Origin of the sequence: Microcoleus sp. T3_A4, assembly GCF_036700465.1 — a bacterium.
Classification (GTDB): Bacteria; Cyanobacteriota; Cyanobacteriia; order Cyanobacteriales; family Microcoleaceae; genus Microcoleus.
Map to the genome: position 1 here is coordinate 57,672 of NZ_JAUBOY010000028.1, position 44,676 is coordinate 102,347.

Sequence of the window (44,676 nt, forward strand, 5' to 3'; positions counted from 1 at the left end):
TAGATCGAAAGCGTAGGTATCATGAAATAAAAAGGGTGCCAGGCTACCGCTAATCGCTAATTGATTTTGGTGAATCGCAGTAAGTGCGATCGGGTGTTGTTCTTTGGTTAGCCATTGATTGATTAAATTTAAGGTTTTTGTCTGATGTTTGAAAGTGGATACTTCATCAAATTCGTAGCAAACTAATTGAGATTTTAAATGTTTGAGTTCAGTAAAAGCCAGTTTTTCACTTAGTTTAATCAGATTTTCCCAAATAAAATCTGCTTTAGGTGAAACTCGATCGGGAGGTTCAGCTAAAGTTTGATTGAGATGGAAATAACAAACACTGATACTAAAATTTTTCATGGAGAAGACGGCGTATCTTGATTTGCTTCAGGAGGTTTGTCAGGAGCTATCGTCATATTTTCTAGGGTGTTTTTCAAAATTTGACTTTGCTGTCCCGGCTTAGTGGGTGATTGCCCCTTATTGGGTAATTTAAATTCCTCTAATCTCATCACGTTAGCGTTGTACTCAAACTTAATTTCTGGCTTATCTTGCAGCCAATTTTCAATAATTTCGACATTGTTGTCATCATTGTCTGTTAATTCAGCTTTGAGAGCAGCTAGGGTATATCTCCAGTAAAAAAATAAATCTGATTGAATTAATTGGTGGAAAATTTCTATTTGGCTGCTGCTATTAGTCATGTTGCTCTCCTTTGCCAGCCGCACAGAAGCCGGCCCAATGAAAGGGATTTTGATAGATTTTAGCACAGGCTCCTTGAGTTGCTTTGTCCTTTTCCAAGTAGCATTGTAAGGTTCCTCGCCACTCAGTGTCTAGGAGGTGACATTGGTTTGTCCAGTCGAGGAAGCCTTGGATGTCGGTGTCTCGCATCCAGATTTGGGCTTGGCTTAATGCTAGGGCGAATTTACCGGGGTGGCGGTAGAGGTTTTCGTAGGTTTTGATCAGTAAAATCGCTGTGGAAAGGGGGTGTACTGACCACAGGCTGACGTATAAACTGGGACTACCAGCTAGTAGGAAACCGCTGGTGAGGCTGATGTATTCGTCGGTGTTGTCGAGTTGGACTCGTCCGGTTTCGCAGGCGGAAAGGGTGACTAAGCTGCATTCACTGAGGTTGAAATAGCGGATGATTTCTTCTAGGGTGAGAGTACCATCATATAGTTGTAAACCCGATTTTAGCGGTTCGTTGGGGTCGAAGGAACCGTGACAGGAAAAGAACAGATGATGGCTGTCGGCGACTTTTTCGGCTATTTCTAATTTTGACTCTGATTTTTCGCCTTTTTTGGCATCTTGTTTAGCAAAAATTTCTGGCGTGGGGAAAATGTTTTTGATGCTTTGTACTTCCATTTTCGCAGCCTTCAAGTTATTTTTGGGGTCTTGAATGGCGAAGAATCGCTCGAATTTACCCCGTTTGTATTTTTGGACTTGGTGCAATAGCTGACAACTGGGGGCGTAGGAAACTCCATTATCGAAGCAGTCAACGAGACAGGGATTCAGGGGGCAATCTTGGTTGTTGGGGTGAAAGCGCTGCCAAATTTCCGGACTAACCGGGATCGCGTGGAGAGGGAACAGGTGCAAGTAGCGGTGGGGAATCAGGATTAGGTTGGTAATGCTGTTTGGGAGGTGGTCACGGATAATAGTTTCTAATTGAAGGATACTGCCGAGGTTGATAATGCGTTGTTTTAATTTATCTCGCCATTCTGAGCCTTGGGTATAATAACTTTTGTGATAGGCATCCGCCCAGCTTTCTAACATCTGCAAATTTCTATCGGGATAAAGTATACATTTTGGGCGATCTTCTTTTGGTAAAACTATAAATACACCCAGACAATCTTTATCGAATATAAACCACTCTAAAATTGCTGTATAATTATCAACCAAACCTTTAACTTTTTCAAAGGTAATATGTTGATATTTTTCTTGATTGCGCTCATTGATACGCTCTGCTAAAACACGGGCTTTGCTACGTTCAAGAAATTCTAATGCTTCACCAAAATTTTGTTCTTGCAAGGAAATTTTAATTTTGTGAACGAGGAAAGGATTATTATTTTTGTCAAAATCTCTTTTAGATTGATCGTCAGGGCAAAGATCACGCAGCAAGTCTTTCACATTAAGGCTAATTTTAATAGCCCGATCGGCATCTTTTAAGCATTTAATTCTATCAACATCAGGTAAGTAAGACTCTTGGAGATGAAAAACACTTAATTTATAGCTATTATCTGCCAGAGCTTCTAGTTGCTTATAGTCTATAGATATGGATGTGTTTATGTAAATAGGATCTGTCATATTTGCTTTTCAATTTCTTTGAACTATACACTATTGAGCTGGCTTTACTGTGGATAATCAAAGTGTTTTGAGTTCGATGAGAGCATCAGCTTTGCTGTAGCGTCCCTGTTCTCTATACAAATTAGCTAAATTATTCAGATGGGTGGCTAATTGAGGATGGTCAGGTGGTAAGCTTTTCTGGGCAATTTCCAGGGCTTTTACATAAAGTAGCTCGGCTTCATCGTAACGTCTCTGCTGGATGTACAAATTAGCTAAGTTATTGAGGTTGGTAGCTAATTGGGGATGTTCAGTACCTAAACTCTTTTGAACAATTGCCAGTCCTTCATGGTAGAGTGGCTCTGCTTCATGGTAACGTCCCTGCTTCATGTACAAATTAGCTAAGTTATTGAGGTTGCTAGCTAACTGGGGATGTTCAGAGGGTAAGCTTTTTTGAACAATTTTTAGTGCTTCGAGGTAAAGTTGCTCGGCTTTGTCATAACTTCCTAGTGCCTCGTATGAACTTGCTAAGTTGTTGAGACTAGCTGCTAGATTAGTCCGATCGGGAGAATCATCTAATTTTCCTATATCTAATGCGGCTGTATAAAAATCAATTGCGCTCTCTAAATTATCCGAACGTTCACCTAGTATGTTGTCAGAGTAGATGTTTCCCAAATTATTCAGAGAAGTTGCTTCCCCTTGTCTATCACCCATCTCTCTTGCAATTACTAGAGACTGCTGATAAAATTCAATCGCCCTTTGGTATTGGCATAATACGTAATAAATGTTGCCTAAATTGCCTAGAGCAGTAGCTTCCTCTGGTCTATTGGCTATCTCTCGTGCAATTGCTAGAGATTGCTGATGAAATTCAATTGCCCTTTCGTATTGACCTAATCTGTAGTAAATATTGCCTAAATTGCCTAGAGCAGTAGCTTCCTCTGGTCTATTGTCTATCTCTCTTGCAATTTCTAGAGATTGCTTATAAAATTCGATTGCATCTTCGTATTTTCCAGATTTATAGTAAACGCTCCCTAAGCTGTTTAGAGCATTAGCTTTTCCTTGTATATCTCCAATCATTTGTTGGATGTTTAAATATCTTTCATAACTATTAATCGCTTCTTTATATCTACCCAAATTTTCCAAAGCAATACCCTGGTTGTGCCAAAGTTCATGGTTGTCAGGTGAAATCTGTAAAGCGCAGTTTAACGCTGCGATCGCCCGTTCGATATTCTCTGCTTTCTCTCCCCTGATTCTGTAACTGTAGGCAATTGCCAGATTATTTTGCGTCTGAGCCCATTTTTCGGGAAAGGCATCGCGGGTGTAGACGGTTAATGCAGCAGTGTATGATGCGATCGCCCGTTCGATATTCTCTGCTTTCTCTCCCCTGATTCTGTTACGGTAGGCAATTGCCAGATTATTTTGCGTCTGAGCCCATTTTTCGGGAAAGGCATCGCGGGTGTAGACGGATAATGCAGCAGTGTATGATGCGATCGCAACTTCGATATTCTGTGCTTTCTCTCCCCTGATTCTGTCACTGTAGGCTGTTGCCAGATTATTTTGCGTCATAGCCCAATATTCGGGAAGAGCTTCGCGGGTGCGGACGGATAATGCAGCAGTGCAAGATGCGATCGCCAGTTCGATATTCTCTGCTTTCTCTCCCCTGATTCTGTCACAGTAGGCATTTGCCAGATTATTTTGCGTCGTTGCCCAATATTCGGGAAAAGCTTCGCGGGTGTAGACGGATAATGCAGCAGTGTAAGATGCGATCGCCAGTTCGATATTCTGAGCTTTCTCTCCCCTGATTCTCTCACCGTAGGCTGTTGCCAGATTATTTTGCGTCTGAGCCCATTTTTCGCTTCCCGGTTCCGAATTATTTAAAAGTATTTGATAACCAGTAATGGCAATTTCAAGATTATTCGCTCTCTTCCCCAGCGGAAAGTCATTAATATGAATGCTCAAGTTTCCAATGAGGCCGAGAATAACTTCAATTGCTTCGGGATGTTCGGCAATTAAATTCGGGACCACTTGCTGTAAAATCTCTGCAAAACGGTCATTGAGGAGATGTTGCCGCCCGGCCAGCATGGGGTAAATTACTTTAATATCGCTGTTGCTATCTTGTTCGGCTTGCAATAAGTCTAGGATAAAGTTTGCATACTCTTGGGGATTTTCACCTTCAGAGTTCTCGCTATCTCCGTCATCATTCATCCCCAAGAATTGCCCTAGCTGACTGGCCAAATTCCGTAAAAAATTAGCGTCATTTTCCTGTCCTTCCTCTGCCAGATTTTCTGCTACTACCTCGCAAACTTGCAGAAACCCCGAATCTACCAATTCTAAGTTAGCCTGTAAAATCTGCGGTTCCTCACCGTTGGGACAAGTCAGCAGTGTCTGAATCAGTTGCAGATAAACTTGGGCGCGGGTTTCTTCCATTGTGGGGAGTTGTCAGTAACACCGATGTTTATTTTACCATGATTGGTGGTTTGGCGGTTGACGCTCCCCCGTATCAATTTCTACCCCATCCCGAACAAGTAATCGAAATTACCCTCTCCCACAGAGTTTTTAAGCGTATTGATAATTTTCCTTGTATTATCGTGAGGCCCTTCAATATAACAATGTTTTCCATTGCGACCGAATTTCAAGCCAATTTCGCTGGTTGATTCTCCTAAATGAGCCTTCGACTGCTCGAAATCGCGATGCGGTTCAAAGCCTAATGTTTTGGCATAAGCGATCGCACCCCAAACCAGGGCTTGTGCTTGCTCTAAACTAATCTCCTCGTACTCTTGCATAAACTGCGAGTAAGAAAGCTGAACGAAATTTTTATATTGGCTATCGTTGCAGTTACGTGGCGGGATGACATCCTTAACTCCCAAACACCAGTAGTCGATCAAATAAGAGGCTGTAACAAAACGATTGTATCCCTTGGAACGGGTAACAACCACTAAACCCAAACCGCTCGTTTCAGAGGTTTCATTCCCCAACAATACCTTCGCAAAATTTACATCCACGAGACATTGAGCAACGGGCAATAACTCTCCTTTTTCGGCGCTAGCGAGGGCTGTTTGTTCTGCATGAGATTGAAGAAAGGTACTGACTTCGGATGCTTTCAATCCTAACTTTCGGGCAATTTGTTTGGGCGTTAATTGGCGATCGCGCAGGTTGAGAATTTCTTGTTCTTGTTCGGGCTGCATGGTTTTTCTATTACCGTCAGGGCTGGTTTCGAGCTGAGTCGATCATTGTACCGCGTTTTTGCGACCAACTTCGTAACATTGCCAAGATTGAGGAAAAAACCCGGTTTCTTTGATGGTGCAAGTGGCGAAAAACCTCGGTTAGCCCGATAGTCCGCCAGGGGTTGAAACCCCTGTCTCATAGCAAAAGTCCCCTGAAGAGGACTAAAGAGTTTTTCATTTTTATCTCGGATTTTCAGTCGGTTTCAACCGACTTTCGCTATTAGCCAGGGGTTTTAACCCCTGGCGGATGTGGCGACACCACTTTATTTTATACTTCTCGTAAAATCCGACTATTCAAACGCTCATATTCATCCTCTAGTAGCCACATTTTAGCAGATTCGTAATTGTCAGTGGTAAAAATAACTTTATAATTTTGGGCCGGGTTGTGAATGCAAAATTTCCCGGAAATTTCCTTGACTAACATCAGGATATAAGGCGGAGATATCAGAGTATCGGCCCAGATTTCCGCAAACTCCCACTCAGTCTCTTGCTCTGATTCTTGACTAATTTTAGTAGCTTGTGCGGGGTCTTGTGCGAGGTATGACATGGTATTTACCGGTAGTTTTTTTAATCTTTATTTCACCGTAATTTAGTGGTATCTGAGTACCGTCTGCTTTCAGTATATAACCAATTGGTTCTGAAAAGTACAATCCATAGCGTTCATAATTGTCCTCTACATCGTCCTCTCCTGTGCGTTCCCCTCTTAGCTTAATTTCTGCGGCCACTCTTTCCATTGTTTCTCTATCATTAAAGAGATGGACGATTCCTTCGCTTTCAAATTCACTTTGGGCTTTTTGGGTTCCGGGGAGATGTTTATCAATGAGAGTGGTTCGAGTTTCTAGAGTAATTTCACGGTCAATTCCACTCATAGCTCTGTTCTATCTTAATTATATACCATTCATCCATGAATTTAGTTTAGTCTTGGAACCACGGGTGGCCAGAAACCGGGTTTTTGCGACAGACTTGGTGACAGTGCAAAGATTTGGAAAAAAACCCGGTTTCTTTGATGGTGGGTGGGTGTACAAACCTAATTTTGCGCTAATTCTGGCGGCCGGCCCATTAAACCAGTCATCAAGCGCAAGGCTAAAAACCTCACTGGGGGAATTGTCCGCAAACACCACAATCCAAAGCGGCGAAATGCTACAATTGGCAGCCAAGTATTAGAAAATAATCTGTCTAGAAAATCGGTAAATCCTAGCACGATTAAATTCTCTTTTTTGCGCCAGTTGTGATACCGTTTCAATACTCGCAAGTCGCCGATGTCTTCGCCTTTTTGGTGCGCTTGCTGCAAGATTTGGGCGATCGCCCCAGCGTCTCGAATGCCCATATTTAATCCTTGGCCGCCGACGGGATGGCAGCAGTGGGCCGCGTCGCCAATTAGTGCTAATCTGGGCAAAACGTAGCGATCGCTCTGCATTAACTGCACCGGAAACAAAAAGCGATCGCTCTCCAATTCTAAACGCCCCAAAAGCCCGCCCGTGCGCTGTTCCAACAATGTCAAAAACTCTTTTTCATCCATTTGTTGCAAAGCTTTTGCTTCCGCGTGCGGTGCTGTCCAAACTACTTGACAGCGGTTGCCAGGTAATGGTAAAACTCCCATCGGGCCGCTCGGCCAAAAGCGCTCAAAAGCGATATCATTGTGCGGTTTTTCTGCTTTAATAGTGATAGCAACGCAGGATTGCCAGTATTTCCAGCCGCGAGTGCTGATGTTGGCTTCGGTGCGGATGCGCGATCGCGAACCGTCGGCGGCGACTAATAATTTGGTGCGAATTGTCCGAGTTTCGCCGTTTTGTTTGACTTCTATTTCGGCGCAATCGGTTAAATATTTTACCTCCACTACTTCCGCCGGACAAACCCAACTAAAATTCGGGTTTTTTGCCAAAGATTCTTGCAAAGCTGACAGCATGACTCGGTGCTCGCCAACGTAACCTAAAGCTGCTTTTGGTACGGGCAATTTGCCAGTATTTCCCAAATCCGGGCGGTGGAATTCGACGACACCGGGATAGTCGCCGTCGCAGAGGCTAATTTGCTCGAAGGTGGTGATTTGCGGCAAGATTTGCTGCCACACGCCGATACCTTCTAAGATCATTCCTGATAGCAGGGTGATTGCATAGGCTTGTTTTTTGGCGGCGGCTGCTGCGGGGAGTTGGGTTTCAATTATTGCTATTTTTAAGCCAGAATCTTTTAACGCGCTGGCTAAGGTGGCCCCGACTATGCCGCCTCCGACGATGGCTATGTCAAAGTCGAGTGTCGGTGTTTCCGTGGAGGCTGTGGTTGGAGAAAGTTGGTTTACAGGCATTTTCAAGGGATTTTGTCAAAGTTAATTGGATTGTTACTTTGTTATTGTAAAGAATTATTTCGATTTAGGGCGATCGAGAAAGCGAGAGTACCGGCATTCGTGAAAATCAAGGTTTTCAGACTAGGAGTTCCAAATCCAACTCCTGGATGCACTCGCTACCTCAGAAACCCGGTTTCTTCCTATATTTCTCCTCACTAAAGGCAAAACTCGTAGAAACCGGGTTTCTAGCCCCCCCGATGGGTGAGCCCTGAAACTCATGACTAATGACTCATGACTAATGACTCATGACTAATGACCATTTCCTTGGTGTTTTCGGTAGCCAGCGCTGATACTTGTTGGCAAATGGGAATCTCGATGACAAACTCTGCACCTTCCCCAGGCGTGGAAATACACTGCAATTTGCCTCGGTGTTTTTCAACTATAATCTGATAGCTGATTGACAGTCCCAAGCCTGTGCCTTTGCCGACGGGTTTAGTAGTAAAAAATGGGTCGAACAACTTGCTAATAACTTCTTGATTGATTCCCATGCCGTTGTCGGCAATCCGAATTGTTACTGTCTCGGAATTCGCACTGGTGCTAATCCGAATTCTGTTGTGGTGAGAATATATTTCTTTTGAAGAATGAGTGCTGTTGTACTCTTCGAGGGCGTCGATCGCATTTCCTAAAAGATTCATAAATACTTGATTTAGCTGACCTACATAGCACTCGACTTTGGGAAAATCTCCGTATTCTTTGATAATCTCAATAGCGGGACGAAGTACATTAGCTTTGATCCGGTGCTGCAAAATTAGCAAAGTGCTTTCGATTCCTTCGTGAATGTCTACTCGCTTCATCTGCGATTCGTCGAGTCTGGAAAAGTTGCGTAAGGATACAACTAAGTCGCGGATGCGATCGGCTCCAACTTTCATTGATTCCAAAATCTTCGTAAAGTCTTCCATTAAGTAATCAACTTCAATATCTTCGGCTGCTTCTACAATTTCTGGGACGGGATTTGGGTATTTTTCTTGGTAAAGCTGGAGCAAACCGAGCAAGTCTGTGGCGTATTGGCTGGCGTGGGTGATGTTGCCGTAAATGAAGTTAATCGGATTGTTAATTTCGTGGGCGACGCCGGCGACTAGCTGCCCGAGAGAAGAGATTTTTTCGGTTTGGATGAGTTGAGTTTGAGCTTGGTGCAACTCTTGGAGAGCTTTTTCGAGTTCGGCTGCTTGCGATCGATACTGTCCCTCCGACTGCTGGAGTGCTTCCAAAACTTGGACTCGATCGCTAATATCGGTGTGAGTTCCCACCCACTCGCGAATGCTGCCGTCGGCTGCCAAAAGGGGGACGCCCCGGACCCAGAAGTGTCTGTAGCTGCCGTCTGCTGCCCGCAACCGATGCTCGACTTCGTAGAGACTTTTTGTTTCTATGGCCCCCATCCAAGCTTGAATGGTGCGATCGCGGTCTTCTGGGTGCACTGCTTCTATCCAGTTGTCCTTCTCTTTCCAACTCATGCCCGTATAAGCTATCCAATCAGGCTGAGGCTTGTCGAAGATTCCACTAGGGTTGGTCGTCCAAACCATCTGTGCGGTAGCCATTGCCAGCGATCGATATCTTTCCTCGCTCAGACGCACAGATTCTTCGGCTTCTCGGCTGGCTGTCACGTCGCGCAAAATAGTTGTGAATATGATTTCGCCTGCCACTTCGAGTTGGGAAATAGAAGCTTCGGCGGGAAATTCCGTACCGTCTCGGCGGCGGGCGAAAATTTCTTTGCGGTTGCCCATTGTTCGGGCTTGTTGAACGTTGTCGCCGAAATTGCTGACGAGGTGACTCTGAGGGGTGGCAAAAGCTTCGGGCAACAGCAGGCTCAGGGATTGCCCGATCGCCTCAGCAGCCGTCCACCCGAAAATCTTTTCTGCACCTTGGTTGAACAAGATAATTTTTTGCTCAGCATCCACGGAAATAATCGCGTCGTCGGCAATTTCTACAATGCCGGCGAAACGAGCTTGAGACAGTTGCAGGGCTTTTTCAGCGTGTTTGCGATCACTGATGTCGCGGGCGATCGTCGAAATGTATGTGAGTTGGTCGTCCGGTGAGGAGTGGGAGATGATGACTTGGCTGACGGGAATTTCGAGTCCCGATGCTGACACGAAGGCTGTTTCTCCGCTCCAAAAGCCTTCGGAAACAGCGGTGGCGATCGCTTGTTTCAAAGTGCTGTAGTCTGACGCTGCCGTGAATTCTAGAACTTGTCGCTTGGATATATCTTCGTTTTCGCCTATACCCACCATTTTTCTGCCGGCTTTGTTAATGTAAATGGCGCGTCCTTCGATGTTGTAAGTACCTACAAAATCGGGGGTTGCTTCCAGAATTGCTGCCAGACTTCTGTTGGCGATTTCGGCTTTTTTGCTTTCAGTAATATCCCGCGCGATGGTAACTATACCGCTAATCTTGCCTAACCCGTCCCGGTAAGCACTTTTTGTAGAAAGAAATGTCCGCAAATTTCCTTTAACTGGCAGCTCTTCTTCGATGGCTTCCGTTGTTCCCGCTGCCATAATTGGGCGATCAGTTTTCCTAATATTGCCCGCGATTTCCGGCGGAAATAACTCGCTGTCATCTCTGCCGATAATGTCGTCTACAGACTTGCCAATTATACTGGCTCCCGCAGCATTAAGCATTAAGTAACGACCCTGAATATCTTTGACAAATAGGGCTGCGGGCGTACTGTTGATGACTGCCATCAACAGGTTGTAGTTTTTTTGAAGCGCCTGCTTTGTTGTTTGAGAGTCGAAAATTTGCTGCTGCAATTGCTCGTTGGTGATTTGCAGTTGGATAGTCCGTTTCTCAACTTGATTTTCTAAGTCTAATTTAGCTTTCCTCAGTCCCAGTTCCGCTCGATAGCGCTTCCGGTCTGCGCTGCAGAGAGTTTTGGCATTCTGCCAAATCAGAACTGTAAAAATAATCACGTTCAATACGCTTAATAGCGATATCCCTACCTCCGGCGTGTAGGCTTGTAACCGATCTCCCAATAGGATGAAATAACCGACTAAAGGCGGGATAATGATTGCCCGTGGCAACAAGCGCCTCGCCATGATGCCGCCCGCGCGATCGCTCGTCATTACTGCTATCAATCCTCGCTCTGGACTGGCAAATAAAATGCCAAAGCTCAGCAACATAAATGCTGCGGAGGTGTGCAAAGCCATCCCTGTATTATTGCCAATTTGGTAAAATAAAGCTTTGTCGTAGAAATAGCCTATCAAACCCGTAAATGCAATTAACAATGCTGAACAGCTTAAGATTTGAATTCGCAGGTATTTAGGCCGACGTTCTGACAGCAGCAGCAGCGCTGTTCCCAGGAATAAAAAAGCAGCAGCAGTATTCGGCGCCATGCGTCCGGGTGTTCCGGTAATTGTCAATGTGTAACTTTCTTTAAATAGCAGTTGGTCGATGCCTAAGTCTAAATTAAAGCTATATTGAACTAGGGTTAATAGGCTAATTAATATAATTAAAAATGAGGATACTAAAATTAAATTTTTGTAATTTTTTTGAGGCTTTCTTGCTGTTAATTTGGCGCGCCGGATCTGTTGGATGAATAGAGAAAACCCGCCCAAAATAAAGCAGACCGCAGTATTGGCTTTCATCGTCACGAGTCCGGGCAGAATGCTTTTTAAGAGTTGCAGATCGAATATCCAACCCAAAATGACTGTACAGCCGATCGCCATTACTGCAATACTCGCTTTTTTGGAAAAAGACTCGACAGCAGCCATTCGGGTTGAGGGCCTTTGCAGTTGTTGTGCTCGTTCAAAAACTTCCAATTTCTCGATCCCTCTAATTATTTGGTTTCTACGTATCTAAGGTAACAATAAACACTCTAGCGATAGTGTTGCCTACTATACAAAGCTGCTTAAGATTTTCTCAAAGCTGCTAATCATAAAACATGAATTATTTTATCTAACTTTAGATAGATCGTCAAATGAAGGTTTAAGGCTCTTATGTAGAAGGCATTCGGCAGAATTGACTAATTTTTTTATGTGTAAATTTTAATAAAAAATTCCTTGTTCCTTGTTCGTTGTCCCTTCGATTTCGGAAATTGGCGGCCGATTCATCGGCAAGACGGAGTGTTTTTACTCAGTACATCGAGGGCTAATGGTAGCGGATGAATCACTGTGCAACAAGATCACTCGCATTGTAAACTGGCTGCTGTGGCTGTGGGAAATGTGGCATAACAGATAAGACTCGGCGCTTGAAACCGCTACTACAAAAACAAAGTCCCAGCAGAGAGGGACTAAAGAGGGGATATTCAAGTCGGATTTGGTAACTGTCAACTGACAACTGACAACAGTCAACTAACTCCCAAATTTTGAAGTGCTTCCAAAGCTTCGGTTGCTGAGGGGTAACGCTGGGGGAAAGCGTACAGCACCATCTGGTCTAAAACGCGAGCCAACTCCGGGGTGACAGTTGCATTTTTCTGCCAGATGAGATTCCCTAAATTATCAACTCTGAGTTGTTTCGGGCGCATTCCTGTCAAGGCTTGAATCCCCATAAGCCCGACAGCATAGATGTCGCTGCACAATTTCGGGGAACCGATGGCTTGTTCCGGGGGAATATAATCTTGCTGAGTACCGCCACGCGATTTCGTTTGACCGATGCTGTTTTGTGAAGTGTTGATTTCTTTAACGGCCCCAAAGTCAATTAATACAATCTTGCCATCTGATGTCCGCCTGATTAAGTTTTGAGGGTGAACGTCGCGGTGAATTACATCTTGTTTGTGAACAAAGACAAGCACTTCCAAGATATCTTTCAACAAAGCAATAACTTGATGTTCTTCCCAGGGTTGACCTTCAATTAGTTCTTGATACAAGGGTTGCCCTTCGATGAATTGATAGACTAAATAAAAATATCCATCTTCTTCAAAGCGAGCTAACAATTCCGGTATCCGATCGTGTTGGCCCAATCGATATAAAACCCGCGTTTCTCGATCGAATAACTGGCTGGTTCTCTCAGACTGGCTTTTCAGGCGCTTGACGAGGCACAAAGGTCGATCGGGCAAATTTTCATCTTCAGCCAGATAGGTATCGCTGTACTCCGTGTTCACCAAATGTTCTCTAATTCGGTAACGCATCCGCAGCAGCTTTTGCAACATGGGATCGACAGAATTAGCTGGTTGTGTGCCTTTTTGTACAGCTCTCATGATGCAGTCCCAAAGATTTGCTCCGACGACTCTTTCTTCTTGTCCAATAATTTCTGCTTGCTTCAGTACCTTGGTGAGGTCTTTCCACAAGTTGTAGCCGACATACCGCCCCAGGTAGCCCACTGTGTACCCACGGGCGATCGGATCGTTTTGCTGAATTTCTTGGTACGTCAAACCCCCTACAACGCCTCGAATTATCGACTGTTGCAACCGACTCAGGTGTTTTTCCGTTTGTTCGTATACCAGATTGTCCAAAAAAATTATTGCTTCTTCTACCGTCATAGTTTCATGGCTTAAGTTAGTTGTGCAGCAGCAACACATTTGGTTTTTATATTTCTGTTATAGACGGTTGGGTTAAAATTTACTAGGTTTTTTGATTCGTGAAATATATCTTGATAAATATGACTTTTATGAATCAAGATTGTGAATTATATGAAATTCATTTACTTGACAAATGGTTGATGTGTTAAGTTGAATAGACTGATTTTTCTCAGAGAAAAGCTTAGAGATATAGCAATCCTCGCATCATTTGTGAATTTCTTACGGACTCCCAGCGGGTTCGGGGAGGGTTGGGGTGGAGTAAAAAATTTACGACTCCTGCAAGGATTGCTATATAAGGGTTATTTAAGCCGACATGATAAGCTGTGGTGCATTGAGATGGGAATTATCGGGCGGGCGCTCCTGCCCACCCGACAATAGTTTAAAGAAACAAGATAGTAAAAATTAGATTCGCGCCTGCTTATTAACAGTTAACTGTTAGCCGTTAACTGTTAACTGTTAATTCTTAATCTTGTTCACATAGCCCCACAAACTGTAATCGCGACTCAGCCAACCCCGGAAAAAAGCCATCTGAGTCGGATCTTCTTGCACCCTTTTGTAGCGGTAAATAATTCGTTCATTAATCATTTGCAGCGCGGTATTTCTGTTATTTGCCCCTTTCAGCGCTTCCTTGGTGCGCGGGTCAAAAACTCCCGTTTGCGGCAATCCTAATGCTTGCTGAAGAAAGGTAATTGAGTTATTAATACCGAAATTAACGGCGGTGTCAAACATGACGATCGCCAAAGCCGGCTGCATCGTTCCCGATAGGCTCGAATCCCAGTAATATTTATAAATTTCTAGGAGCTCTGCTTCCGACATCTGCGTCACGTCAAGGGGCGGAAGCCCACGACTGTAGCGGTAGGCGTTGTATTCCGTTTGCAAGACGCCCCGATAAGTTCTGCCGCCCTTATCGGCAGGGTGATTGCTGAATCCGCCCTCAAAATATAGGGTGAAATAAAGAGCAGTTTGAAATAATTTCTGCCGAAAGCTGGCTGTCTGCTGCTGCTGTGCGAAAGTCTTTTGGGCAAAGGGTAAGGGGATTGCTAAGGTTAACAAGAGTATCCCCAGCAGAAGGTTTGGTTTCCACTTGATGTTATGTTGGCGCTGTGTCGCTTGCTTGTCGCTCATAAATTCTCTGTGACGATCGCCCGTAATTCCGCTAAAACTGCTACTCTGCAAAATAATATAGATTCAACCTTTAACTTGATAGCACAGATAGGCCGCAAAATGAATTCCGATTTTCGCAACCAATCCGAAACACCCCAATTTGAAGATGCTGCATCCCTGACAGTTGTTGCAGAAACCTATTACTCTCAAGGCAATTTAGCAGCAGCCGTCGCAGCTTGTCGCCGAGCTCTGGAATTGCAACCGGATTGGGCGGCGGCTTACGTGACAATGGGCAATGTGCAGCAAGCAAGTGGTCAAATTGAGGAAGCGATGCGGTTTTATTCTGAGGCGATCGCTCTGAATCCCGATTTTGCTGAGGCTTATGCTAATTTGGGCAGTATGCTCTACAAACAAGGGCATTTGGTGGAGGCGGTTGTCAATTACGAAAAGGCGATCGAACTTAAACCGAATTTGGCTGCTGCTTACTGGAATTTGGCAGGGGCACTGAAGCAGCAGGGGCAGCAGGATGCAGCGGTAGCATACGAGCAAAAAGCTCTCGAACTCAATCCCCACCTTGCTCAGGTAGATTTTCACTTAAATTTAGGAGATAAATTAGCGGGGCAAGGGAAGTTAGATGAGGCGGTGGCTGCATGGCAGCAGGCGATCGCATTCAAACCCGATTTAGCCGAAGCATACTGTCAAATTGGCCGAGTTTTGCGCCACCAGGGTCAATTTAAAGACGCAATACCCAACCTTCAAAAAGCTCTACAAATTAAACCCGATTTTATTGGGGCTCACCAACATTTGTGCGACATCCTCAGAGATACTAGCGATTTAGCTGCCGCGCGGCAAGCCGTGCACCACTACAGCCAAATGTGTGCAGAAACCGATCCAATTATGACCGCGATTTACTTCATCAGCACCTATCAAGTGTCGGGATTAAATCAAATTGCGGGCGATCGATTTTTAGAGCTAGAGTCGTACTTAGAGCAAAACTTAGAAACCGCTAGCCCGGTGGAAATTAAATCGCTTTATGCAAACTTGTTATTCAGCACGCCCTATTTGCGAGATGACTTGGCGGCAAACTCAAAACTTTACAGATTAATTGCCAAAAAGTATATCGACCAATGTATTAAACCTAATTTTTCTCAACCCGCAAATTACAGCTTCAAACCAACGGTTCCATCCAGCAAGTTAAAAATCGGCTTTTTGTCCAATCACTTTAGCCGCCATCCTGTAGGTTGGTGCAGCGCGGACATCATTCACGAATTGTCCGACATCACACCCAATGTGTATTTGTACGCTTCGGAAAAAATTATTCCTGACGCTCTCACTAAGCAATTTGAAACTTGGGGAAAACTCACTTTTCCGACCACCTACCCGAACGGACTTGCCAATTCCGCAGAAATTATCGACCAAATTCAGCAAGATGAATTGGATGTTTTAGTTGATTTAGATTCTCTCAGCGTACCAGTTCACGCTGACATTCTCTACCAAAAACCCGCACCAGTTTGTGTTTCTTGGCTGGGATTTGACGCCCCTTACATATCGCCGGAAAATTACTTTCTTACAGACTGGCACTCGCACCCTGCAGCCAGGGAAAAATATTATGACGAGCAGCTAATTAGGATGCCTGATTCCTTTGTCGCGGTGTCCGGTTTTCAGAGATATGGAGTCGATCCCGTTGCATTGAGAAGATCGCATCGGATCGGTTTGGATCAGATAGTTTACCTGTGCGTCGCTCCCGGAAGAAAATTCAATAGCGAGTTGGTAAAAGCACAAATTGCGATTCTCAAAGAAGTGCCGAACAGTATCTTAATTCACAAAGCTTTAGGCGATGCTGCCGTGTTTGAGGCTGCATATCACCAAGCTTGCGAAGCTGAGAAAGTGAGCAAGCACCGAATTAAGTTTTTGCCGAGGTTTGCTACTGAGGAAGAACACAGAATTATCTATTTGCTGGCAGATGTTTTGTTAGATTCTTATCCTTACAACGGAGGAACTCAAACTTTAGAGGCTTTGTGGTCTAATTTGCCGGTGGTGACTCGCACAGGAGAGCAATTTTTGTCGAGAATGGGTTATTCGTTTTTGCGGACTTTGGGAATTGAAACAGGCGTGGCTTTGTCTTGGTCGGAATATGTGGAAGTGGGTGTAAAATTGGGCAAAGATCGTGAATTGAGAAATGCAATTAAAGCACAGTTGGTGAAATCTAAAGATCCAGCCAATTTGTCGCCGCTGTGGAATCCGAAAAAGTTTGCTGGTGATATGTATGCGGTGTTTGAAAAACTTTGTAAAATAGGATAAATGCTGGCTAGTGACTGCTGACTAATGACAAGCGAATTTCTTGATGGTACCCGCCACGTGATTTATCCGTGGAATCAATCCAAAATCTCAAATCTAAAATCCTCACGCCCCCGAATTTATCCGTGGGGTCAATCCAAAATCTCAAATCTAAAATCTAAAATCGAATGACTGCTGACTAATGACTAATAACTGATGACTAATGACTTCTACACAGCCAACTATTAAGTTTTTGAAACAGCCGACTTCGGAAGCTTGGGTTCAACAGGCGATCGCCCATTTGGATACAATCTTATTAGACCATTCTCACTGCGAGCGGAAAGCGGCGGGAGTAGCGTTAAATTTAATGTTTCGCTACCCAGCCAGGGAAAAATTGGTGAGGATGCTAACGGCGATCGCCCGCGAAGAATTAGAGCATTTCGAGCAAGTCAACCAGCGGTTAGAAAAGCGCAGCATCGCTTTGGGCCCTTTGGCCGCACCTCCCTACGGTGCAGGTTTGTCCGCCCAAATTCGCAAGCAGGAACCCGAAAGACTTTTGGATTCTTTGTTGGTTTCTGGTTTGATAGAAGCGCGCAGTCACGAACGGTTGGGGCTGCTGGGCGATCGCTGTCCCGACGCGGAATTAGCTAAGTTTTACCGCAGTTTGATGGCTTCGGAAGCGCGCCATTACGGGGTATATTGGATTTTGGCAACAACTTATTTCGATCGGGATATTGTGATGCAGAGGTTGGAGGAATTATCATTAGTAGAGAGCGAGTTGCTGGCAAGTCTTCATCCCGAACCGAGAATTCACAGTTAAAAGCTAGGTGCATTTAAAAACTGTAAAAAAAAATTAGTAAGTTTACAGTTGCTAAAGTCAACAAATAAATATTAAGTTGCAACCACCCATGAAAACCCAACATCTGGATTTTTTAATTCGTTCCTGGGAAACGCGCGATCGCGCTGAGGCGTTCTATTTAATTAGGGATGTTTTAGCAGAGTACGGTTTAAAATGCGAACCTCACGGGGCAGATCGAGATGTCTATGATGTAGAACTACATTATCATAATCAAGGCGGCGAATTTTGGGTAGTTGAACGGCAGGATAAAATAGTGGGTACAGCGGCTTACTATCCGATTGAGCGCGGAAATAATGCTGTGGAAATTCGCAAAATGTATATTTTGCCCGCAGCAAGGGGACAGGGTTTGGGGAAATTTTTACTGCAAGAATTGGAAAGTAAAATTATCGCTCGCGGCTTTGAGGAAATTTGGATAGAAACTGCTAGCATTCTCAAGGAAGCTGTTAAACTGTACGAAAATAGCGGATATCTACCGACAACGGGTGTGGAGACGCCAAGGTGCGATCGGGTTTACGTAAAATATCTAGGTATAAAAAATATATAATAAGGTTGGGTTTCTGTAAACAATGATTAATTTACTCAGTTTCAATCCACAACAGCAAAGAGTTGTTTGGCGAGGCATTTCTGCCTTAATCTTCTGCCTTAGTTTTGTACTGATTAGTTATTTTGTGATAGCGCTGCCCCTACCGCCCTTCAATACCGCAGAGTCGCGCCTAATCTTCGCCCTTCGCTGCCAAATCTTTCCGTTACTGATGTTATTTGCCGGCATAGTTGCAGTTGGTAATGGTAGATTTAGCAGCCCAGCCATCAACCCTTTAGCAAATGCCGAATCAGAAGCAATGCGGATTAATTTACGTTATCTGAGCAACACTCTAGAGCAATTTGTGCTGTTTTTTGTAGGCAGTTTAATCCTTTCTACCTTTTTAGATACTTACAGCATCAAGCTGATTCCAATTTTGGCAACTTTGTTTGTTTTGGGAAGAATAGCGTTTTGGATAGGCTATCTCAAAGAGCCGATAGAACGAGCTTTTGGCCTGGGAGTTACTCTGTATCCTACTATTGCCGTACTAATTTATGATGCCTACCGCGTACTATTTTTAAATAACTGAGACTGGCGATTTTTTGACAGATAAATTATGCTTTCATTAGTCCTGTGAAACCATAAAATTAGGAGAAAAACAAATGACTATCCTCACCAACAACTCTCCATCTCAAAATGATGATATCAACAAAGTTTTAGACGGCCCTAAAGATAATAGATTTGTTCAGACAGTGCGGGGGATTTTAAATCCTCTGTATTATTTAGAACGAAACTATAAAAGCTACGGTGACATTTTTACCAGCAAATTCAGCAATTTTCCGCCCCAGGTAATTATTAGCAATCCTCAAGCTATTCAAGAAATTTTTACAGCGGATTCCAAACTTTTTGAATCCGGTACGGGAAACCAGATAGCGCTACCTTTAGTAGGCTCGAATTCGTTATTGTTGTTAGATGGCGATCGACATTTGCAGCAGCGCAAACTTTTAATGCCACCTTTTCACGGTGAACGCATGAAAGCTTACGGACAAATCATCTGCAATACCACCGAAAAAGTAATTAATAATTGGACTCCGGGTAACTCGGTTATCGCGCAATCAACTATGCAGGAGATTTCCTTGGAAGTGATTTTGCACGCGGTGTTTGGGCTGAGCGAAGGAGAACGCTACCAGCAAATCCAGCAACTTCTTGTTAAGATGTTAAATTTTTTTAGCAATCCTTTGAGTGCGACATTTTTGTTTGTGAAGTCGTTGCAACAAGATTTAGGTGCTTGGAGTCCTTGGGGAGGATTTGTGCGACAAAGACAGCGTTTAGATGAACTGCTTTATCAAGAAATTCGCGAACGCAAAACTCAGTCTGAACCATTAGGCGAAGACATCCTGAGCTTGTTAATTTCAGCTCGTGACGAAGCGGGACAGCCGATGAGCGACGTTGAATTGCGGGATGAATTAATGACAATGTTATTCGTGGGACACGAAACTACAGCCACAGCTTTAGCCTGGGCTTTGTATTGGATTCACTACCTCCCAGAAGTTCGTGAAAAACTGCTGCAAGAACTCAATTCTATTGATTTGAAAAATTCCGATCCGGCGGAAATAACTAAACTCCCGTATTTGAATGCTGTCTGTTGCGAAACGCTGCGGATTTATCCGATCGTATTTTTTGCATTTCCGCGCATTCTGCAAGCTCCGATGCAGTTAATGGGTTATAATCTTCCCAAAGGAATGATAGTTTCTTCCTGTATTTATTTGGTTCATCACCGTCCTGATATTTACCCGGAACCAAATTGTTTTAAACCAGAACGTTTTCTCGAACGTCAATTTTCGCCTTACGAATATTTGCCGTTTGGAGGAGGAAACCGCCGCTGTATTGGGGCGGCATTTGCCATGTTTGAAATGAAGTTAGTATTGGCGAAAGTGCTGTCACGATACTCTTTAGAACTTGCAGAAAATAGTCCCGTGGTGCCAGTACGTCGCGGTTTGACAATGGCACCCGCTGGTGGTGTGCATCTGACGGTAAAGGATCGGATTTGAATCATATCAAATCCGATCGCTCGATCGGATTTGATATGATACCGATACAACGGGTTTTAATTTAATTTTTGCTGCAGAGGAATCTCGATCGCAAATTCGGAACCTTCTCCCAATACAGAATTGCAAGAAAGCTTGCCGCCGTGTTTTTCTACTATAATAGAGTGCGAAATCGCCAATCCTAATCCAGTACCTTTGCCAATGGGTTTAGTAGTGAAAAACGGGTCAAACAAGCGCTTTTGCACATCTTCGCTCATGCCGGGGCCACTGTCAGCTATCCATATGGCAACGCTGTTATTTTCGGTTACTTGGGTGCGAATCGTAATTGCGAGATTTTTGGCGGTGCGATTGGATTCCTTCATCTCCATTTCCAATGCGTCTAGCGCATTGCTCAATAAATTCATAAATACTTGATTTAACTGACCGGGATAACATTCAACTAAAGGCAAATTACCGTATTCTTTAATCACATTAATTGTCTGGTGATCGGCTTTATGTTTCAGGCGGTTTTGCAAAATTAGCAGCGTGCTTTCAATACCTTCGTGAATGTCAACTTGTTTTTTTTCGGCTTCGTCAAGTCTTGAAAAAGTTCGCAGGCTCAAAACTATGTCGCGGATGCGATCGGCTCCGACTTTCATAGATGCTAAAATTTTTGGTAAATCTTCAATAAGATAATCAATTTCAAAGTCATCCCTTGCATCTACAATTCTTGCGCTAGGCTGCGGGTATTCCTTCTGGTAAAGTTGCAGCATTTTTAGCAAGTTTTGAGTGTATTCGCTGGTGTAGCTGAGATTGCCGTAGATAAAATTAACTGGGTTGTTAATTTCGTGGGCGACACCTGCTACTAACTGTCCCAAACTTGACATTTTTTCACTTTGAATTAATTGAGTTTGGGTACGTTTTAGTTCGCGCAAAGTTTCTTCTAGCTGTTGAGTTTGAGCTTGAGCTAGTCGGGCCGCTTTGCGGGTTTGGGTGTACAGTTCAGCGTGGTCGATCGCGATCGCAATTTGAGCGACCACCGCTTGCATCAGTTCGACTTCAGAGTCGCTCCAATTTCGCATGGACACAGCCTCATAGCAGGTAATTGCCCCCATATCGCCTGAAGCAGTTTGAACTGGCAGCGACAGCACTGAGTTAATTTTTAAGGCCTGGAAATTTTCGCGCACTTCTAAATCTTCAAAAGTGCTGACATCATCAATTCGCAGGATGTGTCGCTGCAAAATCTGTGGCAGGGCGACACTAGATTGATCCTCTACAGAATAAGTACCGAGCAAACTCGGCAAAGCTTCATTCTTCGCTTCGCAAACTATTTCCCAAACCGGAGGATTGCGGTTTGGGCGATACCAAGTGAACAGGCACCAATCTATGTGCATCAAATTGCGAATTTTTTGAACTGCGGTTTCTAAAATTGTGTCTAAATCTAAAGATGTGCGAATCTGGTTGGCAATTTGATTGAGCAGTTGTTGTCGTCTTGCTTGCTGTCTGAGGGCTTGTTCCGATCGCACTAATGTTTCTTCTGCAAGTTTGCGATCTGTTAAATCTTGGATCACTCCTTGGATAATTTTTTCATTTCCCACCTCGATGACTGTCAGCACGACTTCTGCGGGAAAATCAGTACCGTCTAAGCGCTGATGAACCCAATCAAAACGGTGCTTTCCCCGCTCAAAAGCGATCGCTATCATGTCGTCAGCCATGCTCAAAGAATCTTTGCCGTTGGGTTGGAAAGGAGGCGAGAGTGTGCCAGGGTTTTGGCAGTACAACTGTTGCGGGGTAGTACAGCCGAATAGTTTTAGGGTGGCTGTGTTAGCATCGGTGATGGCATTGTCACATAGCATAAAAACAGGCAAACTGGTTAATTCGTAGAGCGATCGAAATTTGGCTTCCGACTGCTGCAATGCGGCTTCTGTTTGCTTGCGATCGGTAATATCAGCAACCATTGCCAAAGCGCCCACATAGCGTCCCTGTTTGTCGGCCAAGGAATTAGTAGAAACCATCGCCCACAAGTCCCTGCCGTCTCGGCGACGGAACTTAAAATCGAGCTGTTCGCGAATTCCTTCACGGCGGCGGTCGAGACTGATTTGTGCGATCGCCATGCCTTCTGCATCCATGAAAGCAAATAGCGACTCCCCGATCATTTCCTCTGGGCTGCAGCAGAGCAGATCGGCCATTTTTTGGTTGACAAAAGTAGTTTTACCCTCCGCATCTATGATCCAAATTCCTTCGTCCGCTGTCTCGACAATGCACCTGTATTTTTCCTCGCTTTCTCTGAGCGCTTCTTCTGCTAATTGGCGAGCCGTAATGTTTTGAGTCATTAGCAATCCGCCGATAATTTCTTGCCGTTCGTTTCTGACTGGCAAAGCATAACCGAGGTAAACGCGATCGCTGTAAAAAAATTCTGTAACAACTGTTTCTCCTGCCAGTGCTGCCCGATAAGTTGGCTCGATATCAGTACAAACATCTGGCTCGAATACTTCCCAGATAGTCTTGCCTTCCATCAATTCTTTGGCAAGCCCCACTGCTGCTAATTCTGTACCTTCTACCAGCGTGTAGCGCAGTTCTGGATCGAACAACATCACCGCACCGTTAGGAAAGTTGCTTGCCATAGTGCGGTAAAGCTGTTCGCTTTTTTGCAGCGCAGCTTCTGCTTGTTTGCGATCGCTAATGTCAACTACAACTGCACCGATGCCGATCGCCTCACCATCTTTGTCTAGCAAGGGAAAATAAGAGCCTGTCAGGTGTCGGACAAACCCCGGCTTTCTTGGATTGTCACCACTGATCTCGATATTAATTAGGGGTTGTTTCGTCCTCAAAATTTCTGCGTACAAAGGCTCTATTATTGGAGCCATATTCGGCAATATTTCGCGTACAGTCTTGCCAATGTGTTCTGCTGGACTCAGGCAATTTATTTCTGCTAGAAATTGATTAATTTGCACATACCGCAGTTGGGAGTCCAAAATGCAAAGTCCCGCCGGCGCCTCCTTCAAAAAGGCATCAAATAGTGCTTGTCTCTGTGCTAATTCTTGTTCTAAAGCTTTGCAAACGCTCAGATCTGTTAAAGATCCCATCATCCCCACAACTTCTCCCCTTTTGTCTTTCAATAGCGACAGCATCAGGTTCGAGGAAAATTTTTCTCCTGATTTACGGCGTGTTATAACTTCAATTTCATGCTCGCCTTTTTCTTGTAGCGGCTTGATGACTTGCTCTAACAAAAATTCTTGCTGTTCGGGCGGGTAAATTAGAGAAATGTGCTGTCCGATAGCCTCAGTTGCTTGATAGCCGTATAACTTTTGGCAGGCTTGATTCCAAATGGTGATCGAGCCGTCCATATCGGTAGAAACTACCGCCTCATGAATTTGGTCAATGATTTGACTTTGGAGACGTAATTTTTCTTGAGTTTGCTCCAGTTCGGAGATTTTTTCTGCGAGTAGTTTCTGAGTTTTTTCTAGTTCGGCAGTCTGCTTTGTCAGCAATTTTTCTAGATGTGAATTGCTGTGTGGCGATGCTGATTCCAGCGGATCGCTATTTTGATCCCGATTATTAAAGATTTCTTCAACACTTAGCCAAATCGCGGACAGTCCCTCTGTTTCAATTGCCCGCTCGGAAACTCGCACGGGTACGAGATGCTGGTTTTTATGTTTGTATGCTGCTTCGCACAGGTGCGTGTGGCTATTTTTTGCTTGACATTCTAGATATTTTTCTGGGCGCGCGCACTGTGTTTGCTGAATTTCCCAGTAGTTGAGGTGGAGAGTTTCTGCAACTGTGCGGCCGATAATACTTGCAAAAGCTGGATTTACGTCGAGAAAAGTCCCGTCCGTCCGGCACAATGCCAGCCCTATCGGGCACAGTTCTAACAATTGGCAACGGGAGCGATTGCGCTTGGCTTTTCCTAACTGGCTTTGCATCTGACCTAGCTGGACTTGGTTTATTTAATTATATCTTTATTATCTTGTTTATTGCTGTGAGTTTTATCCTTAATTAAAAAAGAGGGAAAAAGGAAGTTCGCCAACGATCCCTCTACGGGATTTAACAAATGTAACGGATGGATGCTGAGGTTGGAGGGAAGAAGGAAGAGGTTGGAGGTTGGAGGTTCGAGGGCAGTTTGGCAACGATCACGCGATCGGGATTTAACGGATGGATGTTGAGGAAAAAGACAGGATGGGAAAACAAAAATGAGTAATAATCAACGGGAAGGAGGAAAGAGGGAATGAGAAGAAACCAGAAAAATCACAAAAGAAGAAGTATAAAACTGGTACAAAAACCATTAATTTATACATGGTATCTTCCCTCCAACCTTCTTCCTTCTTCCCTCCAACCTTCTCCCTTCTTCCTTCTTCCGACGGACATCGGACGGACATCCGTTACATCCGTTACATCCGTTACATCCGTCGAGCGAATCCGTTGCCGAACTTCCGTCAATTAATCGCGGGCAATACCTTCGGATCGGGCGGCCAACTGCACTGCACCGGCGACAGCAATGGCAACTCTTTCATCAAAAACCGACGGTATAATGTGCTCTTTGTCAAGCTGAGAAGGACTGACTAAAGAGGCGATCGCATAAGCTGCTTCCAAGTACATAGTGGGCGTAATCGTGGCAGCTTTGCAGTCCAAAGCGCCTCGAAATATCCCCGGAAATGCCAAAACATTGTTAATTTGATTCGGGTAATCGCTGCGTCCGGTTGCTATGATCGCCGCATCTTCCATAATTAATTCTGGCTGAATTTCGGGAATGGGATTTGCCATTGCAAAAACAATGGGATTTTCGGCCATCGAACGCACCATCGATCGGGTGACTACGCCGGGGGCGCTGACTCCTAAAAATACATCGGCACCGGCGATCGCATCTTCCAAAGTACCGCTCGAAGCCACGGCAAATTCTAGTTTTTCTGGGTTCATATCCGTGCGGTCTTGGGAGAGGACGCCTTTGGAGTCGCACATGATGATATTTTGGGCACCTGCTTTACGCAGCAAGCGGGCGATCGCGACTCCGGCCGCACCGGCTCCGTTAATCACGATACACACTTCTGCGATGGTTTTTTTGACGATTTTCAAGGCATTAATTAATGCTGCCAAACTGACAATTGCAGTGCCGTGCTGGTCATCATGAAAAATCGGAATATCTAAAGTTTCCCGCAATCTTGCTTCGATTTCAAAGCAGCGGGGAGAAGAAATATCTTCGAGGTTAACGCCACCAAAAACCGGGGCGATATTCTGCACTGTGCGAATAATTTCGTCGGTATCTTGGGTGTTCAAACAGATAGGAAAGGCGTCAATCCCAGCAAATTCTTTAAATAGCATGGCTTTGCCTTCCATGACTGGCAGTGCGGCGGCAGGGCCGAGGTTTCCCAGTCCCAAAACTGCGCTACCGTCGGTAACAATGGCAACAGTATTTTGTTTGATTGTGAGGTTATAAACTTGTTGCGGGTCATTGGCGATCGCAGTGCAGATGCGGCCGACTCCAGGGGTGTATGCCATTGCCAAATCTGACTGGCGTTTGAGGGAAATTTTGCTAACTACGCTGATTTTTCCGCCGCGGTGCAAGTTGAAAGTGCGATCGTACACATCGATCACTTTGATATCCGGCAGCGCTTTCACTGCTTGCAATATTTCTTCGTTGTGTTCGAGGCTGTAAGCATCGACGGTGATATCGCGAATTGTAGTGGCGCGGGTTTGCTCGATCAAGTCGATTTGGCCGAAGTTGCCGCCGACAGATGCGATCGCGCTGGTGACGCTTGCCAGCATTCCCGGCCGGTTCGGCAGAGCAACCCGAATTGTTAAACTAAAGCTGGGGTTCGGTGTCAGTTTTACCATGATGCCTTGATTTCAGATTTGAGAATTTCAATCTTAGATTTTATCCCCAATGTTAGGCATAAAATTTAATAATTCAAATTTTCAACTGAAATTTTTAACAAATTCTATGAGCTTGTGGTACGATCGCTCTGCACTGCCAGGGGTGTCGCTGGAAAACTAATCTTTTTTTGAGTAAATCTGTGCTTTGTTTCTAGCTGGTGACTCTCCCACAAACAGCCTATTTTCTGTCAATTTTCCAGCGAACCGCGAATATGAAGCGCGGGGGTAAAAACCGGGTTTCTGAGGTCAAAGTGCGGAACTCTTATCTATTTTTGAGAATATTTCTGCTTATCCTGAACATCAGCAGATATTTCCCAAAAATCTATTTTCTAGCGATACCGCCTAATTCCTGCTGCTGTCTTTTGAAGTGAGACACCCAGGAGAGTTGATGCGGCTTTTTGGTGGCCTTTATTGGGAATGTAAAAAGTAGATGCACGGCTGTTTTAGCCGGCAGGTAAAAATCTGAGCGACTGACAAGCGGGTCTTTGATATATATTTTGTCTGGTTTAACACTTGCCAAAGATTGCGAGTGCAACCTTGCAAACGCTCTAAATTACCTGCACGCTGTACCCGATAATTCCAGGGACTGTAACTAACAGACAATCTACCCCGCGCCACCACGGGCACAGCTTGGGCCGAACCGTGTTGAGTTGCTGGTTGCTAAGTGTCAATTTTACCGATCGGCCGCAGCATCGGCCCATATAATTGTAAAGAATTTGCAAGCCAGACAATCTGGGGGAACTTTTTCTAAGTCTTGCATATCTACTGGTTGCTCTGCTTCGCTGCCGGGGGGAACTATGCACAGGGCAACTTGTCCGACTCCAGCCATGAGTTCGGCAACTCGCTCCAAAATACTGTCCATTTTTTCCATTAGTTGCTCTGCTGCATCGAGACTCGGCGCGATGATGAAAAAGGTTTTGACTCCATCGGGACAAGGGGCAAAGCCAAGCGTACACTCTCGTAATAGTGCTTGGGTGGAGAGACTGAAACCGTCGTAGAAGCGAGCGATTACTGCTTGATAAAAGGCTTGGGTCAGAGAGCGATCGCCAAAAATAGGTTGAGATAACATAACTACTTCCTTTCGTAGGATTTTTGGGAGCATTGAAAAAATTTTAACATACCTTAATGTAAGCGATTTAACAAAATTATCTAGCGATCGAGATCATTGGCTAGATGTGATAATTTTTAATTTGTGTAGCGATCGCAACTGTGATAAAATGTACTGTGTGTTAGCGCTGCAAGTGATTTTGATCCGCTCAGCAGCTCAAAGCTAAGTACAAAATTTCTTAGTAGGTGGGGAGAGGGCCAGAGGGCCAGAGGGAGAGGGTCGGATGGGGAAATTACCTAAGTAGTAAGAGTATTATTGGCAAAAAGTGCTTAATCTAGAGTTTAAAATAAACATCCAATCAAAATATTAAACATGAACTCGATCGCCCAACAGTTAAAAGCAAAATTTGAAAAAGCATTCACCGCGGCATTCGGCGAAAGTTATGCAGGTGCAGATCCAATGCTAGCCGCCGCCAGCAATCCCAACTTTGGGGACTTTCAGTGCAACGCGGCGATGAGTTTGGGGAAAAAGTTAGGAAAGCCCCCACGGGCGATCGCCTCGACAATCATCGAAAACCTAGATATTACCGACATCTGCGAAACCCCAGAAATCGCCGGGCCCGGTTTTATCAATTTGAAGCTCAAACCCGCTTATTTGGAAGCGCAAATTAGTGCGATCGCCGGCGACTCGCGTTTGGGGATTGAACCCGCGAAAACGCCTCAGACAATTGCGATCGACTTTTCGAGTCCGAATATAGCCAAAGAAATGCACGTCGGACACTTGCGATCGACAATCATCGGAGATGCGATCGCCCGCATCCTCGAATTTCAAGGCCACGACGTACTCAGAATCAACCACATCGGCGACTGGGGCACCCAATTCGGGATGCTGATCGCATACTTGCGCGAAGTTCACCCCGAAGCCCTCACAACCGCTGACGCCCTAGATTTAGGCGATTTAGTCGCATTTTACCGCCAAGCAAAACAGCGCTTTGACGCAGACGAAACCTTCAAAGAAACCGCCCGCCAAGAAGTAGTAAAACTGCAAGCAGGCGCCGAAGACACCCGCCGCGCTTGGAAATTGCTGTGCAATCAATCCCGCCGCGAATTTCAAGTAATATACGACTTGCTCGATATCAAATTAACCGAACGCGGCGAATCGTTTTACAATCCATTATTGCCCGCAGTAGTCGAAGATTTAACCAATCTAGGTTTGCTAGTAGAAAGTGACGGCGCGAAATGCGTTTTTGTAGACGGTTTCACCAATAAAGAAGGAGAACCTCTCCCGCTAATTGTCCAAAAAACCGACGGCGGCTACAACTACGCCACCACCGATTTAGCAGCAGTGCGCTACCGCATCCAAAAAGACAATGCAAAGCGCATAATTTATGTCACGGATTCAGGACAAGCCAACCATTTTGCCCAAGTATTTGCAGTAGCGAGAAAAGCCGGTTGGATTCCCGAAGATGTCGAAATTGTCCATATTCCCTTCGGTTTGGTATTGGGAGAAGACGGCAAAAAACTCAAAACTCGTTCTGGGGAAACGGTGCGGTTGCAGGATTTGTTAGATGAGGCGATCGTCCGCGCCACCAAAGATTTGGAAGACAGATTAGTCACAGAAGAAAGACAGGAAACTAAAGAGTTTATAGCTAACGTAGGTCGCGTAGTTGGTTTGAGTGCAGTTAAGTATGCAGATTTGAGTCAAAACCGCGCCAGCAACTATGTATTTAGTTACGACAAAATGCTCGCATTGCACGGAAATACCGCTCCTTATATGCTGTATGCTTACGCGCGCGTGCAGGGAATTCGCCGCAAAGGTGAGATTGATTTCGAGAATTTAGATGCTGGTGCGAAAGTGATTTTGCAGTCAGATGCCGAGTTGGTATTGGCAAAGCATTTATTGCAGTTGAATGAAGTTGTGAATGCTGTTGGCGGCGATTTGTTGCCGAATCGAATTTGTCAGTATTTGTTTGAATTGAGTCAAAAGTTCAATCAATTTTTTGAGCAATGTCCGGTTTTGAAAGCTGAGGAACCGTTGCGGACTTCGCGGTTGATTTTGTGCGATTTGACGGCGAGGACTTTGAAGTTGGGTTTGGAGTTGTTGGGGATTCAGGTTTTAGAAAGAATGTGATATAAAGTTTGTAGCTGTAGGGTGCGTGAGAGCAATAAATATTTGAATCTAGATGATGAGACTGTTTGCAATCACCCACCGCCCCAAGTCTTGAACAATACCGATGCAACCGGAAATAAGATAATTTTAACCGCTGATAAACGCTGATAAACGCTAATGAAAGAGGAGGGGATAGGGCGAGAATTTATGCCCAAGTTTCCTCTACTTTTAACATTTCTGATGTCATTGCTTTTACTTTTTTTGAGATTGGGATTTAGTTAATTGTAGCGTATCTCTAAAATCGAGCATTTACGGCTTTTTGTTAAGAATCAAGCTATCCAGAATACCTTTAAACATTGTTACCACAATTTGGCGATCGTTATCTCTGACAAAAATATCGTAATTGGGACTTGAGTTAATTTCAATTAACCAATATGCTCCTTTTTTATCTAGTGCTATGTCAAACCCAGCATAATTAATCGCCATTTCTGCAAAAACAGGTTTAACAAAATCTTCAATCTCAGACATGAGATTGGGGTTAATTATATGTTGAGCTTTTGCACCTTCCCAGTGCAGCGGACTTAAATTCCCCGCAAATTTAGCCTGAGATTTGTCTTTCTCGTACAGCAAAACTAGCTTTTCTTTGCAGAATACAGCCCGATATTCGTGAGAAATTTCGATGTATTCTTGAGCTAGCGCCACATAGTCATAATCTTTGCTGTTGACATTAAATATAATTTCTAGGGCTGCTTTAATTTGCTCTCTACTTTCACACAAAAAAACATTGTTGCCACCAGCACCGCGATTTCTTTTGAGAATTACCGGGAAAGCGAATTTTTTGTTTACTTCTAAAACTATTGATTCAATATCTGGGAAACTCAAATACTTTTTATACTTCTCCTCGCAGTGAGGGGAGACAAAACCGAGAGTTCTGGGAGTATTTATTTGGCCGTTTAATAGTTGATAAGTATATTCTTTGTCTTTAAAAATCTCTGCTACTGACGCGCTGTTAAATGGCGTCATGTAATTGACAAAATAATATTCTTCGTCGCCGTGTTTGATTCTAATCAAGTTTTGGGAAGGATGGAGGATTTCGTAAGGTATATTTAATTCCTCACAAGCTGCCAGCAGGATTTCAATATTGGTGAGCATAAAATGTAACTTAATTAGAAATTAATTTAAAACATTTGAGATTTGAGAATCTCTTCCAAATCTCAAACCTCAAATTAGATCGCACTTCTATCCAAACAATCGCTGCTGTCCGTTTGCCGCATCTTTCCCGGCATAAATCTCGCGCGTTCCCTTGGGAATATAAATCCAATCGAATTCTTGTAAGCGGTTTGTCAAATTGGAAATGCTCACTCCCAATTCATCTCTCATTTTGTATAAATGCGACCACTTTGTTAAATCGCGTCCCTGTCTTTTTTCCTCCAAAATACACCGAGGCATCAACAAACAGCTTGCAAAATATTGCGCTTGCCATTCGATCGACAAAACCTTATTATCAGCACTCGCACCCCGACAAACAAACGGTTCCTCGACATCCTGGGCTGCTTTTCCTTCATTGCCCAAGTTTAATTCCAACTGTTCCACAGTGCCGTCTGCTTCGTCTTGATTGACGTGTAGCACCCAGTGGCCGATTTCGTGGGCGATCGTCGATTCGATGAAACCCGGCGGTTTTTCGAGAATCTGTTCGTTGATTTCGATTAACCGCTGCTGCGGCAAAATCCTCGCCGCGATCGCACCTTCTTCATCCGGGTCAATGCACTCCCATACTACGCCCAAATCCAGAAAATCAGCAACCGTTGTCGCATCAAAAGGCCATCTCGGAGCAAAATTTTGCGTTTTCTGCATCTGCATCAAGATGTCATTTGCCAAACGCTCGATCGATTCTTTGGGATAGAAGCAATACGGCTTAAAAATACTCACTATGAGGGGCCTCTCTTACGCTTCAAAAGATTGTTTGAGCCAATCTGGATTTTCTTGCATCCGGCGAAAAAGAGCCTGCATTTCCTTCGGATTCTGCTTCAGCAGCGCTTCGTACTGCTGCGGCAGCCTCCCCGCCAAGAAAATCAATTCCTCTTCGTTTATGTCGAGATTTCGCGCTAATGCTCGGATTACCTCCTCTTTTGGCGCATAATCCGCTCGATCGTTCTCCAACTTCGACAAATAAGTAAAGTCCACACTTAGCATAGCTGCTAGCTCACGTTGTGAGTAAGCTTTGTCCTTGCGAGCTTGACGGATCAGTCTTCCAAATGTTTGTTCCACGGTTTTTCGCCTCCTGACAAGCATTCTAGCCTGTTTTGATGAAAAGTTCAACAAAATACTTGACGGGAAAATCAACCCGCGCTACCATGAGGTTAGTTGACGGTTTAATCAACCCGCAGAGCCTGACTGGTAGGGTTAAAGGTGCAAATTAGCCTAGCTCACACGCTACATATAGCGTCGTCAACTGTAGAGGAGTGAGAAGCGCTGGGCGTCAAAACGCTTGTACGCAGCAAATAAGGAGGAGCAGATCGCAAATGCTGAGAACCTGGACAGACACGCATTACAAGCTCGAAGACGATGACTGGCTATACATCGCCACCCACGAAGAACAAAGCTCAGCCTCACTGGTTTGTCCCGGCTACGCGCGGGATGGCGAAGGCTTCAGCATCCACTTCACCCCAGCGCACCTAGAAACATTAGAGCATTTGCTCGCCGCGCTGCGGATTATCAAAGCTCAACAAGAGGCGATGCTTGAGTATACCTATCCCGAACCAAAAGCAACAACACATCTCATTAGGTAATGGAAGGAAGAAGGAAGAAGGAAGAAGGAAGAAGGAAGAAAAATAATTCGATTGTTGTGAGTTCCCAATTTCTAATTACCGATTCCTAATTGTCAGAACATAAATCAATAACTAAGGAAAAACGAACAATGACTACTAAAACACAAGAAAGACCTACATTTTCAGTATTTGGTGCCAAACCGAGCAATGCTTTGTTAGTACCAGAAATCCCGATCGCAGTGCGTAACAATTGCCAAAGTGGCCAATGGGCGATCGGCGATACAGACTACGGTTCTAAGTGTTCCATGACAATCCTCAAATTCTCCAAATTCTTCGGTTCCCTCGGTCAAACTTCGCACACACTTTGGGGTCAACTGTGGTTTGTCGCAGAAAGTGGCGAATTGCCGCAAGGAGTTGTCATGGTGACATACATCAAAAACCGCAGCTTGAACGATTTTAACCGTTTGGTAGCATCAGTTCAATCTCGCGGCGTAGAACCTGCAACCGGAATTTTTGTTCCCGAATTTGTCAAGCATTCCGGTCAGAAACCAGACGACAGCGGAGTAGTAAAACCGATCAACTACTACAGCTTGAAATGGTCTTGGAACGAGCGGAAAGATTGGGCGGTTATCGACCAAGCAGCAGCAGTTTTGTCCGATTCTAGCAATCAATCGCGGATGATTGACTTAGAAGGAACAAAAGCTATGGTGTGTTTAGATAACCTGCCGGCGCAGCAAGTTGCCTGCTTGATGGCTGCTCACGCTGGCGGTGAAAGCGATGCTATTGCTTTGAATTCCAACGGCGGTATGTCGCTACCGCCAGCGGAAGACCAATTAACTGCTGACTTGTTCTAATTTTGTTGTAAGGCGCGATTAAATCGCGCCTTTACCATAACTGTTACAACAGAGTGAAATGAAGAAATTAACCAAGCTGAAAACCAAACCAAATCTGCAAGAAAGTCGTTTGAAAGAGAATCTTGAGCTGCTCGATCAAATTCGGACAGATGCAGTTAACGACATCGACAGTCTCACCGAAGATTTCCAGCACATGACTTTAGTAGCCGAATCAGTTCAGCGAAATTACCGAGCTTTGTTAGCCGAAAATCAATTGTTAAAAGGCGCACTTTTGAGTATAATTGATGAGTGCGGCTGCTCGGAAGGAAATCGGTGCGATCGCTGCTGGAAACTTCTCAAAACTCTAGCCAGTGGCAATCCCGAAGAAAAACCCGATGCAGCCAGAAAATACCGTTCCATTCTCAGCCAACTCCGCAACTTAGAATAACTGAGAAAGTCTCACTCAAAAGTGTCGAAAAGTTATAATCAGGAGAAGCAAACATTATGACAATAGCAACTGCCAAGGATAGCAAAGCCCAAATTTTGCAAAACTTTCAGCAGATTTTAGCCGACAAAAAAAAGATCGAATCCAAAGTCGAAACCAAAGAACAGTCAGCCGAAAAAGCCAAAAACAAACAACTCCTCGAAGTCGCTTCCACCTACACAATTGACAGCATCGTCAAAGGCTTGGCTGACTTGCAATTAGATTTTGGCAGTACCATCAGCGGACTTTCCGAAAAACTGAAGGCGGAATCTTCCAAATTAGACGAATTAAAACGCGCGATCGAAATTGAAGCCGAACAATTGCAAGAGTTGCAGCAAATCAGAATTGTAGCAGACGCCCTCCACATTTTAACTCAAGAGCACCGAGAAAAATTGACCCTGCTCGAACAAAACGCTGCTAACCAACGCGAAATTATCGAAAAAGACACGACCCAAAAACGCAAGATTTGGGAAAAAGAACAAGAAGAATTTGAGGCAGCAGTTCAAGAACAAACTGCACTCCTCACTAAAAAGCGCCAGGAAGAAACAGCCGATTATCAATACGAATTACAGCGCAGCCGCAAAATCGAAACCGACGAATACGAAGAAACGAAGCGTAAACTAGAACGGCATTTGCAAGAATCTACCCGCGAAAAAGAAAAAAATTGGGTGGAACGGGAAAAAGTCCTCAGCGACAATCAAGCGGAGTTTGAAGAGAATCAAAGAAAAGCCGCCGGATTTGAAGAAGAACTCAAACAGGCTTATGTCAAAGCCAAAGAAGAAGCAATTCAAGAAGTTTCCCGCGAAGCTAAAGTCAAGGCAGATTTAGTGGAGAAAGAGTGGGAAGGCACTAAGCAAGGATATGAATTGAAAGTGCAATCTCTACAGCAGACAATTGGGCGGCAAACCGAACAAATCGCCGAAATTTCCGCGCAACTGCAAGCCACGATGAAGCAAGCGCAAGATTTGGCAATGAAAGCTTTTGCCAGCAAAGCTTAAAACCCAGTAAGGGGTGCAATGCGCACCTTACGAAAAAATGACAGAAATTTTCCACGCTATTAAGAAATGAAAAGTCATGAACAAAAAAGTTAGCGACAAAAGCACCAAGGCTGAAATCTTAGAAGCGTACAAGGAAGCAGCGCAAGAAAAAGCGCAGCTAGAATCGCAAATCCAACTGTTAAACGCTTCCCAAAAGCAAACACCAGCCCCAGAAAAACCTATTGTGGAAGCACAAAAACCAATGGCTTTAACTCAAAATCCACAAAAAATGCAGTCTACAATCGACAATTTGATTTTGCTGCAATTTGGCTTTGGTGGCGCTGTCAGCGAGTTGTCGGAAAAATTAACTTCGGAAGCTGCTAAAGTCGAAGAATTGCGGCGCACTGTGGGTGAGGAAATTCAACAACTGCAAGAGTTGCACAGTTTAGAAGATGTTGCAGAAGATACGCTGGACAATTTAATTCAACAGTACGAAGAAAGCGCGAAAACTTTTGCTGGCGAACTCAGCGCACAGCGCGAAACTGTTGAACAGGAATTGTTGGAACGCCGGCAAGCTTGGGAAAAAGAGCAGGAACTTCACAAGTTGGCTATTCAAGAACGCAATGAGCATCAGCAAAAAGCTCGCCAGCGGGATGAAGAATTGTATGATTATGATTTGAATCTTCAGAGAAATCTGGACATCGAAGAATACGAACAGCGCCAGAAAACACTGTATCAAGAAATCGAAGAGTTTCAGCAAGAAGAGGAGAAACAGTGGGCGGAACGCGAAAAATCTATTGCGGAACGGGAAAAGCTGTATGCTGAGGTGAAAGCGAAGGTAGAAGCTTTCCCGAAAGAACTGGAAGCTAATATCAAGAACGGTAAAGATAACGGTCGCAATATTGGCAATTATCAAGCTAAAGTTAAGGCTGATATGTGGGCTAAAGATGTTGAAGGGCAAAAGCAAAATTATGAACTGCAAATTCAAGGGATGTTGCAGACAATTCAAAATCAAGATGAGCGCATTGCTAGCTTGTCGAAACAACTGGATTCTGCTTTGAAACAGGTTCAAGATTTGGCGGTGAAGGCAATTGAGGGCTCATCGAATTTGAGTTCTTTCCAAGCAGTGAGGGAAATTGCGATCGAACAAGCGAAGACTCAGCAGAAAAATAAGTAGATATAACTCGGCGGTTGAAACCGGGGCTACACAAACCAAGTAGATAAGAGTCGGCGCTTGAAACCGCTCAAAAGTCAAACTCTCGTCAGCGGAGGCGGAGTGGGAGAAGTAAGGTGCGGCCCGGCGCACCTTACGCTATTTTGAGAAAAAACTAGCTTTCCTTAGTGGAGTTTTCCAACTGTCTACTCCCACCCAGTCTTCCTTGAGCCTTAAACCCTATCTACAGCGTTCTAATTTTTAGTAAAAAGCCCGATCGCACTGTTCACTTATCGAAACTGTCCCTTCCTCTCCTGACCGCTTCACTCACCCTATCTATTCTTTAAGTTAATGAACCAAAAGATATATTTGACTTAGAGGCACTATGCAGAAACAAATCATACGCCAAAAAGATACTAATGCTTGGATACTTCACTGCTGGGTTTCTTTTATTCTTGCCATTTCCGCAACTACTGTAGGTATCATTTATTTACAAGTAGACCCCTGGCAGAAAGCTTTTATGGGTATGGGTTTAACTTTTTCAATCGGCTCGTCTTTTACTTTAGCAAAAACCATTCGGGATAACAACGAGGCATCAACATTAACTGCCAGAATTGACGAAGCTAGAGTTGAGAAAATTCTCGCTGAGCACCATCCTCTCAAATAAATTAATTATAGAATGTATATAAAAACAGCCCGCGCGGGCTGTTTTCGTTGTTTGAGCCACAGGTTTCAAGCTGCGGATGGGAATTGGGGATTTCAATGGCTACCTTTGAACTGACGATCGCGCAACTTATTCTTTTGGCGCTGGCGAATACCGGCCTTAACTGTCGCCATATCCACCGGAAAACCAACGACAGGCATCACCTGATCCTTGCGTTCTTCTTCCAGATTCTTGAGTTCGGTGTAATCAACCCAGTGAATGCAATTCACCGGACAAGTGTCGATCGCCTCAGCAATCAACTCTTCAGAATCCCCGTCTTGTCGAACTACGCGCGATCGACCGTAATCCGGTTCAATATAAAAAGTATTGCGAGCAACGTGAGCACAGTGCTTGCAGCCAATGCAGGTAATTTCATCAACATAGACACCTTTTTGGCGCAACACACCGCCCAACTCCGGTTCCAAACCAGAGCGATCGGGCGCATCCCGCAAAAATCCTCCCAACTCCGGCTCTAAACCAGAGCGATCAATTGCTGTATCTATTCCGAGTCCAGAAAGCTCAGACATTTAGACCCCCACAATAGTAAATAAGTCCGCACAGGCGGACTTTGATGAAACAAGATTGCAAAAATCTCGAAAAATGATTAAGCGCACCAACGCTGCACCACCAAACGGATAGAACCGTCTTGATTTTGCTTTTGCTCAGAAATTTGGAAACCCTGCTTAGCGCTTTCATTCACCACAGTATGGTAAGCGTAGCGCTGAGTCACCTTATTCAGAAAACGGTCTACAGACCAAGCTTGCTGCCAAAACTGCAAGTCAGCCACCAATTCATACTCAGTCCCGTTCCAGCTAAAACCTACGTCGTAGCCGTTTTTTTGCTCAATTACGACCTCAGCGGTGCTGGTTAGGCCGCGATAGCCACGCACCTCAGTCGGGCCCGACTTCCAGTCGATACCCAAGTCAGTTAAAGCAGCTTCCAAAGAATTCAAATTGCGGATCTGGGTCTTAATTTGGCTAAAATGTGACATGGTGGTTCCAAAAAAATTTAAGTGAACTCAACAAAAAAATTACCAATCGCTAAAAGCCACTTGGGCGGTCGCTTCGGCTGACTGATGCAGCGCTTGCGTGAAATATTCAGATGTTGACTCTTGGTGAAGCACCACGCCGAGCTGAGCTTCAATTGCAGCCGTTACCTCAGCACAGGAAGCACCGACAATGCCGGTGACTGTTTCCTGTACGCGGCCATCTGGATAGATCACAAACTCTAGTGTTTCCATAATCCGGGCTGACTGAATAGCAATAGTGAGACCAGACACCGACACCAGCAAGCCAGGGACGATGCCTCCTGAAGTAGCTTCTTGAGAGTTGGCTGACTGACAAAGCGCTATATCAATTTTGACGAATTGATAGGTTTTGAGTCACAACTTAACAGAACTTATTAATAGGTAGAAGCAATACATCAGTTGTATGTAAAGTTTCGCGTAGATCGTGACAGCAGTCAAGTCAGTCTATTTGATGAGATTTGAGATTGGAGAGTCAGGAAGAAGGAAGAGGGGATGAACGGCAGAGGGCGCAGAGGGCGCAGAGGGAAGAAGGCAGAAGGTAAAAGGCAGAAGGCAAAACGAAAAAGTATAAATTCCCCCACTCCCTCTCTAATTCCCTCTGGGATCTAAAACGTCTCGTAGGCCATCGCCCAAAAGGTTGAAACCAAGAACAGTCAACGTAATCAGCAAACCTGGAAACACGATCGTCCAAGGAGAAGAAAGAGCGTATCCGCCCTTAAAAGCATCAGAAAGCATCGTCCCCAACTCAGGAACCGGCGGCTGTGCGCCCAAACCCAAAAAACCCAAACCGGCAGCTTCTAGTGTCGCCGTACCAGTCGAAAGAGTTGCTTGTACAACTAGAGGCGCGAGACTTCCCGGCAAAATGTGGCGAAAAATAATCCGTAAGTCGCTGGCGCCCAAGGCCTTGACAGCCAAAACAAATTCTTGTTCCCGCAGAGACAGCACCATACTGCGAGTTAAACGGATGTAAATCGGAATTTGCACGAGGCTGACGGCGATAATTACGCTTTGCAGGCTCGGCCCGGTGACGGTAACAACGCCGATCGCCAGTAAAATCGAAGGAAAAGCTAGCAAAATATCCGCCAAAGTGCCGATCGCCATTTCCAGCAACCCCCGAAAATACCCCGCCACCAGCCCCAAAAGCGCTCCCACAATTAAACCCACACCCACAGAAACCAGGCTGACGAGTAAAGATATTCCCAATCCGTGCCACACCCGCACCAACAAATCTCGCCCCAAACCGTCGGTGCCCAACCAATGTTTCGCGCTAGGAGCCACCAAGCGCGACAAATAATCTCGATCGACCGCAGCATCGTAAGGAGAAAGTAGGGGGGCCAACACTGCCGATATCATCAGCGCTACAGTCAAAATTAAGCCGATTTTCCCCGAAGTCGATCGCCAAAATCGTTGAAAAGCTGCTTGTGGAAATACTAAGTTTTTATTCAATCTTCGATTTTCCATCGAATGTTGTCACCAAAAAAACTGAGGACTTGGGCAACTATTAGGATAAATTAACGATTGCGCTCGCAGAAATACGTTAACAGGACTTGCTCCAGGGAAACCAAAAACTCGGTGCGTGCATTACCCTCCATACCCAAAGTCGCATTTTTTGCCCCAAATGCCCAATGCCTGAGCTCTTCCTTAAAGACCCTTTAAGATATAGAGAACAAGATAAATTTAAAAGCCAAATGACATCAACCCTGCTCAAAACCTCAGCCCGATCGCCCCTCAACGCCCCAACAATCCGCCATTTCCCCAACGGCCTCACCGTTATAGCCGAACACTTGCCGGTCGATGCTGTTAACCTCAGCGTGTGGCTCAATTTAGGCTCAGCCGTCGAACCAGACGACATTAACGGCATGGCTCACTTTTTAGAACACATGATTTTTAAGGGAACTCCCAGCATTCCCAGTGGCGAATTTGAGCGCGCGATCGAGCAACGCGGCGCTGTCACCAATGCTGCCACCAGCCAAGATTACACTAACTATTACATCACCACAGCTCCTAAAGATTTTGCCGAACTAGCCCCCCTGCAAGTCGATGTGTTGCTCAACGCCAGCATTCCCGACGACGCCTTCGATCGCGAACGGCTGGTAGTCTTAGAAGAAATTAGACGATCGGAAGACAATCCCCGCCGCCGCACCTATCAGCGATCGATGGAATTAGCCTTTGAAGTCCTGCCCTACAAGCGACCGGTACTCGGCCCGACTGCGGTAATCGAACAGTTGACAGCCCAACAAATGCGGGATTTCCACAGCAGCAGATATCACCCAGGGGCGATGACAGCCGTAGCTGTCGGCAATTTGCCAGTCGATCAACTAATAGAAATTGTCGCAGACAGTTTTGCAGCAAAAAGTACAGCACAAAACAACAAAATAAATGTGCCCGCTGTCGGCAACTTTCACCCCGAAGCCCAAATCCTGAACTACGGCCAAGAGTCGCCGTTTACAGAAACAGTCCGCCGCGAATTTGTAGACTCTGCCCTTCAGCAAGCCCGACTGATCGTGATGTGGCGAGTGCCTGGTTTCATGGAAATGTCAGAAACTTATGCCCTCGACGTTTTGGCGACAATATTGGGTCATGGCCGCACAACTCGCTTGGTTCATGATTTGCGCGAAGAAAAAGGGCTAGTCTCGTCAATTTCGGTCAGCAACATGACTCAGCGACTCGGCGGCATATTCTCAATTTCCGCTCAACTACCGACAGAAAACTTGGCAGCAGTGGAAGCTGCGATCGTCCAACACATCCGCACTCTCCAAACCGAACTGGTGACAGATGCCGAAATTTCCCGCATCCGCACGCAAGTAGCAAATCGGTTTATCTTTGGTAACGAAACTCCGAGCGATCGAGCAAGTTTGTACGGTTACTATCAGTCGATGGTAGGAGATATCGCTCCCGCCCTTAACTATGCCGCTTGCATCCAAGCTCAGACTGCCGAGGATCTCCGAGAAGCCGCCGTAAAATATCTGTCTCCCGATGCGATGGGTGTTGTGGTAATTCGCCCGGACGAAGCATAAATCTGACTTCGCCTCAACAGGGAAATTCTGCCATCCCTCTGCTTTTGAGGCATCCAACAGCATTCGGGATTCGGCAGAAACAATGTCAACTCGCACGAGGGATTTTTAGTCAATAGTGCGTGAAATTCGATCGGCCCGCGCCTTGAAGGTTTTGTATCAAATAATTAATATGAAGCCTTTAAGGTACGTGCGATCGACAAAATTACCGTAATTTTAGGAGACGATAAACTGGGAATTTTTGACGAGCAAGCAATTTAGTCGAGGGAAACCGGGTTTATCGGCGATCTAAAATTTAAAATTTAAAATCTAAAATCTAAAATCTAAAATCTAAAATCGAGTGAGCGGCAAAATTACCGTAATTTTATGAGACGATAAACGGGGAATTATTGACGACTCAGCAATGTAGTCTCGGAAAACCGGATTGATCGGCATCGTAATTCTAAAATCTAAAATCTAAAATCTAAAATCGATTGACAGGGGCACGCAAGCATGAAATTACAAAACTTTCTCAACTCAAACATTAGGTACGATGCCAAAGCAATTGCTGCAGACGACGAACTCAGTGCCCAAATTCAAAGCCGCCTCATTGACCTGGGTTTACTGAAGCCTCCCGTAGACGGAATTTTTGGCCCTCTCTCTACCGCCACCCTCCACCGATTTCAAACTCTGATGAAGTGCGGCGAAGCGGGTTTTTTGGGAGCAGTCACAGCCAAAAAGCTGATTGAAACCAAACCAGAGGAGATTCCCACACATCCCCTGATCCTGAAAACGCTCAGAGACACTATTTTTAAATCAAAACCGCTGGCGTCTTCTCAACTTCAGGACTCGGAAAAACAAGTAATACCAGCCGGAAAAGAGTTTGAAATCTTGGCTTTTGCCCCGGCTCGCGGTCACATCAGAGTTGCTCTCCGCAACGAGTCTTTCAAAGATTCAGGAATTTGGTATGTTTTCGGAGCACACGCTCAAGTTACTCAAGACAGCGTTCTGTTTTATCCCAAACCGAATCCTCCAACGGTCAGGCTTGGCATTCCTTATCTATCGCAACTGGATAACTTGAATAATCCTACAGGTTCTTGCAATGTAACTTCATTAGCGATGTGTATGGACTTTTTGAGGGTGCCACGGCGCAAACAAACCGGGCAATATGAAGACGAACTTTACGAATATGCGATCGCCAAAGGTTACAGTCGCTGGGACCCCTACGATTTAGCAAAGATTGTTAGAGATTACGGCGCTCAAGATTTCTTTACCGAGAATGCAACTATTGATGACGTTCAAGATTGGCTCGCCACCGGAAATCCTGCTGTCATCCACGGATACTTTACGTCTTTCGGTCACATTATAGTTGCATCAGGCTACGACAGCGAGGGATTCTTCGTCCACGATCCCTATGGTGAGTGGTTAGGAAGTGGCTACGATACAAGTGTCAGCGGTGCCTACTTGCACTATCCCTATCGCTTAATCCGCAGCGTGTGTATGCCTGACGGGAATTTTTGGGTTCATTTTATCTCTAAGTAATTGGGAATGGGGAATGGGGAATTGGGAATTGAAAATTAGCCTTGTTACTACTGACTAATGATACTAAATCCGGGTTCATTAACTTCTTTATCACTAAGCGGTTGAAACCGCTACCAACGCGAGCACACAAACGAATTCCGGGCAACGCGAGACTAAGAGATCAAGAGAGTATTTAACCCTGATTTGATATCACAAGACTCAACAGTCAACAGTCAACTAACTATTAATTTTCATGCTCAAATCCAGCCAAGTCGATCGCGTAATCGGAGCACTGGTAGAAATATAGTCAACTCCGGTTTCGGCTACACTTCTAATTGTTTCTAAAGTAACATTGCCGGAAGCTTCAATTTTTACCCGATCGCTCTTTTGGCGAATTATGGCGACAGCCTGCCGCATCAAATCAAAGGACATATTATCTAACATGATAATATCCGCTTTGTGCTGCAAAGCTGTTTCTACTTCGGCGAGAGTTTCGGTTTCGACTTCGATCGTCAGCGGATAGGGGATAGAATTGCGAATTAGGGCGATCGCCTCTGCAATTCCTCCAGCCGCCGCAATGTGATTGTCTTTAATCATCACCGCGTCATCTAATCCCATCCGGTGATTGCAAGCACCGCCGACTTGAGTTGCGTATTTTTCCAACAATCTCAACCCCGGCGTTGTCTTGCGCGTATCCACTAATTGCACTGGCAAATCGGCAATTCTGTCAACATATTTCTGAGTTAAAGTAGCGATGCCGCTCAAACGCATTGCCAAGTTTAATGCTACTCTTTCTCCGGTTAGCAGCGCATCGAAATTGCCGAAAATCTCGGCGATTACTTCTCCTTTTTCGCACAGTTTCCCTTCTGGTACTTGGGGGATGAAACTGAGGCTGCTGTCTAAAAGTTTAAATGTGCGATCGGCAATTGGCAATCCCGCAATGACTCCAGCTTCTTTGACAATCCATTTAGCAGTACCCTGGATGCTGTTTGCAGGAAATAAGGCCGATGTTGTGCGATCGCCCCTACCGATATCTTCTAGTAGCCAGTTGTGCAATAGGGAGTCTAAAACTATCCAAGGCGGTAATATTGCTGTCATGTTTTTGTCAGTTGTTATATCAAGATCATATCTACTAGGAAGAATAGTCGATCGGGGGATTTTAGGCAAGTTGCAAAATAATGAGGGTGTCAGTGCGATCGGGATTTGGGTAGAGTGAGGGCGATCGGGCTAGATCATGGGGTATTCTGTTGCTGACATTGGGTGTTGGTGCTTTAATGGAATAGATAGGGCGATCGCGAGAAGAAATCATGATACAGCCAGTCATTTTAGAAAAATTAGCAGAACTCCCTGAGTCTCTTCAGACAGAAGTGCTTCATTATATTGAGTTTTTGATTGAAAAGCAGGCTAAAAACTCAACTCAAGAAAAGCCGACAAAGCGAGGCGGACTTGGAATTTGGAAAGGTAAAATCTGGATGTCTGATGATTTTGATGAACCTCTCGAAGATTTAAAGGAATATATGTGAACATGAATATTCTACTGGATACCCATACTCTTCTCTGGTACTTGGAAGACAGTAAACAATTAAGTTCTAAAGCAGCAGAAGTTATTGAAAATCCAAGTAACACTCTCTGCTTTAGTATCGGCAGCTTATGGGAAATTTCCATTAAGCTTGGTTTAGGAAAACTTAGCTTGCAAAACTCATTTTCTGAGTTAGAGGAAGTGTTGCAACAACTAAAAATAGAGGTTTTGCCAATCACATTCTCTGATACAGAATGCTATCTTAACTTGCCGCTGCATCATCGAGATCCTTTCGATCGCATTCTGGTGGCACAGGCGATTAATCATTCCCTTGTTTTGGTTAGTCGCGATGGGACTTTTGATGCCTATGAAATTGAGGGAGTATGGTCATAATGAATGGAAAAATATTCTACTTTTGTAAAGGCGAACCCTACCCATCTAAAGCAAACTATTAGTGGTGCTTTAGCCATTGTTTCGGTGGGTAATGTGGCGACATCTGCCCGTTCTTTAGTAGCTGCAGCGGGTCTCCTGTTGACAAAGTTGGGTATAGGTGCTTTGATGGGATGGATGGGTTTACTTTGGTCGCAAAAAGGGTTTGCGCTGAGATAACCAGTTCATTAGACCTCTCCAGAAAAGCCTGTAAAGGTCAGGCAGGATGCCTACCCCACAATAATTATTGGATATCTCTATTTGACTTAGGAGCAGGGGGAGGTTTTGCGGTGGGCGACTAGCGCTAAGGGGAAGTTTGTGTTCGGAATTTAATGAAGTGGAATTCAGATAGTCTTCCGGATAAAAATGAGAAATTTGAGTATGCACAATTACAACTTAAATACAGTAGAAAGAGAGCCATATGACTCCAAACTCTAGCATTAAACTTACAATTAATTTCAACGACCCCGACCTAGAACCCGAAGAACGAGACGAACAGGTGCAACGGCTCATTACTGAATTGAAGCAAATGGACGAGGTAGATTCTGTTGCTCGCGTCCCTGACCCGAATCCTCCCGAAGGGAATAAAGCATTAGGTGGTTTTCTGGTTGGGTTGCTGGCTGCTGAGGTGAACGTAGCAAATGCGAAAAAGTTGATGGGGTTCTTGGGTGATCGCCTGAGTGGCAAGCTTATTGAGTTAGAAGTTGAAGCCAATGGCAAAAAACTGAAAGTCTCTGCTCACAGTCTAGAAGAACTGAAAGCCGCTATCCAAGAAGCCCAAGATTTTGTAGCGTAGTAGGTAGGAATATATGGCAAAGATTGCGTTGCTGGTTGGGGTCAGTGAGTATGCAGAAGGGTTGAACCCTTTACCTGGTGCTGTCAAGGATGTTGAGGCAATGCAGCGTGTCTTGCGGCATCCAGAGATGGGTGGGTTTGATGAGGTGAAAATGCTGCCGAATCCAGAACCGCTGGCAATGCAGGAGGCGATCGAAACTTTGTTTTCTGGTCGTGACAAAGCTGACCTGGCACTGCTGTTTTTCTCGGGTCATGGCGTTAAGGATGATAGTGGTCGGCTTTACTTTGCTAGTCGCTTAACCCGCAAAAATCTTAAAGCAATACTCCGGACAGTTTTTAAAGAGGAATGCGATCGCAATAAAATAGAGAAGTGAAAAAAGTGAGTGCAATCTCAA

Annotated in this window: 43 protein-coding genes (1 of these 43 cut by a window edge); 19 read left to right on the forward strand and 24 right to left on the reverse strand. The window is 44.8% G+C overall.

Annotation, left to right across the window (positions count from 1 at the left end; genetic code table 11):
* The 11 genes from QUA07_RS17015 to QUA07_RS17065 all read right to left on the reverse strand — a co-directional run.
* Positions 1–345, reverse strand: partial view of a hypothetical protein gene (locus QUA07_RS17015; RefSeq protein WP_333327066.1) — the start only. The gene continues 1,149 nt to the left of window position 1, outside the view; 345 of the gene's 1,494 nt are visible here — the first part of the coding sequence; the start codon lies at positions 343–345; the stop codon falls past the left edge of the window.
* On the reverse strand, positions 342–683 hold the full coding sequence (locus QUA07_RS17020; RefSeq protein WP_333327070.1) for a hypothetical protein: 342 nt from the start codon (positions 681–683) through the stop codon (positions 342–344). The genes QUA07_RS17015 and QUA07_RS17020 overlap by 4 nt, the downstream gene beginning before the upstream one ends.
* On the reverse strand, positions 676–2,283 hold the full coding sequence (locus QUA07_RS17025) for a CHAT domain-containing protein (RefSeq protein WP_333327072.1): 1,608 nt from the start codon (positions 2,281–2,283) through the stop codon (positions 676–678). The genes QUA07_RS17020 and QUA07_RS17025 overlap by 8 nt, the downstream gene beginning before the upstream one ends.
* Before the next feature lie 57 nt (positions 2,284–2,340).
* Positions 2,341–4,686: a tetratricopeptide repeat protein gene (locus tag QUA07_RS17030; protein WP_333327074.1), complete on the reverse strand. Its 2,346-nt coding sequence runs from the start codon at positions 4,684–4,686 to the stop codon at positions 2,341–2,343.
* A gap of 80 nt (positions 4,687–4,766) precedes the next feature.
* A complete protein-coding gene (locus QUA07_RS17035; protein WP_333327076.1) occupies positions 4,767–5,444 on the reverse strand; it encodes a DNA-binding response regulator in 678 nt (225 codons plus the stop codon).
* 307 nt (positions 5,445–5,751) lie between these two features.
* Positions 5,752–6,030, reverse strand: coding sequence for a hypothetical protein (locus QUA07_RS17040; protein ID WP_333327078.1), 279 nt, complete (start codon positions 6,028–6,030; stop codon positions 5,752–5,754).
* Positions 5,993–6,352 carry a DUF6972 family protein gene (locus QUA07_RS17045; RefSeq protein WP_333327080.1) on the reverse strand — a complete coding sequence of 120 codons (360 nt, stop codon included), beginning with the start codon at positions 6,350–6,352 and terminating at the stop codon, positions 5,993–5,995. The genes QUA07_RS17040 and QUA07_RS17045 overlap by 38 nt, the downstream gene beginning before the upstream one ends.
* Positions 6,353–6,510: 158 nt before the next feature.
* A complete protein-coding gene (locus QUA07_RS17050; RefSeq protein ID WP_333327082.1) occupies positions 6,511–7,782 on the reverse strand; it encodes an FAD-dependent hydroxylase in 1,272 nt (423 codons plus the stop codon).
* A 260-nt stretch (positions 7,783–8,042) separates the two neighbouring features.
* Entirely contained in the window at positions 8,043–11,570 is a 3,528-nt protein-coding gene (locus QUA07_RS17055) for a PAS domain S-box protein (RefSeq protein ID WP_333327084.1), read from the reverse strand.
* A 527-nt stretch (positions 11,571–12,097) separates the two neighbouring features.
* Positions 12,098–13,228, reverse strand: a complete 1,131-nt coding sequence (locus tag QUA07_RS17060) for a serine/threonine-protein kinase (protein ID WP_333327086.1) — start codon at positions 13,226–13,228, stop codon at positions 12,098–12,100.
* Positions 13,229–13,723: 495 nt separating this feature from the next.
* Positions 13,724–14,392, reverse strand: a complete 669-nt coding sequence (locus QUA07_RS17065; RefSeq protein WP_333084781.1) for a glycosyl hydrolase 108 family protein — start codon at positions 14,390–14,392, stop codon at positions 13,724–13,726.
* Positions 14,393–14,491: 99 nt separating this feature from the next.
* Between QUA07_RS17065 and QUA07_RS17070 the strand changes: the two genes are divergently transcribed.
* The 5 genes from QUA07_RS17070 to QUA07_RS17090 all read left to right on the forward strand — a co-directional run bounded on the left by QUA07_RS17070 (position 14,492) and on the right by QUA07_RS17090 (position 20,078).
* Positions 14,492–16,672 (forward strand): tetratricopeptide repeat protein, encoded by a 2,181-nt coding sequence (locus QUA07_RS17070; protein ID WP_333327088.1) that lies wholly within the window; start codon positions 14,492–14,494, stop codon positions 16,670–16,672.
* Positions 16,673–16,871: 199 nt separating this feature from the next.
* Positions 16,872–17,468, forward strand: coding sequence for a tRNA isopentenyl-2-thiomethyl-A-37 hydroxylase MiaE (locus QUA07_RS17075; protein WP_333327090.1), 597 nt, complete (start codon positions 16,872–16,874; stop codon positions 17,466–17,468).
* A gap of 88 nt (positions 17,469–17,556) precedes the next feature.
* A complete protein-coding gene (locus tag QUA07_RS17080) occupies positions 17,557–18,051 on the forward strand; it encodes a GNAT family N-acetyltransferase (RefSeq protein WP_333327092.1) in 495 nt (164 codons plus the stop codon).
* A 22-nt stretch (positions 18,052–18,073) separates the two neighbouring features.
* The gene (locus QUA07_RS17085; RefSeq protein ID WP_333327094.1) at positions 18,074–18,616 is read left to right on the forward strand and encodes an MAPEG family protein; all 543 of its coding nucleotides are present in this window, start codon (positions 18,074–18,076) and stop codon (positions 18,614–18,616) included.
* A gap of 73 nt (positions 18,617–18,689) precedes the next feature.
* Positions 18,690–20,078 (forward strand): cytochrome P450, encoded by a 1,389-nt coding sequence (locus QUA07_RS17090; RefSeq protein WP_333327096.1) that lies wholly within the window; start codon positions 18,690–18,692, stop codon positions 20,076–20,078.
* 56 nt (positions 20,079–20,134) lie between these two features.
* Here the strand turns inward: QUA07_RS17090 and QUA07_RS17095 are convergent, their stop codons facing one another.
* From QUA07_RS17095 to QUA07_RS17110, 4 genes are all read right to left on the reverse strand, one after another.
* Complete coding sequence (locus QUA07_RS17095; protein ID WP_333327098.1) at positions 20,135–23,977, reverse strand: PAS domain S-box protein; 3,843 nt, start codon at positions 23,975–23,977, stop codon at positions 20,135–20,137.
* Between the two features lie 364 nt (positions 23,978–24,341).
* A complete protein-coding gene (locus QUA07_RS17100) occupies positions 24,342–24,491 on the reverse strand; it encodes a hypothetical protein (RefSeq protein ID WP_333327100.1) in 150 nt (49 codons plus the stop codon).
* Positions 24,492–25,883: a malic enzyme-like NAD(P)-binding protein gene (locus QUA07_RS17105; protein ID WP_333327102.1), complete on the reverse strand. Its 1,392-nt coding sequence runs from the start codon at positions 25,881–25,883 to the stop codon at positions 24,492–24,494.
* 712 nt (positions 25,884–26,595) lie between these two features.
* Positions 26,596–26,991: a hypothetical protein gene (locus QUA07_RS17110; RefSeq protein WP_333327104.1), complete on the reverse strand. Its 396-nt coding sequence runs from the start codon at positions 26,989–26,991 to the stop codon at positions 26,596–26,598.
* 351 nt (positions 26,992–27,342) lie between these two features.
* Between QUA07_RS17110 and argS the strand changes: the two genes are divergently transcribed.
* Entirely contained in the window at positions 27,343–29,100 is a 1,758-nt protein-coding gene (gene argS, locus QUA07_RS17115; protein WP_333327106.1) for an arginine--tRNA ligase, read from the forward strand.
* A gap of 288 nt (positions 29,101–29,388) precedes the next feature.
* On the opposite strand, the gene QUA07_RS17120 is transcribed toward argS, so the two are convergent.
* From QUA07_RS17120 to QUA07_RS17130, 3 genes are all read right to left on the reverse strand, one after another.
* The gene (locus tag QUA07_RS17120; RefSeq protein WP_333327108.1) at positions 29,389–30,231 is read right to left on the reverse strand and encodes a YheC/YheD family protein; all 843 of its coding nucleotides are present in this window, start codon (positions 30,229–30,231) and stop codon (positions 29,389–29,391) included.
* An 87-nt stretch (positions 30,232–30,318) separates the two neighbouring features.
* Positions 30,319–31,008 (reverse strand): ImmA/IrrE family metallo-endopeptidase, encoded by a 690-nt coding sequence (locus QUA07_RS17125; RefSeq protein ID WP_333327110.1) that lies wholly within the window; start codon positions 31,006–31,008, stop codon positions 30,319–30,321.
* A 15-nt stretch (positions 31,009–31,023) separates the two neighbouring features.
* Positions 31,024–31,347 carry a helix-turn-helix domain-containing protein gene (locus tag QUA07_RS17130; RefSeq protein WP_006634885.1) on the reverse strand — a complete coding sequence of 108 codons (324 nt, stop codon included), beginning with the start codon at positions 31,345–31,347 and terminating at the stop codon, positions 31,024–31,026.
* A 254-nt stretch (positions 31,348–31,601) separates the two neighbouring features.
* Here QUA07_RS17130 and QUA07_RS17135 point away from each other — a divergent pair, with 254 nt between their 5' ends.
* From QUA07_RS17135 to QUA07_RS17160, 6 genes are all read left to right on the forward strand, one after another.
* Positions 31,602–31,868, forward strand: coding sequence for a hypothetical protein (locus QUA07_RS17135; protein WP_006634886.1), 267 nt, complete (start codon positions 31,602–31,604; stop codon positions 31,866–31,868).
* Between the two features lie 128 nt (positions 31,869–31,996).
* Positions 31,997–32,701 (forward strand): hypothetical protein, encoded by a 705-nt coding sequence (locus QUA07_RS17140; protein WP_333327112.1) that lies wholly within the window; start codon positions 31,997–31,999, stop codon positions 32,699–32,701.
* A 58-nt stretch (positions 32,702–32,759) separates the two neighbouring features.
* Positions 32,760–33,128 carry a hypothetical protein gene (locus QUA07_RS17145; RefSeq protein ID WP_333327114.1) on the forward strand — a complete coding sequence of 123 codons (369 nt, stop codon included), beginning with the start codon at positions 32,760–32,762 and terminating at the stop codon, positions 33,126–33,128.
* A gap of 56 nt (positions 33,129–33,184) precedes the next feature.
* Positions 33,185–34,162 (forward strand): hypothetical protein, encoded by a 978-nt coding sequence (locus QUA07_RS17150; protein WP_333327116.1) that lies wholly within the window; start codon positions 33,185–33,187, stop codon positions 34,160–34,162.
* A 76-nt stretch (positions 34,163–34,238) separates the two neighbouring features.
* Positions 34,239–35,318, forward strand: a complete 1,080-nt coding sequence (locus QUA07_RS17155; protein ID WP_333327118.1) for a hypothetical protein — start codon at positions 34,239–34,241, stop codon at positions 35,316–35,318.
* A gap of 361 nt (positions 35,319–35,679) precedes the next feature.
* Positions 35,680–35,961 carry a YiaA/YiaB family inner membrane protein gene (locus QUA07_RS17160; protein ID WP_333327119.1) on the forward strand — a complete coding sequence of 94 codons (282 nt, stop codon included), beginning with the start codon at positions 35,680–35,682 and terminating at the stop codon, positions 35,959–35,961.
* A gap of 92 nt (positions 35,962–36,053) precedes the next feature.
* Here QUA07_RS17160 and QUA07_RS17165 read toward each other — a convergent pair whose 3' ends face one another.
* The 4 genes from QUA07_RS17165 to QUA07_RS17180 form a co-directional block, all read right to left on the reverse strand.
* Positions 36,054–36,524 carry a ferredoxin gene (locus tag QUA07_RS17165; RefSeq protein WP_333327121.1) on the reverse strand — a complete coding sequence of 157 codons (471 nt, stop codon included), beginning with the start codon at positions 36,522–36,524 and terminating at the stop codon, positions 36,054–36,056.
* Positions 36,525–36,601: 77 nt separating this feature from the next.
* On the reverse strand, positions 36,602–36,988 hold the full coding sequence (locus tag QUA07_RS17170; RefSeq protein WP_006634895.1) for a DUF1257 domain-containing protein: 387 nt from the start codon (positions 36,986–36,988) through the stop codon (positions 36,602–36,604).
* A gap of 39 nt (positions 36,989–37,027) precedes the next feature.
* The gene (locus QUA07_RS17175; protein WP_015176940.1) at positions 37,028–37,237 is read right to left on the reverse strand and encodes a DUF2997 domain-containing protein; all 210 of its coding nucleotides are present in this window, start codon (positions 37,235–37,237) and stop codon (positions 37,028–37,030) included.
* A 375-nt stretch (positions 37,238–37,612) separates the two neighbouring features.
* Positions 37,613–38,485 carry an ABC transporter permease gene (locus QUA07_RS17180; protein ID WP_333327123.1) on the reverse strand — a complete coding sequence of 291 codons (873 nt, stop codon included), beginning with the start codon at positions 38,483–38,485 and terminating at the stop codon, positions 37,613–37,615.
* Between the two features lie 227 nt (positions 38,486–38,712).
* Here QUA07_RS17180 and QUA07_RS17185 point away from each other — a divergent pair, with 227 nt between their 5' ends.
* On the forward strand, positions 38,713–40,041 hold the full coding sequence (locus QUA07_RS17185) for a pitrilysin family protein (protein WP_333327125.1): 1,329 nt from the start codon (positions 38,713–38,715) through the stop codon (positions 40,039–40,041).
* A 489-nt stretch (positions 40,042–40,530) separates the two neighbouring features.
* The gene (locus QUA07_RS17190) at positions 40,531–41,559 is read left to right on the forward strand and encodes a C39 family peptidase (RefSeq protein WP_333308043.1); all 1,029 of its coding nucleotides are present in this window, start codon (positions 40,531–40,533) and stop codon (positions 41,557–41,559) included.
* Positions 41,560–41,775: 216 nt separating this feature from the next.
* On the opposite strand, the gene nadC is transcribed toward QUA07_RS17190, so the two are convergent.
* Together nadC and QUA07_RS17200 are read right to left on the reverse strand one after the other, a co-directional pair.
* Entirely contained in the window at positions 41,776–42,636 is an 861-nt protein-coding gene (nadC, locus tag QUA07_RS17195; RefSeq protein WP_333327127.1) for a carboxylating nicotinate-nucleotide diphosphorylase, read from the reverse strand.
* Between the two features lie 61 nt (positions 42,637–42,697).
* Positions 42,698–42,847 (reverse strand): hypothetical protein, encoded by a 150-nt coding sequence (locus QUA07_RS17200; protein WP_333327129.1) that lies wholly within the window; start codon positions 42,845–42,847, stop codon positions 42,698–42,700.
* Between QUA07_RS17200 and vapB the strand changes: the two genes are divergently transcribed.
* From vapB to QUA07_RS17225, 5 genes are all read left to right on the forward strand, one after another.
* Positions 42,846–43,061, forward strand: a complete 216-nt coding sequence (gene vapB / locus QUA07_RS17205) for a type II toxin-antitoxin system VapB family antitoxin (RefSeq protein ID WP_333327131.1) — start codon at positions 42,846–42,848, stop codon at positions 43,059–43,061. The two genes, QUA07_RS17200 and vapB, sit on opposite strands and share 2 nt — an antisense overlap.
* 2 nt (positions 43,062–43,063) lie before the next feature.
* Positions 43,064–43,450 carry a type II toxin-antitoxin system VapC family toxin gene (locus QUA07_RS17210; RefSeq protein WP_333327133.1) on the forward strand — a complete coding sequence of 129 codons (387 nt, stop codon included), beginning with the start codon at positions 43,064–43,066 and terminating at the stop codon, positions 43,448–43,450.
* 3 nt (positions 43,451–43,453) lie between these two features.
* The gene (locus tag QUA07_RS17215) at positions 43,454–43,666 is read left to right on the forward strand and encodes a hypothetical protein (RefSeq protein ID WP_333327135.1); all 213 of its coding nucleotides are present in this window, start codon (positions 43,454–43,456) and stop codon (positions 43,664–43,666) included.
* A gap of 241 nt (positions 43,667–43,907) precedes the next feature.
* Positions 43,908–44,282 carry a hypothetical protein gene (locus QUA07_RS17220; protein ID WP_333327137.1) on the forward strand — a complete coding sequence of 125 codons (375 nt, stop codon included), beginning with the start codon at positions 43,908–43,910 and terminating at the stop codon, positions 44,280–44,282.
* Positions 44,283–44,295: 13 nt separating this feature from the next.
* Positions 44,296–44,655 (forward strand): caspase family protein, encoded by a 360-nt coding sequence (locus QUA07_RS17225; RefSeq protein WP_333327139.1) that lies wholly within the window; start codon positions 44,296–44,298, stop codon positions 44,653–44,655.
* Positions 44,656–44,676: the final 21 nt, after the last annotated feature.

What these genes read in the sequence shown, in the direction of transcription:
- QUA07_RS17020 (WP_333327070.1), bottom strand. Translation starts at nt 683, where the DNA reads ATGACTAATAGCAGCAGCCAAATAGAAATTTTCCACCAATTAATTCAA.
- QUA07_RS17025 (WP_333327072.1), bottom strand. Translation starts at nt 2,283, where the DNA reads ATGACAGATCCTATTTACATAAACACATCCATATCTATAGACTATAAG.
- QUA07_RS17030 (WP_333327074.1), bottom strand. Translation starts at nt 4,686, where the DNA reads ATGGAAGAAACCCGCGCCCAAGTTTATCTGCAACTGATTCAGACACTG.
- QUA07_RS17035 (WP_333327076.1), bottom strand. Translation starts at nt 5,444, where the DNA reads ATGCAGCCCGAACAAGAACAAGAAATTCTCAACCTGCGCGATCGCCAA.
- QUA07_RS17040 (WP_333327078.1), bottom strand. Translation starts at nt 6,030, where the DNA reads ATGTCATACCTCGCACAAGACCCCGCACAAGCTACTAAAATTAGTCAA.
- QUA07_RS17045 (WP_333327080.1), bottom strand. Translation starts at nt 6,352, where the DNA reads ATGAGTGGAATTGACCGTGAAATTACTCTAGAAACTCGAACCACTCTC.
- QUA07_RS17050 (WP_333327082.1), bottom strand. Translation starts at nt 7,782, where the DNA reads ATGCCTGTAAACCAACTTTCTCCAACCACAGCCTCCACGGAAACACCG.
- QUA07_RS17060 (WP_333327086.1), bottom strand. Translation starts at nt 13,228, where the DNA reads ATGACGGTAGAAGAAGCAATAATTTTTTTGGACAATCTGGTATACGAA.
- QUA07_RS17065 (WP_333084781.1), bottom strand. Translation starts at nt 14,392, where the DNA reads ATGAGCGACAAGCAAGCGACACAGCGCCAACATAACATCAAGTGGAAA.
- QUA07_RS17070 (WP_333327088.1), top strand. Translation starts at nt 14,492, where the DNA reads ATGAATTCCGATTTTCGCAACCAATCCGAAACACCCCAATTTGAAGAT.
- QUA07_RS17075 (WP_333327090.1), top strand. Translation starts at nt 16,872, where the DNA reads ATGACTTCTACACAGCCAACTATTAAGTTTTTGAAACAGCCGACTTCG.
- QUA07_RS17080 (WP_333327092.1), top strand. Translation starts at nt 17,557, where the DNA reads ATGAAAACCCAACATCTGGATTTTTTAATTCGTTCCTGGGAAACGCGC.
- QUA07_RS17085 (WP_333327094.1), top strand. Translation starts at nt 18,074, where the DNA reads ATGATTAATTTACTCAGTTTCAATCCACAACAGCAAAGAGTTGTTTGG.
- QUA07_RS17090 (WP_333327096.1), top strand. Translation starts at nt 18,690, where the DNA reads ATGACTATCCTCACCAACAACTCTCCATCTCAAAATGATGATATCAAC.
- QUA07_RS17095 (WP_333327098.1), bottom strand. Translation starts at nt 23,977, where the DNA reads ATGCAAAGCCAGTTAGGAAAAGCCAAGCGCAATCGCTCCCGTTGCCAA.
- QUA07_RS17105 (WP_333327102.1), bottom strand. Translation starts at nt 25,883, where the DNA reads ATGGTAAAACTGACACCGAACCCCAGCTTTAGTTTAACAATTCGGGTT.
- QUA07_RS17110 (WP_333327104.1), bottom strand. Translation starts at nt 26,991, where the DNA reads ATGTTATCTCAACCTATTTTTGGCGATCGCTCTCTGACCCAAGCCTTT.
- argS (WP_333327106.1), top strand. Translation starts at nt 27,343, where the DNA reads ATGAACTCGATCGCCCAACAGTTAAAAGCAAAATTTGAAAAAGCATTC.
- QUA07_RS17120 (WP_333327108.1), bottom strand. Translation starts at nt 30,231, where the DNA reads ATGCTCACCAATATTGAAATCCTGCTGGCAGCTTGTGAGGAATTAAAT.
- QUA07_RS17135 (WP_006634886.1), top strand. Translation starts at nt 31,602, where the DNA reads ATGCTGAGAACCTGGACAGACACGCATTACAAGCTCGAAGACGATGAC.
- QUA07_RS17140 (WP_333327112.1), top strand. Translation starts at nt 31,997, where the DNA reads ATGACTACTAAAACACAAGAAAGACCTACATTTTCAGTATTTGGTGCC.
- QUA07_RS17145 (WP_333327114.1), top strand. Translation starts at nt 32,760, where the DNA reads ATGAAGAAATTAACCAAGCTGAAAACCAAACCAAATCTGCAAGAAAGT.
- QUA07_RS17150 (WP_333327116.1), top strand. Translation starts at nt 33,185, where the DNA reads ATGACAATAGCAACTGCCAAGGATAGCAAAGCCCAAATTTTGCAAAAC.
- QUA07_RS17155 (WP_333327118.1), top strand. Translation starts at nt 34,239, where the DNA reads ATGAACAAAAAAGTTAGCGACAAAAGCACCAAGGCTGAAATCTTAGAA.
- QUA07_RS17160 (WP_333327119.1), top strand. Translation starts at nt 35,680, where the DNA reads ATGCAGAAACAAATCATACGCCAAAAAGATACTAATGCTTGGATACTT.
- QUA07_RS17165 (WP_333327121.1), bottom strand. Translation starts at nt 36,524, where the DNA reads ATGTCTGAGCTTTCTGGACTCGGAATAGATACAGCAATTGATCGCTCT.
- QUA07_RS17170 (WP_006634895.1), bottom strand. Translation starts at nt 36,988, where the DNA reads ATGTCACATTTTAGCCAAATTAAGACCCAGATCCGCAATTTGAATTCT.
- QUA07_RS17175 (WP_015176940.1), bottom strand. Translation starts at nt 37,237, where the DNA reads ATGGAAACACTAGAGTTTGTGATCTATCCAGATGGCCGCGTACAGGAA.
- QUA07_RS17180 (WP_333327123.1), bottom strand. Translation starts at nt 38,485, where the DNA reads ATGGAAAATCGAAGATTGAATAAAAACTTAGTATTTCCACAAGCAGCT.
- QUA07_RS17185 (WP_333327125.1), top strand. Translation starts at nt 38,713, where the DNA reads ATGACATCAACCCTGCTCAAAACCTCAGCCCGATCGCCCCTCAACGCC.
- QUA07_RS17190 (WP_333308043.1), top strand. Translation starts at nt 40,531, where the DNA reads ATGAAATTACAAAACTTTCTCAACTCAAACATTAGGTACGATGCCAAA.
- nadC (WP_333327127.1), bottom strand. Translation starts at nt 42,636, where the DNA reads ATGACAGCAATATTACCGCCTTGGATAGTTTTAGACTCCCTATTGCAC.
- vapB (WP_333327131.1), top strand. Translation starts at nt 42,846, where the DNA reads ATGATACAGCCAGTCATTTTAGAAAAATTAGCAGAACTCCCTGAGTCT.
- QUA07_RS17200 (WP_333327129.1), bottom strand. Translation starts at nt 42,847, where the DNA reads ATGATTTCTTCTCGCGATCGCCCTATCTATTCCATTAAAGCACCAACA.
- QUA07_RS17210 (WP_333327133.1), top strand. Translation starts at nt 43,064, where the DNA reads ATGAATATTCTACTGGATACCCATACTCTTCTCTGGTACTTGGAAGAC.
- QUA07_RS17215 (WP_333327135.1), top strand. Translation starts at nt 43,454, where the DNA reads ATGGAAAAATATTCTACTTTTGTAAAGGCGAACCCTACCCATCTAAAG.
- QUA07_RS17220 (WP_333327137.1), top strand. Translation starts at nt 43,908, where the DNA reads ATGACTCCAAACTCTAGCATTAAACTTACAATTAATTTCAACGACCCC.
- QUA07_RS17225 (WP_333327139.1), top strand. Translation starts at nt 44,296, where the DNA reads ATGGCAAAGATTGCGTTGCTGGTTGGGGTCAGTGAGTATGCAGAAGGG.